The organism is Microbacterium sp. UCD-TDU, from assembly GCF_000340625.1.
GTDB lineage: Bacteria > Actinomycetota > Actinomycetes > Actinomycetales > Microbacteriaceae > Microbacterium > Microbacterium maritypicum.
Genome location: NZ_KB454447.1, coordinates 115,969 through 172,617 on the forward strand (window position 1 = coordinate 115,969; position 56,649 = coordinate 172,617).

General features: G+C 67.3%; 57 protein-coding genes and 2 tRNA genes (2 of these 59 cut by a window edge). 45 read left to right on the plus strand and 14 right to left on the minus strand.

What is annotated here, in order from left to right:
* From dnaE to D514_RS30915, 5 genes are all read left to right on the plus strand, one after another.
* Positions 1-1,697, plus strand: the 3' end of a protein-coding gene (gene dnaE, locus D514_RS30895; RefSeq protein WP_017830240.1) for a DNA polymerase III subunit alpha. It extends 1,822 nt beyond the left edge of the window; the window shows 1,697 of its 3,519 coding nt (coding positions 1,823-3,519); the start codon falls outside the window, past its left edge; its stop codon occupies positions 1,695-1,697.
* A gap of 72 nt (positions 1,698-1,769) precedes the next feature.
* Positions 1,770-3,005 (plus strand): hypothetical protein, encoded by a 1,236-nt coding sequence (locus tag D514_RS30900; protein WP_017830241.1) that lies wholly within the window; start codon positions 1,770-1,772, stop codon positions 3,003-3,005.
* A 1-nt stretch (position 3,006) separates the two neighbouring features.
* On the plus strand, positions 3,007-4,311 hold the full coding sequence (gene hisD / locus D514_RS30905) for a histidinol dehydrogenase (protein WP_017830242.1): 1,305 nt from the start codon (positions 3,007-3,009) through the stop codon (positions 4,309-4,311).
* Between the two features lie 10 nt (positions 4,312-4,321).
* The gene (gene nrdR, locus D514_RS30910; protein ID WP_017830243.1) at positions 4,322-4,792 is read left to right on the plus strand and encodes a transcriptional regulator NrdR; all 471 of its coding nucleotides are present in this window, start codon (positions 4,322-4,324) and stop codon (positions 4,790-4,792) included.
* Positions 4,793-4,802: 10 nt separating this feature from the next.
* Entirely contained in the window at positions 4,803-5,840 is a 1,038-nt protein-coding gene (locus tag D514_RS30915) for a quinone-dependent dihydroorotate dehydrogenase (protein WP_017830244.1), read from the plus strand.
* On the opposite strand, the gene D514_RS30920 is transcribed toward D514_RS30915, so the two are convergent.
* Entirely contained in the window at positions 5,815-6,387 is a 573-nt protein-coding gene (locus D514_RS30920; RefSeq protein WP_017830245.1) for a DUF3043 domain-containing protein, read from the minus strand. The genes D514_RS30915 and D514_RS30920 overlap by 26 nt on opposite strands.
* A gap of 46 nt (positions 6,388-6,433) precedes the next feature.
* Between D514_RS30920 and D514_RS30925 the strand changes: the two genes are divergently transcribed.
* From D514_RS30925 to D514_RS30945, 5 genes are all read left to right on the plus strand, one after another.
* Positions 6,434-7,837 carry a dipeptidase gene (locus D514_RS30925; RefSeq protein WP_017830246.1) on the plus strand — a complete coding sequence of 468 codons (1,404 nt, stop codon included), beginning with the start codon at positions 6,434-6,436 and terminating at the stop codon, positions 7,835-7,837.
* 70 nt (positions 7,838-7,907) lie between these two features.
* Complete coding sequence (gene erpA / locus D514_RS30930; RefSeq protein WP_017830247.1) at positions 7,908-8,270, plus strand: iron-sulfur cluster insertion protein ErpA; 363 nt, start codon at positions 7,908-7,910, stop codon at positions 8,268-8,270.
* Positions 8,271-8,410: 140 nt separating this feature from the next.
* Entirely contained in the window at positions 8,411-9,313 is a 903-nt protein-coding gene (coxB, locus tag D514_RS30935) for a cytochrome c oxidase subunit II (RefSeq protein WP_029258335.1), read from the plus strand.
* An 84-nt stretch (positions 9,314-9,397) separates the two neighbouring features.
* On the plus strand, positions 9,398-11,050 hold the full coding sequence (gene ctaD, locus D514_RS30940; protein WP_127482208.1) for a cytochrome c oxidase subunit I: 1,653 nt from the start codon (positions 9,398-9,400) through the stop codon (positions 11,048-11,050).
* Between the two features lie 3 nt (positions 11,051-11,053).
* Positions 11,054-11,488, plus strand: coding sequence for a cytochrome c oxidase subunit 4 (locus tag D514_RS30945; protein ID WP_017830250.1), 435 nt, complete (start codon positions 11,054-11,056; stop codon positions 11,486-11,488).
* A 68-nt stretch (positions 11,489-11,556) separates the two neighbouring features.
* Here D514_RS30945 and D514_RS30950 read toward each other — a convergent pair whose 3' ends face one another.
* From D514_RS30950 to D514_RS30980, 7 genes are all read right to left on the minus strand, one after another.
* Entirely contained in the window at positions 11,557-11,976 is a 420-nt protein-coding gene (locus D514_RS30950) for a rhodanese-like domain-containing protein (RefSeq protein WP_017830251.1), read from the minus strand.
* 116 nt (positions 11,977-12,092) lie between these two features.
* Positions 12,093-12,605: a GNAT family N-acetyltransferase gene (locus D514_RS30955; RefSeq protein WP_017830252.1), complete on the minus strand. Its 513-nt coding sequence runs from the start codon at positions 12,603-12,605 to the stop codon at positions 12,093-12,095.
* A 2-nt stretch (positions 12,606-12,607) separates the two neighbouring features.
* Positions 12,608-13,012, minus strand: a complete 405-nt coding sequence (locus D514_RS30960; protein ID WP_017830253.1) for a RidA family protein — start codon at positions 13,010-13,012, stop codon at positions 12,608-12,610.
* 81 nt (positions 13,013-13,093) lie between these two features.
* Positions 13,094-14,905 carry a ubiquinol-cytochrome c reductase cytochrome b subunit gene (locus D514_RS30965; RefSeq protein ID WP_017830254.1) on the minus strand — a complete coding sequence of 604 codons (1,812 nt, stop codon included), beginning with the start codon at positions 14,903-14,905 and terminating at the stop codon, positions 13,094-13,096.
* Entirely contained in the window at positions 14,902-15,978 is a 1,077-nt protein-coding gene (locus tag D514_RS30970; RefSeq protein ID WP_017830255.1) for a ubiquinol-cytochrome c reductase iron-sulfur subunit, read from the minus strand. Before D514_RS30970 ends, D514_RS30965 begins: the two co-directional genes overlap by 4 nt.
* A 36-nt stretch (positions 15,979-16,014) precedes the next feature.
* Positions 16,015-16,818 carry a c-type cytochrome gene (locus D514_RS30975; RefSeq protein WP_017830256.1) on the minus strand — a complete coding sequence of 268 codons (804 nt, stop codon included), beginning with the start codon at positions 16,816-16,818 and terminating at the stop codon, positions 16,015-16,017.
* A gap of 20 nt (positions 16,819-16,838) precedes the next feature.
* Positions 16,839-17,396, minus strand: a complete 558-nt coding sequence (locus D514_RS30980) for a heme-copper oxidase subunit III (RefSeq protein ID WP_227751204.1) — start codon at positions 17,394-17,396, stop codon at positions 16,839-16,841.
* 288 nt (positions 17,397-17,684) lie between these two features.
* Here D514_RS30980 and trpD point away from each other — a divergent pair, with 288 nt between their 5' ends.
* Complete coding sequence (gene trpD, locus D514_RS30985; protein ID WP_017830258.1) at positions 17,685-18,755, plus strand: anthranilate phosphoribosyltransferase; 1,071 nt, start codon at positions 17,685-17,687, stop codon at positions 18,753-18,755.
* 2 nt (positions 18,756-18,757) lie between these two features.
* A complete protein-coding gene (locus D514_RS30990) occupies positions 18,758-19,744 on the plus strand; it encodes a PHP domain-containing protein (RefSeq protein ID WP_031206008.1) in 987 nt (328 codons plus the stop codon).
* 19 nt (positions 19,745-19,763) lie between these two features.
* Here D514_RS30990 and D514_RS30995 read toward each other — a convergent pair whose 3' ends face one another.
* The gene (locus D514_RS30995) at positions 19,764-20,702 is read right to left on the minus strand and encodes a 5'-3' exonuclease (protein WP_036323574.1); all 939 of its coding nucleotides are present in this window, start codon (positions 20,700-20,702) and stop codon (positions 19,764-19,766) included.
* Between the two features lie 89 nt (positions 20,703-20,791).
* Here D514_RS30995 and D514_RS31000 point away from each other — a divergent pair, with 89 nt between their 5' ends.
* A complete protein-coding gene (locus tag D514_RS31000; RefSeq protein ID WP_017830261.1) occupies positions 20,792-21,517 on the plus strand; it encodes a hypothetical protein in 726 nt (241 codons plus the stop codon).
* Between the two features lie 15 nt (positions 21,518-21,532).
* Here D514_RS31000 and D514_RS31005 read toward each other — a convergent pair whose 3' ends face one another.
* Together D514_RS31005 and D514_RS31010 are read right to left on the minus strand one after the other, a co-directional pair.
* Complete coding sequence (locus D514_RS31005; RefSeq protein ID WP_017830262.1) at positions 21,533-22,222, minus strand: PKD domain-containing protein; 690 nt, start codon at positions 22,220-22,222, stop codon at positions 21,533-21,535.
* 110 nt (positions 22,223-22,332) lie between these two features.
* Positions 22,333-22,890 (minus strand): hypothetical protein, encoded by a 558-nt coding sequence (locus tag D514_RS31010; protein ID WP_144053045.1) that lies wholly within the window; start codon positions 22,888-22,890, stop codon positions 22,333-22,335.
* A gap of 239 nt (positions 22,891-23,129) precedes the next feature.
* Between D514_RS31010 and rpsA the strand changes: the two genes are divergently transcribed.
* The 11 genes from rpsA to D514_RS31065 all read left to right on the plus strand — a co-directional run bounded on the left by rpsA (position 23,130) and on the right by D514_RS31065 (position 35,690).
* A complete protein-coding gene (rpsA, locus tag D514_RS31015) occupies positions 23,130-24,584 on the plus strand; it encodes a 30S ribosomal protein S1 (RefSeq protein ID WP_017830264.1) in 1,455 nt (484 codons plus the stop codon).
* A 142-nt stretch (positions 24,585-24,726) separates the two neighbouring features.
* A complete protein-coding gene (locus tag D514_RS31020) occupies positions 24,727-25,575 on the plus strand; it encodes an ABC transporter ATP-binding protein (protein ID WP_017830265.1) in 849 nt (282 codons plus the stop codon).
* Entirely contained in the window at positions 25,572-26,612 is a 1,041-nt protein-coding gene (locus tag D514_RS31025) for an aliphatic sulfonate ABC transporter substrate-binding protein (RefSeq protein WP_017830266.1), read from the plus strand. The genes D514_RS31020 and D514_RS31025 overlap by 4 nt, the downstream gene beginning before the upstream one ends.
* Entirely contained in the window at positions 26,609-27,469 is an 861-nt protein-coding gene (locus D514_RS31030) for an ABC transporter permease (RefSeq protein ID WP_017830267.1), read from the plus strand. Before D514_RS31025 ends, D514_RS31030 begins: the two co-directional genes overlap by 4 nt.
* On the plus strand, positions 27,460-29,469 hold the full coding sequence (acs, locus tag D514_RS31035) for an acetate--CoA ligase (protein ID WP_017830268.1): 2,010 nt from the start codon (positions 27,460-27,462) through the stop codon (positions 29,467-29,469). The genes D514_RS31030 and acs overlap by 10 nt, the downstream gene beginning before the upstream one ends.
* Positions 29,466-30,770 carry an O-acetylhomoserine aminocarboxypropyltransferase/cysteine synthase family protein gene (locus D514_RS31040; protein WP_017830269.1) on the plus strand — a complete coding sequence of 435 codons (1,305 nt, stop codon included), beginning with the start codon at positions 29,466-29,468 and terminating at the stop codon, positions 30,768-30,770. Before acs ends, D514_RS31040 begins: the two co-directional genes overlap by 4 nt.
* Entirely contained in the window at positions 30,767-31,348 is a 582-nt protein-coding gene (locus tag D514_RS31045) for a CoA-binding protein (RefSeq protein ID WP_017830270.1), read from the plus strand. Before D514_RS31040 ends, D514_RS31045 begins: the two co-directional genes overlap by 4 nt.
* Positions 31,349-31,380: 32 nt before the next feature.
* Complete coding sequence (gene coaE / locus D514_RS31050; protein ID WP_017830271.1) at positions 31,381-31,980, plus strand: dephospho-CoA kinase; 600 nt, start codon at positions 31,381-31,383, stop codon at positions 31,978-31,980.
* The gene (locus D514_RS31055; RefSeq protein WP_017830272.1) at positions 31,977-33,194 is read left to right on the plus strand and encodes an MFS transporter; all 1,218 of its coding nucleotides are present in this window, start codon (positions 31,977-31,979) and stop codon (positions 33,192-33,194) included. The genes coaE and D514_RS31055 overlap by 4 nt, the downstream gene beginning before the upstream one ends.
* Before the next feature lie 58 nt (positions 33,195-33,252).
* Complete coding sequence (uvrB, locus tag D514_RS31060; RefSeq protein ID WP_017830273.1) at positions 33,253-35,325, plus strand: excinuclease ABC subunit UvrB; 2,073 nt, start codon at positions 33,253-33,255, stop codon at positions 35,323-35,325.
* 14 nt (positions 35,326-35,339) lie between these two features.
* Positions 35,340-35,690 (plus strand): TfoX/Sxy family protein, encoded by a 351-nt coding sequence (locus tag D514_RS31065; RefSeq protein ID WP_031206015.1) that lies wholly within the window; start codon positions 35,340-35,342, stop codon positions 35,688-35,690.
* Positions 35,691-35,692: 2 nt separating this feature from the next.
* Here the strand turns inward: D514_RS31065 and D514_RS31070 are convergent, their stop codons facing one another.
* Positions 35,693-35,935 carry a hypothetical protein gene (locus D514_RS31070; RefSeq protein WP_017830275.1) on the minus strand — a complete coding sequence of 81 codons (243 nt, stop codon included), beginning with the start codon at positions 35,933-35,935 and terminating at the stop codon, positions 35,693-35,695.
* Positions 35,936-35,980: 45 nt separating this feature from the next.
* Here D514_RS31070 and D514_RS31075 point away from each other — a divergent pair, with 45 nt between their 5' ends.
* The 17 genes from D514_RS31075 to D514_RS31155 all read left to right on the plus strand — a co-directional run bounded on the left by D514_RS31075 (position 35,981) and on the right by D514_RS31155 (position 52,714).
* Complete coding sequence (locus D514_RS31075) at positions 35,981-36,424, plus strand: MarR family winged helix-turn-helix transcriptional regulator (RefSeq protein WP_017830276.1); 444 nt, start codon at positions 35,981-35,983, stop codon at positions 36,422-36,424.
* Positions 36,425-36,594: 170 nt separating this feature from the next.
* Positions 36,595-37,242, plus strand: coding sequence for a DUF4129 domain-containing protein (locus D514_RS31080; protein ID WP_236610985.1), 648 nt, complete (start codon positions 36,595-36,597; stop codon positions 37,240-37,242).
* Entirely contained in the window at positions 37,239-37,712 is a 474-nt protein-coding gene (locus D514_RS31085; RefSeq protein ID WP_236610961.1) for a hypothetical protein, read from the plus strand. The genes D514_RS31080 and D514_RS31085 overlap by 4 nt, the downstream gene beginning before the upstream one ends.
* The gene (locus D514_RS31090; RefSeq protein ID WP_017830279.1) at positions 37,709-38,680 is read left to right on the plus strand and encodes a MoxR family ATPase; all 972 of its coding nucleotides are present in this window, start codon (positions 37,709-37,711) and stop codon (positions 38,678-38,680) included. Before D514_RS31085 ends, D514_RS31090 begins: the two co-directional genes overlap by 4 nt.
* The gene (locus D514_RS31095; protein WP_031206018.1) at positions 38,677-39,990 is read left to right on the plus strand and encodes a DUF58 domain-containing protein; all 1,314 of its coding nucleotides are present in this window, start codon (positions 38,677-38,679) and stop codon (positions 39,988-39,990) included. Before D514_RS31090 ends, D514_RS31095 begins: the two co-directional genes overlap by 4 nt.
* Entirely contained in the window at positions 39,987-40,532 is a 546-nt protein-coding gene (locus D514_RS31100; RefSeq protein ID WP_017830281.1) for a hypothetical protein, read from the plus strand. The genes D514_RS31095 and D514_RS31100 overlap by 4 nt, the downstream gene beginning before the upstream one ends.
* A gap of 57 nt (positions 40,533-40,589) precedes the next feature.
* Positions 40,590-43,478, plus strand: coding sequence for an excinuclease ABC subunit UvrA (gene uvrA / locus D514_RS31105; RefSeq protein WP_017830282.1), 2,889 nt, complete (start codon positions 40,590-40,592; stop codon positions 43,476-43,478).
* A complete protein-coding gene (gene uvrC, locus D514_RS31110) occupies positions 43,478-45,382 on the plus strand; it encodes an excinuclease ABC subunit UvrC (RefSeq protein ID WP_017830283.1) in 1,905 nt (634 codons plus the stop codon). The genes uvrA and uvrC overlap by 1 nt, the downstream gene beginning before the upstream one ends.
* Before the next feature lie 34 nt (positions 45,383-45,416).
* Positions 45,417-46,289: an RNase adapter RapZ gene (gene rapZ, locus D514_RS31115; RefSeq protein ID WP_017830284.1), complete on the plus strand. Its 873-nt coding sequence runs from the start codon at positions 45,417-45,419 to the stop codon at positions 46,287-46,289.
* A gap of 67 nt (positions 46,290-46,356) precedes the next feature.
* Positions 46,357-47,334, plus strand: coding sequence for a DNA-binding protein WhiA (gene whiA, locus D514_RS31120; protein ID WP_017830285.1), 978 nt, complete (start codon positions 46,357-46,359; stop codon positions 47,332-47,334).
* 12 nt (positions 47,335-47,346) lie between these two features.
* Complete coding sequence (locus D514_RS31125) at positions 47,347-48,114, plus strand: hypothetical protein (RefSeq protein ID WP_017830286.1); 768 nt, start codon at positions 47,347-47,349, stop codon at positions 48,112-48,114.
* A gap of 157 nt (positions 48,115-48,271) precedes the next feature.
* A complete protein-coding gene (locus D514_RS31130) occupies positions 48,272-48,898 on the plus strand; it encodes a superoxide dismutase (RefSeq protein ID WP_017830287.1) in 627 nt (208 codons plus the stop codon).
* Positions 48,899-49,013: 115 nt separating this feature from the next.
* A complete protein-coding gene (gene gap / locus D514_RS31135; RefSeq protein WP_017830288.1) occupies positions 49,014-50,024 on the plus strand; it encodes a type I glyceraldehyde-3-phosphate dehydrogenase in 1,011 nt (336 codons plus the stop codon).
* Between the two features lie 10 nt (positions 50,025-50,034).
* Positions 50,035-51,249, plus strand: a complete 1,215-nt coding sequence (pgk, locus tag D514_RS31140) for a phosphoglycerate kinase (protein ID WP_017830289.1) — start codon at positions 50,035-50,037, stop codon at positions 51,247-51,249.
* Positions 51,240-52,031, plus strand: coding sequence for a triose-phosphate isomerase (gene tpiA, locus D514_RS31145; protein WP_017830290.1), 792 nt, complete (start codon positions 51,240-51,242; stop codon positions 52,029-52,031). Before pgk ends, tpiA begins: the two co-directional genes overlap by 10 nt.
* Positions 52,032-52,112: 81 nt before the next feature.
* On the plus strand, positions 52,113-52,361 hold the full coding sequence (gene secG, locus D514_RS31150) for a preprotein translocase subunit SecG (protein WP_017202783.1): 249 nt from the start codon (positions 52,113-52,115) through the stop codon (positions 52,359-52,361).
* Entirely contained in the window at positions 52,361-52,714 is a 354-nt protein-coding gene (locus D514_RS31155; protein ID WP_017830291.1) for an RNA polymerase-binding protein RbpA, read from the plus strand. Before secG ends, D514_RS31155 begins: the two co-directional genes overlap by 1 nt.
* 69 nt (positions 52,715-52,783) lie before the next feature.
* Here the strand turns inward: D514_RS31155 and D514_RS31160 are convergent, their stop codons facing one another.
* Complete coding sequence (locus tag D514_RS31160; RefSeq protein ID WP_017830292.1) at positions 52,784-53,986, minus strand: hypothetical protein; 1,203 nt, start codon at positions 53,984-53,986, stop codon at positions 52,784-52,786.
* Between the two features lie 108 nt (positions 53,987-54,094).
* A tRNA-Gly gene (locus D514_RS31165) sits at positions 54,095-54,168 on the minus strand.
* Between the two features lie 109 nt (positions 54,169-54,277).
* On the opposite strand from D514_RS31165, the gene D514_RS31170 reads away from it, so the two are divergent.
* The 4 genes from D514_RS31170 to D514_RS31185 form a co-directional block, all read left to right on the plus strand.
* Positions 54,278-54,351 (plus strand) — tRNA-Pro (locus D514_RS31170).
* Positions 54,352-54,414: 63 nt separating this feature from the next.
* A complete protein-coding gene (gene tig, locus D514_RS31175) occupies positions 54,415-55,884 on the plus strand; it encodes a trigger factor (protein ID WP_017830293.1) in 1,470 nt (489 codons plus the stop codon).
* A 72-nt stretch (positions 55,885-55,956) separates the two neighbouring features.
* Positions 55,957-56,451 (plus strand): tetratricopeptide repeat protein, encoded by a 495-nt coding sequence (locus tag D514_RS31180; protein WP_017830294.1) that lies wholly within the window; start codon positions 55,957-55,959, stop codon positions 56,449-56,451.
* An 81-nt stretch (positions 56,452-56,532) separates the two neighbouring features.
* Positions 56,533-56,649, plus strand: the 5' end (the start) of a protein-coding gene (locus D514_RS31185; RefSeq protein ID WP_017830295.1) for an ATP-dependent Clp protease proteolytic subunit. Its footprint extends 480 nt past the window's final position; only the first 117 of its 597 coding nucleotides appear in the window; it begins with the start codon at positions 56,533-56,535; the stop codon falls past the right edge of the window.

Consider the following 56,649-nt stretch of genomic DNA (forward strand, 5'->3'; position numbering starts at 1 on the left):
TCGGCCTCGACGACCCCGGCGTGTATCAGCTGCTCGCCCGTGGTGACACCCTGGGCGTCTTCCAGCTCGACAGCCCGCCACTGCGTTCGCTCATGCGCCTGATGAAGCCTGACAACTTCGGTGACATCTCAGCACTCATCGCCCTGTATCGACCAGGCCCCATGGGTGCCAACTCGCACACGAACTACGCGCTGCGTAAGAACGGGGTGCAGGAGATCACCCCGATCCACCCCGAGCTGGAAGCGCCGCTCGCCGAGATCCTGGAGGAGTCCTACGGGCTCATCATCTACCAGGAGCAGGTCATGGCGATCGCCCAGGCGGTCGCCGGGTTCAGCCTCGGACAGGCAGACATCCTGCGCCGCGCGATGGGCAAGAAGAAGAAGTCCGAGCTCGACAAGCAGTACGAGGGCTTCGCTGGCGGCATGACCGAGCGAGGCTTCGGTGAGGCGGCCATCAAGGCGCTGTGGGACATCCTGCTGCCGTTCTCGGACTACGCCTTCAACAAAGCGCACTCCGCCGCATACGGCCTCGTGTCCTACTGGACGGCCTACCTCAAGGCGCACTATCCCGCCGAGTACATGGCCGCGCTGCTCACCAGCGTCGGCGACTCCAAGGACAAGATGGCGCTGTACCTGAACGAGTGCCGCCGCATGGGCATCAAGGTGCTCCCGCCGGATGTGTCCGACTCGATCAACTTCTTCGCCGCCGTCGGCGACGACATCCGTTTCGGCCTGGGGGCTGTGCGCAATGTCGGCAGCAACGTCGTCGAAGGCATCGTGCAGGCCCGCAAGGATGAGCGCTTCACCTCGTTCCATCACTTCCTCGACAAAGTGCCGCTGCACGTGTCGAACAAGCGCACCATCGAATCGCTGATCAAGGCCGGTGCCTTCGACTCGATGGGCGACTCCCGTCGCGCGCTCATGGAGGTGCACGAAGATGCGGTGGAGGCCGCAGTCGACCGCAAGCGCAACGAAGCACAGGGCGCGATCGGATTCGACTTCGACAGTCTCTATGACGGCATGGACGAGGCGGCCCCGGCGAAGGTCCCCGCGCGTCCCGAGTGGGTCAAGAAGGACAAGCTCGCCTTCGAGCGCGAGATGCTCGGCCTCTATGTGTCGGACCACCCTCTGGCGGGGCTCGAGGTCCCGCTCGCGAAGCACGCATCGATCTCGATCCATGACCTCAACAACTCCGAAGACCTCCAGGACGGCGACCAGGTGACGGTGGCCGGCCTCGTGACCAGCGTGCAGCATCGTGTCGCCAAGGCGAGTGGAAATCCCTACGGCATGATCACCGTCGAGGACTTCAACGGCGAGGTCACCGTGATGTTCATGGGAAAGACCTACACCGAGTTCCAGCACACGCTGCAGCAGGACGCGATCCTCGCTGTCCGCGGGCGGGTATCCCGGCGCGACGACGGGCTCAACCTCCATGCGCAGTCCGCATTCGCACCCGATGTGGGCTCCTTCGATGCTGCCGGCCCTCTGGCGTTGGTCCTGGCCGAGCAGAGAGCAACCGAGCGCGTGATGATGGAGCTCGCGGAAGTGCTGCGGCGGCACAACGGCGACACCGAGGTACTGCTTCGCGTGCACCGTGGCGGCACGGCGAAGGTCTTCGAAGTGCCCATGCCGGTCAAGGTGTCCGCGGATCTGTTCGGTGACCTCAAGTCACTGCTCGGACCCACCTGCCTCGGGTGAGCGGGGTAGGATCGTGAGCCGTCGGCAGCACGACGAATCACCCCGTCGAGCCCTGTGACGAAAGGACCACGCATGAGCACGGATCTCCCCGAAGCAGAACCCGAGGACGAGGTTTTCGGCGACGATGACGGTGTCCTGTACGACGAAGAGGTCACCCCTGAGTTCGGCATCCTCGGATTCACGCTGCGGGAGCTGCTCATCGTCGGCGTCTGGCTGCTGTCGTTCGTGTTCTCGTTCTTCCCGCTGATCGGCGACCTCTCGCTGTGGAGTGTCGGCATCCAATGGGTGCTCCCGGTCGCGCTCCCGACGGTCGCCGTCTTCCTGCTGGTGCTGCGCCGATTCTCGCCCGAGGGCATCCGCCGGGTCGGTTCGCTCGGCATCGATCAGTTCGCCTCGGTCGCCTTCTCCGTGTCGGCGACGGTCTGGGCCGGCAGCCTCTGGCTCGCGATCTCCGCTGCGGTGTCCACCGGGAACTGGAGCTTCCCGTGGAACGGTGTGGCCATGGTCATCACCTCCCTGGCTCTCGTCGTCCTCACGGTCTTCGCCCCGATCATCCCGGGATTGAAGGAAGATTTCCACGGTCGCCTGGTGACTCTCGCCCACCGCAATGCGAATCCGGTGCGCCCCGTCATCGCGAGACCGCGTCCCGAACCCGTGCCGGTCCCGGAAGCCTCCGAAGGCTCCGTCGAGACATCCGTCGCGGCGGCATCCTCCGCCGCGCCCGAGGCACACGCCGAGAGCCCGACAGGCGTCATCGCGGACGGCTCCGCATCCCCCCTCGTCGTCGCGCTCGACGACGAGGCATCGGGTCAGCAGGCGACCGACGAGATCGCCCGATTCGACCTGGCTGCACAGGTGCCGCTGACGGCGCACGCCTCGGGCGGCGGCATCGGTACCGAGCAGGCGAGCACCGACGAGGGGTATGTCCCGGCCTATTCGCGCCGTTCCCGTGGACAGGAGCCGGAGATCGTCTCGGACACCGGAAGCATCGAGTCCCTGCTGGAGACGGCCGCGACCTACGAGACGGGCGCGGTCGAGGAAGAGTCTGCGCCGCTGCTGCTCGAGGGCGTGACCGATGCCGATCTCGAGGCGACGAACCCGCGCGAGACCGCCGCCGTGGCACAGCCGTTCTGGATCCTCGCGCCCTCTGAGCGCGACGTCCACGACGAGCGGGGCGAACCGCTTTTCCGTATCGGTCCGAACGCCTGGGCTCTCGTGATCGAGGACCGTGGGGGAGCGTTCGTCGTCCGACATGACGACGGACGGATCGGCTACCTCCACGACATCTCCGACATCACGAAGGGCTGAAATGCGCACCATCGATCTGCGAGGGCGCGAGCTCTCGCCCGCCGGCATGCTCGCCGCAGTACCCCGGGCGACCCAGGCGCGTGCCGAAGCACTCGACACTGCCGCACGCATCGTCGAGGACGTGCGTGACCGCGGCGAGACCGCTCTTCGCGAGCAGGCCGAGCGTTTCGACGCGGTCACGGACCACGCCGTGCGCGTGCCTGCCGAGCACATCACCACGGCTCTCGCAGAACTCGCTCCCGAGGTGCGCAGCGCGCTCGAGGAGGCGATCCGCCGAGTCCGTCTCGCCTCCGCCGCGCAGGTCCCCGCCACGCAGGTCACCAGGATCGGCGAGGGAGCAGTCATCACACAGCGCTGGCAACCGGTCCACCGCGTGGGCGTGTACATTCCCGGCGGCAAGGCCGTCTACCCGTCGAGCGTGATCATGAACGTCGTCCCCGCGCAGGTCGCCGGCGTCCAGGAGATCGCCCTGGCTTCGCCGCCGCAGGCAGATCAGGGTGGAAGAATCCACCCGACCATTCTCGCGGCGGCAGCGCTGCTGGGTGTGACCGAGGTCTACGCGATGGGCGGTGCCGGCGCGATCGGCGCTCTGGCCTACGGCGTGCCGTCGCTCGGCCTCGATCCGGTCGATGTCGTCTCCGGGCCGGGCAACAACTATGTCGCGTCGGCCAAACGTGCCGTCGCCGGCGTCGTCGGCACCGACTCGGAAGCCGGAGCGACGGAGATCCTCGTTGTCGCCGATGCACATGCGGATCCGCGTCTCATCGCCGCCGACCTCGTGAGCCAGGCCGAGCACGATGAGCAGGCGTCCGCCGTCCTGGTGACCGACGCGGCCGAGCTCGCAGAACAGGTCGCCGTCGAGGTGCAGCGCATCGCCGCTATCACCCGGCACAGCGAACGCGTCGCCGCCGCGCTGTCGGGGCCTCAGTCCGCCATCGTCCTCGTCGACGACAGGGCCATGGCCACGGCGTTCAGCAATGCCTATGCGCCGGAGCACCTCGAACTGCACCTCGTGGATGCCGAAGAGGCAGCCGCCGACTTCACCAGCGCCGGAGCCGTCTTCGTCGGCGACCAGACGCCGGTGAGCCTCGGTGACTACATGGCGGGCAGCAATCATGTGCTGCCGACCGGGGGACAGGCTCGCTATGCTCCCGGGCTCGGCTCGTACACATTCCTTCGACCGCAGCAGGTGATCTCCTACGACAGGGCTGCGCTGGCGGCCGTGCGTGCCGGGGTCGTCGCTCTCGCCGACACCGAGGTGCTTCCCGCGCACGGTGAAGCGATCGAGGCCCGTTTCACCGCGTAGGATCGGTCAGATGCACTGCCCCTTCTGTCGGCACCCCGACTCCCGCGTCATCGATTCACGCACGAGCGACGACGGGCTCTCGATCAGGCGTCGTCGACAGTGCCCGGAGTGCGGCGGGCGTTTCACGACGACCGAGACCGCGAGTCTCAACGTGATCAAGCGTTCCGGCGTGATGGAGCCGTTCAGTCGGGAGAAGGTCATCACGGGTGTGCGGAAGGCCTGCCAAGGGCGCCCGGTGACGGAGGGAGACCTCGCGGTGCTCGCACAGCGCGTGGAGGAGGCCGTCCGACAGACAGGGGTGTCGCAGCTCGACACCAACGAGATCGGTCTCGCCATCCTCGGTCCGCTTCGTGACCTCGATGAGGTCGCGTTCCTGCGCTTCGCCAGCGTCTATCAGGCCTTCGATTCGCTCGAGGATTTCGAGGCCGCGATCACCGATCTGCGCGCCGACCACACGAAGCGGGAGTCCGAGGAGCGGTAATCTGGCAGGGATGTATCCGCTGCTCTTCCGCGCTGTCCTCTCGCGCTTCGATCCCGAGTTCGCCCACCACGCCGGCATGGCGGTGATCCGCGTGCTCGGTGTGCCTCCGTTCTCGTGGGCCACGCGCGCGATCACGCGCCCTGACCCTTCGCTGCGCGTCGAGGCGCTCGGTCTCACCTTCCCCTCGCCGTTCGGCGTCGCCGCGGGCTTCGACAAGAACGCGGTCGGCGTGCGAGGACTCGCCGCTCTCGGCTTCGGACATGTGGAAGTCGGCACCGTGACCGCGATAGCCCAGGAGGGGAACCCGAAGCCGCGGCTGTTCCGTCTCATCGCGGATCGCGCCGTGATCAATCGGATGGGCTTCAACAACGCCGGAGCGGATGCGGCGGCGCGCAGGCTCGCCCGCCTGCGGCGCGGCGCGCCCGACACGATCATCGGGGTCAACATCGGCAAGAGCCGTGTGGTCGAGGTCGAGGATGCGACGGCGGACTACGTGGCCTCGGCGACGCGGCTCGCTCCGCTCGCGGACTACCTGGCCGTCAACGTGTCGTCGCCGAACACTCCGGGACTGCGAGGACTGCAAGCGGTGGAGACGCTGGCTCCGCTGCTGCGCGCCGTTCGAGAGGCTTCCGGCGCGACCCCGCTGCTCGTCAAGATCGCACCGGATCTCCCCGACGAGGAGATCACGGCGATCGCCCAGATGGCCGTCGCCGAGGGACTCGCGGGAATCATCGCGCACAACACCACCATCAGTCGAGACGGTCTGCTCACGGATGCCGAGACGGTCGAGGCGGCGGGCGCGGGAGGACTGTCCGGTGCACCGCTGAAGAAGCGCTCGCTCGAAGTCCTTCGCGTCGTGCGCGAAGCCGTTCCCGCCGACTTCTGCGTGATCGCCGTCGGGGGAGTGGAGACGCCATCCGACGTGCAGGAGCGCCTTGCGGCCGGTGCGACCCTCGTGCAGGGCTACACCGCTTTCCTGTACCGCGGCCCGTTCTGGGGCCGGGAGATCAACAGGGGACTGATCAGTCGGGGTACTGGCCGCGCTTGACCTGCGGCTTCGGCAGACGCATGAATCGCATCTGCAGGGCGCGCATCGCGGCGTACCAGCCCAGACCGCGCTCGAGACGCTCCTTGCCGAACTTCGCCGCGGCCTTGCGCTTGACGCGCATGCCGAGCAGGATCATGCCGCCGATCGCGATGACGAGGTAACCCATCATCACGATGTATGCGTAGAACGAGATGACCGTGTTCGCCGGCACCAGCGAGGCGAGGATGACCAGGACCATCACGCCCATCACGAACTCGGCCGGGTGCCAGCCCGCATCCACGTAGTCGCGGACCCAGCGGCGCTGCGGGCCCTTGTCGCGGACCGGGAGGTACTTCTCCTCGCCGGCGGCCATGCCGGCCTGCGCTCGTGCGCGACGCTCGTTGAGCTCCGCCTTCGCGGCCGCCTTCGCCTCCTTGGTGTTGGCGACCAGGGGGCGGCGACGAGCTGCCTCCTGCTCCGCACGGGTCGGCGTCGCGCGCCCCTTGCCGACGGCAGTCGTCTCGGGGGTGTCGTCGTTCGTGGAAGGGGAGGTAGGGGTAGTGGACACGGAGTTCCTCGGTTCGCCGGCGGGGGATCACCTTAAGATTACTCGCATGACCTCTCCTGTTCCTCCCCGTGAGTCCGATGCCGCCGTCCTCGAGGCGGTGGCGACCGGGATCCCGTCAGCGCTGTCGGACCTCGGACACCTCGTGCGCATTCCGGGGATGGCCTGGCCCGCGTTCGATCAGACCCAGCTGGAGCGCAGCGCGGAAGCCGTGGCCGCGCTGGCGTCTGGCACCGGAGTCTTCGACGAGGTGCGCGTGCTCCGCGCCGCGATCCCCGGCACCGACGAGCAGGGGCAGCCCGCTGTCCTCGCCACGCGCGCGGCCCGCAACGGCAAGCCCACGATCCTTCTGTACGCCCACCACGACGTGCAGCCTCCGGGCGACGATGCCCTCTGGGAGACCCCGCCGTTCGAGCCGACGGTGCGCGACGGGCGTCTCTACGGGCGCGGCGCGGCCGACGACAAGGCCGGCATCATGTCGCATATCGCCTCGATCCGCGCGGTGAGCGAGGTGCTCGGCGATGACCTCGACCTCGGCATCGCGATGTTCATCGAAGGGGAGGAGGAGTACGGGTCCCGTTCGTTCGCCCAGTTCCTCTCCGACAACAAGGATGCTCTCCGCGCCGACGCCATCGTCGTGGCCGACTCGGGCAACTGGGACTCCGTGACTCCCGGTCTCACCGTCTCGCTCCGCGGCAACGCCCGGTTCACGATGCGCGTGCGCACCCTGGACCACGCCTCGCACTCCGGAATGTTCGGCGGCGCCGTACCCGACGCGATGATGGCGACCGTCACGCTGCTGTCCACGCTCTGGAACGCCGACGGCTCGGTCGCGGTCGAGGGGATGACCGAGCGCGACGCGCCCACCCCCGACTACACCGAGGCGACGCTGCGGGACGAGGCGGGACTCCTTCCCGGTACCACTCCCATCGGAGACGGCAGCATCCTCAGCCGGATCTGGAACAAACCGTCGGTCACGGTGATCGGGATCGACGCCACCAGCGTGGCGGCAGCCTCCAATACGCTGCTCCCCGAGGTCACCGTCGTGATCAGCGCTCGCGTGGCTCCTGGCCAGAGCGGCCAGGACGCGTACGAGGCCCTGGAGCGCCACCTCAGCGCACACGCGCCGTTCGGTGCCGAGCTCACCTTCTCGGATGTCGACCTCGGCGACGGGTTCCTCGTGGACACCAGCGGCTGGGCGGTCTCGCTGACCCGCGATGCGATGCGCGACGGGTACGGGGTGCCTCCGGTGGACCTGGGCGTGGGCGGATCGATCCCGTTCATCGCCGACCTGGTGCGGGAATTCCCCGCCGCACAGATCCTCGTCACGGGTGTCGAGGACCCGCATTCGCGCGCACACAGCCCGAATGAGTCGCTGCACCTGGACACCTTCCGCCACGCGGTCGCGACCGAGGCGCTGCTGCTCGCTCGCATGAATGCCGCAGAACTCTGAGCCTCCCCGCATCTGCGGCGGTAGAATCGTCCGAGAAGCCGTGCACCTGCGGCCCGTCACAAGGAGCGACATGAGCGACACCACACTCTCCCCAGAGACCACCCGCGCACACGGCGTCACCCTGACCGACGCTGCCGCCACGAAGGTCAAGAACCTCCTCGAGCAGGAAGGCCGCGATGACCTGCGTCTGCGCGTCGCCGTGCAGCCGGGCGGGTGTTCGGGGCTGATCTACCAGCTCTACTTCGACGAGCGCTACCTCGAGGGCGACGAGACCGTCGACTTCGACGGTGTCGAGGTCATCATCGACAACATGAGCGTCCCGTACCTCGACGGAGCGGCGATCGACTTCAAGGACACCATCTCCGAGCAGGGGTTCACGATCGACAACCCCAACGCAGCGGGCAGCTGCGCGTGTGGCGACAGCTTCCACTGACCCTCGCTTCGCCGACTCGGCCGTCGTCACCACTGGTGACGACGGCCGTTCTGGTTCCGGAACCTGCGTGGATGGCATGAATCAGGTGTGAGGTTGCCCTAGACTTGGGTGTGCTCTGTTCGCGATCTGAAAGGTGCATCGTGCCCTCGAAACGCAGCCTTCGTTGGGCCGCCCTCCCTGTGGGAGTTGCGGCAGCCTTGGCCCTGGCGGGATGCTCTCCCACCGAGCTGAACGGCTTTCTTCCGGGCTTCGTGGAGGGTGGCCCCGCAGCCACCAACCAGACCGAGCGCGTCTCCTCGCTCTGGGTGAACTCCTGGATCGTGCTTCTCGCCGTCGGCATCATCACCTGGGGCCTGATGGCCTGGGCTGCGATCGCCTACCGCCGCCGCAAGGGTCAGACCGGTCTTCCGGTGCAGATGCGCTACAACATGCCGATCGAGATCTTCTACACGATCGTGCCGCTCATCCTCGTGCTGGGGATGTTCTTCTTCACGGCTCGTGATCAGACCGAGATCGAAGCCAAGTGGGACGAGCCCGATGTCGAGATCACCGCGATCGCGAAGCAGTGGGCGTGGGACTTCCAGTACGACGGCGATGAGAAGGACAATTCCGACGCCGTGTGGACCATGGGCATCCAGGCCCAGCCCGACAAGGACGGCAACATCGACCAGGCGCAGCTGCCGACGCTGGTGCTGCCCGTCGACAAGAAGGTGACGATCAACCTTCAGTCCCGTGACGTCATCCACTCCTTCTGGATCATCGACTTCCTCTACAAGAAGGACATGTTCATCGGGAAGGACAACTCCTGGTCGTTCATCCCGACGCGAGAGGGCGAGTACGCCGGCAAGTGCGCCGAGCTCTGTGGCGAGTACCACTCGATGATGCTCTTCAACGTGAAGGTCGTCTCGCAGAGCGAGTACGACTCCTACCTCGCGTCGCTCGAGGAGCAGGGCAACACCGGTGACATCACCGGCGCCTACGACCGTCTCTCGAACCTCCCGGGAACGACCCCGAAGACCGACACCGAGGAAGGAGGGGAGTAAGCCATGTCGACCACAGAAGCTCCCCGTACCGACGAGTCTCCCCGCTCGCGTCCTAACACCCTGCCTGCACGCCAGGCTGCTCTGATGAGCTCCTCGCGGGTCGAGCAGAAGGGCAACATCGTCGTCAAGTGGATCACCTCCACGGACCACAAGACCATCGGGTACATGTACCTGATCGCCTCGGTGATGTTCTTCCTGCTCGGCGGTGTGATGGCACTCGTCATCCGTGCCGAACTGTTCGCGCCGGGCATGCAGATCATCCCGACGAAGGAGCAGTACAACCAGCTGTTCACGATGCACGGCACGATCATGCTGCTGATGTTCGCGACGCCGCTGTTCGCCGGCTTCGCCAACGCCATCCTGCCGCTGCAGATCGGTGCTCCCGACGTCGCCTTCCCGCGTCTGAACGCCTTCGCGTTCTGGCTCTTCCTCTTCGGCTCCACCATCGCGGTCGCCGGCTTCCTGACCCCGCAGGGCGCGGCCTCCTTCGGATGGTTCGCCTATCAGCCGCTGGCAGGAGCATCCTTCTCGCCGGGGGCGGGCGGAAACCTCTGGATGGTCGGCCTCGGCATCTCCGGTTTCGGAACGATCCTCGGTGCCGTGAACTTCATCACGACGATCATCACGATGCGTGCGCCCGGCATGACGATGTGGCGCATGCCGATCTTCTCGTGGAACACGCTGATCACGAGCCTGCTCATCCTGATGGCGTTCCCCGTTCTCGCAGCCGCCATCTTCGCTGCAGCGGCAGACCGCATCCTGGGTGCTCACATCTACGACCCCGCCAACGGTGGCGTCCTGCTCTGGCAGCACCTGTTCTGGTTCTTCGGTCACCCTGAGGTGTACATCATCGCGCTGCCGTTCTTCGGCATCGTCTCCGAGATCTTCCCGGTCTTCAGCCGCAAGCCGATCTTCGGCTACAAGACCCTCGTCTACGCGACGATCGCCATCGCGGCGCTCTCGGTCGCGGTGTGGGCTCACCACATGTACGTGACGGGCTCGGTCCTGCTTCCGTTCTTCGCGCTGATGACCATGCTCATCGCCGTGCCGACGGGTGTGAAGATCTTCAACTGGATCGGTACGCTCTGGCGAGGGTCCGTGACATTCGAGACTCCGATGGTGTTCTCGCTCGGCTTCCTCGTGTCCTTCGTCTTCGGCGGTCTGACCGGCGTCATCCTCGCGGCTCCGCCGCTGGACTTCGCTCTCTCCGACTCGTACTTCGTCGTCGCTCACTTCCACTACGTCGTGTTCGGAACTGTCGTGTTCGCCATGTTCGCCGGCTTCTACTTCTGGTGGCCGAAGTGGACCGGACGCATGCTGAACGAGCGCCTCGGCTACGTGCACTTCTGGCTGCTGTTCATCGGCTTCCACATGACCTTCCTCATCCAGCACTGGCTGGGCGTGGACGGCATGGTGCGTCGCTACGCCGACTACTCGGAGGCAGACGGCTGGACCTGGCAGAACCAGGTCTCGACGATCGGTGCGATCATCCTCGGCGCCTCGATGCTGCCCTTCTTCCTGAATGTCTGGATCACGGCGCGCAAGGCTCCGAAGGTCACGGTCAACGACCCGTGGGGCTACGGCGGATCGCTCGAGTGGGCGACTTCCTGCCCGCCGCCGCGACACAACTTCACGTCGATCCCGCGCATCCGCAGCGAGCGTCCTGCGTTCGATCTGAATCACCCCGAAGCCGCCGAGTTCGCTACGACGGCTCCCGGCGAGCGAGAGGCCCACTAAGTCATGCGCGACAATGTCATTCTCTGGTGGATCCTGACGGCGTTCTTCGCCCTCGTCGGTGTGGTGTACACCGGCTGGCACATCCTGGCCACGCCGGCGGACAACTTCGCCATGCGGATCGAGTGGGTCGGAACGGTCGCCCTGTTCTTCGGTGCCTTCATGGGAGCCATGATCGCGTTCTACCTCGATCGCACGCACAAGGCTCAGCGCGGTGAGCTTCCCGAAGACATCCTGACCTCCGACATCGATGACGGTGACCCGGAGCTGGGCGAGTTCAGCCCGTGGTCCTGGTGGCCGATCGTGCTGGCGGCCTCGGCGGGAGTCTTCGTCGTCGGCCTCGCCGTCGGACACTTCCTTCTGCCGATCGGTCTCGCGATCTTCGTGGTCGCCATCGTCGGCTGGGTGTACGAGTACTACCGCGGCAACTTCGCCCGCTGATACTGCCTCATCGACGAAGGCCCCCGGATTCCTCCGGGGGCCTTCTTCGTGTGCGGACGGCGCCGTGATCAGGCGCGGGTACGGATGCGGGGGATGCCGGTCAGCGGATCGACCGGACGGTGATGGACGCCATCCGCGTCCTCGACCGCGTACCCTTCTCTGACCCAGTACTCGAAACCGCCGATCATCTCGCGGACACGGTAGCCGAGACGGGCGAACTCGAGCGCGCCCTTCGCACCGGCGTTGCATCCGGGACTCCAGCAGTAGACGACGACGTCAGCGTCCTTCGGCACCTCCGCCGGCGCACGTGAGGATATCTCGCTGTAGTGCATGTGCACGGCGCCGACGACGCGGCCCTGCGCCCAGGCTGCGCCCGACCGGACATCGACGACGACGATGCTCTCGCCGGACTCCAGCGCGGCATGGACGTCGCTGGGGTCTGTCTCATAGGCCAGCTTGGCAGCGAAGAAGTCAGCGCGATCGATCATGACCTCAGCCTAGGAAGGCGGCGTCGTCGTCTCCAGCGGATTCCGGTCGCGCGGCGTCCGATTGCCGTCAACGACAGTCGGACAGAGCTTGTGAGGGTGCTCGGAGCGCCGACCGCTCAGAGCGTGGCGGTCATCTGCACGCGAGGGCCGTGCTCGAAGAGTCCCAGACGCTCTTCGACGAGTACGAGCTCTCGGAGCATTGCCGTGTCGGGCTCGCTCTCGACGAAGCCGCACGAACCGTAGAACGGTGCGTTCCAGGGCACGTCGGTGTAGGTGCGCAGCGTGACGTGGGTGTGGCCGCGTCGCCGCGCCTCCGCCAGTGCGGCCGTGACGAGCTGACGACCGATGCCACGACGTCCGAACGAGGGGAGTACCGAGAGCTGTTCGAGATGAGCGTGTCCGTCGATCTCGAGGACGTGGACGAAGCCGACGACGATCGGTGCCGCGACGTCGTCGGCGAGCTCGGCGACCAGGACGAACCCCGGTGACGCTGCACGATCATGTGCCGGCGCCGGGGGAGGCCAAGAGACGGCGCCGAACAGGTCGATGAGCAGGGCATCGGCGGTGAGCTCGATCTGTTCTGTCAGCGCATCGTCCCTCGGCGTGGAAGGGCGTATGACGATGTCCATGATCAGTCGGTGACGGCGGCGATCGCTTCGATCTCCACGAGCTGGTGGTCGTAGCCGAGCACGGTGACTCCCAGAAGGGTGCTGGGGACGTCGTGAGCGCCGAAAGCGGCGTGGACAACGTCCCAGGCCGTCACGAGGTCGGCCTGGGCGGAGGACGCCACCAGGACCCGAGTGCTGATGACATCCGTGAGGGTGGCGCCGGCGACATCGAGCGCCGCCTGCAGGGTCTCCACACAGCGCGCCGCCTGGGCCGCGTAGTCGCCTGGTGCCGCGGTCGTGCCGTCATCGTTCAGAGGGCACGCTCCGGCGAGGAAGATGAGCCGGGATCCCGCCGGTGCGGTCGCGGCGTAGGCGTACGGAGTGTCGGCGAGGGAGGTGGCGCGGATCAGCTCGACGGCGGATGACATGGGTGGATCCTCTCATTCGGGGACTAACGATGAAGGCCCCGTCCGTATGGACGAGGCCTTCATCAGATGGGGGAGTGGCGACTACTCGCCCTCCTCCGACTTCTTGCGAGGCTTCTTCACCGGCTCGGTCGCGATGACCGTGCTGGGGGTGTTCGGCGTCTCGTCGACGTGCGTCTCATCGACCGTGAGCGGGGCGTCGGGGAATCCTGCGCGCTCGTGAGCGCCCTGGATCTCCGCGGCCTCGGTCTCGTCGTTATGAGCCGTGACGTGGTGCTGGTGAGCGTCTGCTGCCTCGACCTCGGCCTGCGTGAGCGGTGCCAGGCGGTCTTCGAAGAACCAGCGGGAGATCGAGGAGCGGAGGTTCTCCGTCCACGGGATACGTCCCTTCGCGTTCGGGCGCACCACGAGCGGCTCGTACGTGTCGACGTCGATGAGCTTCCAACGGTCGTACTTGTCGACCGGCTGGTGCACCTCGATGAACTCTCCGCCGGGAAGGCGGACGATGCGACCGGACTCGAAGCCGTGCAGCACGATCTCGCGGTCCTTCTTCTGCAGCGCGATGCAGATGCGCTTCGTGACGAAGTAGCCGAGGATCGGGCCCAGGAAGAGCATCGCCTGCAGCGTGTGGATGACGCCTTCCATCGTGAGCATGAAGTGCGTCGCGATGAGGTCGGACGAGGCTGCAGCCCACAGGACCGCGTAGAAGATGACACCGGCCACACCGATCGCCGTGCGCGTCGCGGCGTTGCGCGGGCGCTGAGCGATGTGGTGCTCGCGCTTGTCGCCCGTAACCCACGCCTCGATGAAGGGGTAGATCGCGACGAGCACGATGAACAGACCGAGCACGAGGACCGGCGCGATGATGCCGAACGACCAGGTGTGGTCGAGGAAGACGATGTCCCAGTTCGACGGTGCCAGACGCAGGGCGCCGTCGGCGAAGCCGATGTACCAGTCCGGCTGCGTGCCGGCGGAGACGGGGGACGGGTCGTACGGTCCGTAGTTCCAGATCGGGTTGATCTGGAAGAAGGTCGCGATCAGCACGATGGTGCCGAAGACGATGAACAGGTATCCGCCCATCTTCGACATGTACACCGGCATCATCGGGTAGCCCACGACGTTGTCGTTCGTGCGGCCGGGGCCGGCGAACTGCGTGTGCTTGTTGATGATCATGAGCATCAGGTGCACCACGATCAGTGCGATGACGAGCATGGGCAGCAGCAGGATGTGCAGCGTGTACAGGCGTCCGACGATGTCGGTACCGGGGAACTCGCCGCCGAAGAGGAGGAACGAGGTCCAGGTGCCGATCAGGGGGAGGCCCTTGATCATGCCGTCGATGATGCGAAGACCGTTGCCCGAGAGCAGGTCGTCGGGAAGCGAATAGCCGGTGAAGCCCTCTGCCATCGCGAGGATGAAGAGGATGAAGCCGATCACCCAGTTGAGCTCACGCGGCTTGCGGAACGCACCTGTGAAGAACACGCGGAGCATGTGCACGCCGATTCCGGCGATGAACACCAGCGCGGCCCAGTGGTGGATCTGACGGACCAGCAGACCGCCTCGGAGGTCGAAGGAGATGTGCAGCGACGATTCCAGCGCTGCGGACATCTCGATTCCACGCATCGGCGCGTAGGCGCCGGTGTAGTGGGTCTCGACCATCGACGCGTCGAAGAAGAACGTCAGGAAGGTTCCGGAGAGGAACACGACGACGAAGCTCCACAGCGCGATCTCACCCAACATGAACGACCAGTGGTCGGGGAAGATCTTGCGTCCGAGCTCCTTGACGAAGCCGGAGAGGCTGGTGCGCTCATCGATGTAGTTCGACGCGGCACCGACGAAGCGGCCGCCGAGAGGTGCCTTGGTGTCGTTGTCGTCTTTGGACAGCGTTGCGGTGCTCAATGGCGCTCCCAGAAGCTCGGGCCGACGGGTTCCGTGAAGTCGCTGCGTGCGATCAGGTAGCCCTCGTCATCGACGGTGATGGGCAGCTGCGGCAGCGGACGTGCCGCCGGGCCGAAGATGACCTTTGCGTGGTCCGTGACGTCGAACTGCGACTGGTGGCACGGGCACAGCAGGTGGTGGGTCTGCTGCTCGTACAGTGCCACGGGGCATCCGACGTGCGTGCAGACCTTGGAGTAGGCGACGATGCCGTCGTAGGACCAGTCCTTGCGGTCCTCGGCCTCGATCAGCTGCTCGGGGCGCAGGCGCATCATCAGCACGATGGCCTTGGCCTTCTCCTCGAGGTAGCCGTCGTGGTGGCTCAGCGTCGCGAGCTCTTCCGGGATCACATGGAACGCGGATCCGAGCGTGACGTCAGCGGCGCGGATCGGGGTGCCGTCGGGGTCGCGCACCAGGCGCGCTCCCTCTTCCCACATCGTGTGCTTGAGCAGCACGACCGGGTCGCCCGCCGTGGGGTCCTCCGGAGTGGAGTGCGGCGCCAGGCCACGGAACAGCGTCACGCCGGGGATGATCGAGGCGACGATCGCTGCGAACAGCGAGTTGCGGATCATCGAGCGACGACCGAAGCCGGACTCCTCGTTCGCGTCGGAGAAGGCCTTGATGGCAGCTTCCCGCGTGGCGTCCGTGCCACGGGTGGGGTGGCGGTGCTCGATGAACTCCTTGTCGGACATGAGCGCCTTGGACCAGTGGATCGCACCGATACCGAGGGCCAGCAGCGCGAGGGCGATGCCGAGACCGATGAAGAGGTTGTTCTGCCGGATGTCGATGAGCGCGCCGCTCTCGATCGGGAACAGCATGTAGGCGGCGACCGCCCAGATGCTGCCGGCGAGCGAGAGGTAGAACAGCGTGTAGACAGTGCGGACAGCGGCCTTCTCAGCGCGCGGGTCCTTGTCGGTCATCCGCTCGCGGTGCGGCGGAAGCCCGGGGTTCTGCACGGGATCGCTGACTGCGACACCCAGCCCCGGAGAGGGCTGGTAGGCCCTGTCAAGAGCCTGCGAGTCGTCGTCGTGTGCCATGGTGCTCCTCGTACGTTCCTCTTCGATGATTAAGCGTCAGTTGGACTTCGCCGTGATCCACACGGTGACGGCGACGAGTGCGCCGATACCGAAGATCCACACGAACAGGCCCTCGGAGACCGGTCCGAGCGAGCCCAGCGAGAATCCGCCGATCTGCACGGACTGCTGCTGGAAGAGCAGCGCCGAGATGATGTCGCGCTTGTCTTCGTCGGACAGGTTCATGTCGCCGAAGACGGGCATGTTCTGCGGACCGGTGACCATGGCCGCGTACATGTGCAGTGCGCTGGTCTCGCTGAGTCCGGGGGCGTACTTGCCCTCGGTGAGCGCTCCACCGGCGGCGGCCACGTTGTGACACATCGCGCAGTTGACGCGGAACAGCTCCGCGCCCTTGGAGACGTCACCCTTGCCGTCGAGGATGTGGTCCGACGGGAAGGTCGGGCCGGGTGCCTCGGACTGGACGAAGGACGAGATCGCGAGGATCTGGTCCTCGGTGAACTGCGGTGCCTTCTGCGGTGCCTGCGGTCCCTGCATCTGCAGGGGCATGCGACCGGTCGACAGCTGGAACTCGGTTGCCAGCTCGCCCACGCCGTAGAGGCTGGGGCCGTTGGCCGTTCCCTGCAGGTCGAGACCGTGGCAGGTGGCGCAGTTTGCCGTGAACAGCTTCTTGCCGTCTTCGACGGTCAACTGCGAGGTCGCGGCCGACTGGGTGTCGGACGCAGCGAACGCGGCGGACGCTCCGGCGTACACAGCGCCGGTGATCATGAGGCCTGCTCCGATGAGCGCCGCTGCCGCCAAAGGGCTGCGACGACCGCCGGAACGGCGCTTCTTCTCTCGTGCCATCTCGGGGATCAGCTCCGCTCTTATTTCAGGAAGTAGATAACGAGGAACAGCACGATCCAGACGACGTCGACGAAGTGCCAGTAGTAGGACACCACGATCGAGGAGGTCGCCTCCTTGTGCCGGAAGTTCTTGACGGCGTATGCACGGCCGATGACGAGCAGGAACGCGACCAGACCACCGGTGACGTGCAGGGCGTGGAAGCCGGTCGTCAGGTAGAACGCGGAAGCGTAGGAGTCGGCGCTGATCGGCATGCCTTCAGCGACCAGCTGGGCGTACTCCCAGACCTGGCCGGAGACGAAGATCGCGCCGAGGGCGAAGGTGAGGAAGAACCACTCGACCATTCCCCAGCCGAACAGGCGACGGCGCCCGGCGCCGTTCTTCTGTCCCTTGCCGATCTTGTAGGGCTGCAGGTCCTCCGCCGCGAACACGCCCATCTGGCACGTGAACGAGGAGAGCACGAGGATCGCAGTGTTCACTGCGGCGAACGGGACGTTCAGCAGCTCTGTCCGGTCTGCCCACAGCTCCGGGGAGGTGCTGCGGAGGGTGAAGTAGATCGCGAAGAGTCCCGCGAAGAACATCACCTCACTGCCGAGCCACACAATGGTGCCGACAGCTACCGGGTTGGGCCGCTTAATCGTTCTCGCCGCCGGGGCATACGTCGCTGAGGTCGTCACCCCTCCATTATGGCCGATCCGCGGGCGTGATTCTTGCACCGGCGGCCCTCGAATACCCTGCCTTGGACTTAGGGGACCCTAAGAAAACACTGCGAATACCCGGTGAATCCGCGGGAAACAAGGGGTGAGGGCGCTGTGCACGTGCGTTCGGAAGCATCTGCATGTTTTCTCTGCGCCGATAGGATCGCACACATGGCTGATTCCCTGACCTGGTCCGACGTGCTCACCTCTCTGTTGGAGCGCCGTGATCTCAGTGTGTGGGAGTCCACATGGGCCATGCGCCAGATCATGCAGGGAGGCGTCACCGAAGCGCAGTTGGCGGGCTTCCTCGTAGCCCTCCGTGCGAAGGGGGAGACGATCGATGAGATCGTCGGTTTCCGCGATGCGATCCTCGAGGCTGCGGTGCCCCTTCCTGTCTCACCCGACGTGCTGGACATCGTCGGCACCGGCGGTGACCGTGTCGGCACGGTGAACGTCTCGACCACGGCGGCGATCATCATCGGAGCGACGGGTGTGCCCGTGGTCAAGCACGGCAATCGTGCGGCGAGCTCCGCCTCCGGGTCCTCCGACGTGCTGGGAGCCCTCGGGCTCGAGCTGTCCCTCGACCCTGCCGCCGTCGCATCCATCCTCGACCGCACCGGCATCACCTTCGCCTGGGCAGGAGCCTTCCACCCGGGCTTCAAGCACGCCGGGCCCGTGCGGGCGGAGCTGGGAGTGCCGACCGTCTTCAACATGCTCGGACCGCTGTGCAACCCCGCTCGTGCCGAGGCCAACGCGGTCGGCGTCGCGCAGATCGAGCGCGTCCCGCTGATCACGGGTGTGTTCCGTACACGTGGTGCGACGGCGCTCGTGTTCCGTGGCGATGACGGACTCGACGAGCTGACCACCACCGGACACAGTCGCATCTGGGAGGTCACCCGCGGGGACATCCACGAGCACGACCTCGATCCCCGCGACCTCGGCATCCCGATCGCCGATCTCGCCGACCTCATCGGCGGCTCGCCCCAGCACAATGCGGAGGTGCTCCGGCGCACTCTGGCGGGGGAGACCGGCGCCGTGCGTGACATCGTGCTGCTCAACGCCGCGGCGGGCATCGTCGCCTTCGAGCTCTCGCAGGATGCCACTCAGGTGCAGCGGCCGATCCTGGAGCGCCTGCGTGAAGGCTACGACAAGGCCTCGGCGGCGGTCGACGACGGTCGCGCCCTGGCGAAGCTCGACCAGTGGATCTCGGTGAGTCGCGAACTGGCTGCTCCGAAGGAGTGACCGTGGACCCCGTCGACGCGCTGCTGGAGATCGCCTCTCTGCTGGAGCGTGAGCGGGCGTCGCGGTATCGAGCGAAGGCATTTCGTCAGGCCGCGGCGACTCTGCAGGACCTTCCCGACGACGTCCGCGCCGATCCCACCCGACTGCGTGCGGCGAAGGGCATCGGCGAGTCGACGTTCGCGGTGATCCGTCAGGCTCAGGCGGGGCAGGTTCCCGACTACCTCGTCGAGCTGCGGGGAGATGTCGAACCCGAGCGTGTCTCCGAGCTTCGCGCGAAGCTCCGCGGCGACCTGCACGCGCATACCGACTGGTCCGATGGAACGACTCCGCTCTCCGTGATGGCTGCTGCTGCACGCGCCCTCGGGCACGAGTATCAGGCGATCACCGATCACTCGCCGCGCCTTCGGGTGGCCAGGGGGCTCTCCGCAGAGCGGCTGCGCGAGCAGGTGCCCTTGGTCCGTGCGGAATCCGGTGACGGTTTCACCCTTCTCGCCGGCATCGAGGTGGACATCCTCGACGACGGGACACTCGACCAGGAAGAGGCCCTGCTCGGCGAACTCGACATCGTCGTGGCATCGGTGCACTCCAAGCTGCGCATGGACTCGCGTCCGATGACCGCGCGGATGATCGCCGCGGTGTCGCACCCGAGGGTGAACGTGCTCGGACACTGCACAGGTCGACTCGTACAGGGCGAGCGGGGCACGCGCCCGCAGTCGGCATTCGATGCGGCAGCGGTCTTCTCCGCCTGCGCCGACAACGGAGTGGCCGTCGAGATCAACTCCCGGCCCGAGCGTCAGGATCCGCCGGATGAGCTGATCGCGATCGCCCTGGAGGCGGGATGCCTGTTCTCCATCGATTCGGATGCTCATGCTCCCGGTCAGCTCTCACTGCTGGACCACGGCGCCGAGCGTGCGGAGCGTGCGGGGATCCCCGCGTCGCGGATCGTGACGACGTGGGGGCTCTCGCGTCTGCTCGCCTGGGCGGAGTAGACCCGGCTCCGCCGCCCTGTCAGCCGGCTTTGAGCGCGGCGTCGGACACCGCCGCGACCGCACGGGTCATGGAGCCGCCGAGGTTCCACTTGTCCGCGAGTGCCGTGGCCGCGTCCACCTCTGCGGGGTCGAGCACTCGAAGCGGGACGTCGGGCGCGGTGAGGGGGAGCGAGGTGGCAACGGCCACCACGGTCGGCGCGACATCGAGGTAGGCGGAAGCCGCGAGCAGCTTCGCGCGCACTCCGGCGCTCATGCCCTCTCCTGCCTCGGCGGCGGCGCGGATGCCTTCGAGATCGGCGTGCGCCTGGAGCAGGGTCGCCGCGGTCTTCTCGCCGACGCCGGCCACACCGGGGAGTCCGTCTGAGGCGTCCCCGCGCATGGTGGCGAAGTCGGCGTACTGCGAGGGGAGCACGCCGTACTTCGCGACCACCGTCGCATCGGTCACGATCTCGAGGTTGCTCATGCCGCGTGCGGTGTAGATGACCCGCACGTCGCGGGCGTCGTCGACGAGCTGGAACAGGTCACGGTCACCCGTGACGATGTCGACCGGCATCGTCGCGGTGGTCGCGAGCGTGCCGATCACATCGTCGGCTTCGTATTCCGCGACCCCGACGATGGGGATCCCGATCGCCGCGAGCGTCTCGCGGATGAGGGGGATCTGGGCTTCGAGAGGGTCGGGAACCTCTTCGACGTCTGGCCCGCTCTCGACGACTTCGACGACGCGGTGCGTCTTGTAGCTGGGGATGAGGTCGACGCGCCACTGCGGGCGCCAGTCGTCGTCCCAGCAGGCGACCACATGAGTGGGCTCGTAGAGCGTGACGAGCTTGGCGATGATGTCGAGCAGACCGCGTGCCGCGTTGATCGGCGAGCCGTCCGGCGCAGTCACCTTGTCGGGGACGCCGTAGAAAGCGCGGAAGTAGAGGCTGGCGGTGTCGAGCAGCATGAGGCGATCGGTCACGAACGACAGTCTGGCACGGGCATGTGGCGCGGGCCGGCTCATGTCGGTCGCAGACTGAGACGATCCGCTCGGTGGGGACACTCACGGGTATGAAAGCTCCTCTTCGCACGTTCTCGTCCCTCGTCCTGGGCGGGGTGGTGCTCGCCGCGGCACTGACCGGATGCGCGACGTCGGCGGGAACTTCTCCGGTTCCGGAGTCGACGTCCTATCCGAACACCTCTGACACGTCCTATGCCCCGAAGGCGGCGTGGCTCGATGGAACGTCTTTCGTGTTGAAGACGTGGGGCGATGCGTGCGTGCCGCAGATCGGGGACATCGTGGCGGGGGATCAGTCCCTCGAGATCGTGCTCGTCGAAGGGCAGGACGAGGTGTGTGCGGCCGTGCAGACCGCGCACGGAACTTACATGGGATTGCCGGCCGGGTTCGATTCCTCACGCCCGGTTGAGCTGACGGTGACCGACGCGGCAGGCATGAAGAGCGAGCTCACCCTGCCCGGGCTCGCGGACGGGGAGATCATCCCTGCGGACAGGATGTCTCCGCAGACACCGGCGGCGACGTGGATCGATGAGCACGAGCTCGCGATCCTGACGTGGGGGTCGTCGACGTGCATGCCGGCCGCCGGAACCGTCGAAGTCATCAGCGAGATGGAGGGGATCGTCCGGCTGGAGCCGAGCGCGAACGAGGTCTGCACGATGGATCTGGTTCCGCAGTTCACGTTCGTGCCGGCGGAGGGCGTCGCCGCGGATGCGAAGCTGACGCTGGAAGGCTATGTGGATGCGGACGGTGCTCCGGTCGTCGTGACCGCCGTACGTTAGTCCGCGTGCGTCGTCTCAGCAGCCGGGTGCGGACGGTCGCTGCGCGCAGGTGGACGCCACGAGCGCGGTGTGCGCCTCGAAGATGCGTATCTCTCGCGCGGGGCCGGGGACCGTGAGGTCGCCGGCGACCGGGAACCAGCCGCCGCCGAGGTCGACTTCGGCGGCGTAACGGACCGTGACGTGCGCCTGGTACGTGCCCCGTTCGCTGTACACATGGCTCGTGGAGGTGGGGGTGAACGGTGATTGACCGAGCGCCGACCACGTCTGTCCGCCTGTGCCCGAGGTGGCTGACGTGCCGTCTCCGTGCACGAACTCATAGCCGACAGGCGTGAAGCGCACGCTGAGCGGTGCGCCGAAAAGCGTGCCAGAGCGCGTGTGCACGGATGCCGCTGCGATGAAGTTCGTCGGCATCCCGGCCACGCCGACGTTGTCGGGCTCGCCCTCGCTCGTGACCGGATCCGGAGCGAACTGCGCGAGGTCGTCGATAGTGATCACCGGCGCTGCAGGCGAGTCCTCACCCGGTGACGACGGCTCCTCATCGACCACAGCGCGGAAGCAGCCGCGGGAGCTGTTCCAGTCGTCGAGACAAGTATCGAAGTCGAACTCGTGCACGGGGAAGACAGGGGAGGGCGGGGAGCCGGGGCGCGGGGCGCTGTCGCCGGGGCCGTCGGACGAGGTCTGGGTCTGCGTGCCGGAGATGGTCAAGGAGTTGCCATTATTGCTGCAGCCAGCTACCCAAGCGACGGCCACGTTGCAGGAGCTAGTTGCCGACGCCGACAACAAAGGCACCTGGACGAGAAGCAACAAGGAGGCGATTACGACGCGCACGTGAATGTGTCTGTCGGATCTTGGGCTGAGATCGTGACGAGTCCACTGCCATGCGCTCCGTCAAAGGTGACCAGCATGGGTTGTCGGGCGGGTCGATCGGGAGAGACTACGGATGAGCCGGATTCGTCGACAACGTCGACCTCGGTTACATCAACGCAGACATTCGCTGAGATGGTTCCGCTAGCGAGATCCGCGGAGGCTCCGGCGAACGAGTCGTACTTTGTGAGCCCGATCGTGCGAACCTTCGCAGCATAGAACTCGCTAAAGACCTTCCTCGTTGACGCTTCACTTGCGCCGGACAGCAGCACGTACACGGCGTCGAATGTCGAAGGGTCGCTGAAGTCGACCTGGTTTACCGCATCCGTGTAGGCCCGATACGTCTCTTCTGCGGCGGCGAAGGCTTCTTCCTCCGAGGCGAAGGCCGCGGTGGGGGTGGGCGTGGGCTCGGGCGTCGGCGCACAGCCCACGAGCATCACGACGATCGAGACCATCATGAGCACACCGGAACGACGGGACATGGCGGAGGCAGTTGTCGGCGGAATCACCCCGTCACGGTAACCCGGAGGGTCGACGGCCCGTGTGAGTTATCCACAGCGTGATGCGCGGGGGAATCCGACTCCTGCAGTGTCGGAAGTTCTGATAGCGTTAACTGTCACTCGTGGCGTGCATACGCGTGCCCTCGTGGCGAGAAAGCCAAAATCCAACTGCTGTGAAGCATGCAGTCGGCCGTGCGCGGCCGTTGCCTCCCAGCCCGAGTCTCCATTCAACAAGGACAACCCACTACATGACTACCGCAACGACCGCCCCGGCCACCAAGCAGGTCGCCATCAACGACATCGGATCTGCTGAGGACTTCCTGGCCGCGGTCGAGAAGACCCTGAAGTTCTTCAACGACGGCGACATCATCGAAGGCACGATCGTCAAGATCGACCGCGATGAGGTCCTCCTCGATGTCGGCTACAAGACCGAGGGTGTCATCCCCTCGCGTGAGCTCTCGATCAAGCACGACGTCGACCCCAACGAGGTCGTCGCTGTCGGCGATCTGGTCGAGGCCCTCGTTCTCCAGAAGGAGGACAAGGAAGGCCGTCTGATCCTCTCCAAGAAGCGCGCACAGTACGAGCGTGCCTGGGGAGACGTCGAGAAGATCAAGGAGAACGACGGCGTCGTCACCGGTACGGTCATCGAGGTCGTCAAGGGTGGACTCATCGTCGACATCGGCCTCCGTGGCTTCCTCCCGGCTTCGCTCATCGAGCTGCGCCGCGTCCGCGACCTCACGCCGTACCTCGGCCAGGAGATCGAGGCGAAGATCCTCGAGCTCGACAAGAACCGCAACAACGTCGTCCTGAGCCGCCGCGCGCTGCTCGAGCAGACGCAGTCGGAGTCGCGCACCACGTTCCTGAACAACCTGCACAAGGGTCAGGTTCGCAAGGGTGTCGTCTCGTCGATCGTCAACTTCGGTGCGTTCGTCGACCTGGGTGGCGTGGACGGCCTCGTGCACGTCTCCGAGCTGTCCTGGAAGCACATCGAGCACGCCTCCGAGGTCGTCGAGGTTGGCCAGGAGGTCACCGTCGAGATCCTCGAGGTCGACCTCGACCGCGAGCGCGTCTCCCTGTCGCTGAAGGCGACGCAGGAGGACCCGTGGCAGGTCTTCGCCCGTACCCACGCGATCGGTCAGGTCACGCCGGGTAAGGTCACCAAGCTCGTTCCGTTCGGTGCGTTCGTTCGCGTCGCAGACGGCATCGAGGGCCTCGTCCACATCTCCGAGCTCTCCAGCAAGCACGTCGAGCTGGCTGAGCAGGTCGTGTCGGTCGGCGAAGAGGTCTTCGTCAAGGTCATCGACATCGACCTCGAGCGTCGTCGCATCTCGCTGTCGCTGAAGCAGGCCAACGAGTCGGTCGACCCCAACGGCACCGAGTTCGACCCGGCCCTGTACGGCATGCTCGCCGAGTACGACGAGAACGGCGAGTACAAGTACCCGGAGGGCTTCGACGCCGAGACCGGTGCGTGGAAGGAAGGCTTCGACGCCCAGCGCGAGGCATGGGAGCAGGAGTACGCTGCAGCCCAGGCTCGCTGGGAGGCGCACAAGGCTCAGGTCGTCAAGGCGGCCGAGGCCGAGGCTGCGGCCGGAGACGACTTCGGTGGCCAGTCCTTCACCAGCGAGGCTGCCGGCGCCGGCACCCTCGCGGACGACGAGGCTCTCGCCGCTCTGCGCGAGAAGCTCTCGGGCGGCAACGCGTAAGCAGCATTCTGAAACGGGTCGTCACCTCGCCTTCGGGCGGGTGTGGCGGCCCGTTTCGCATGTCCGCGCGGCGGACTCCCGTGCGTGACGCAGCATTACGCCCGCATTCGTCGCAATCGATCCACTCGGCCAGCATGGGCACATGACCGCCCTGCTGCCCGCGCCGCGCACCACAGCCGTCCCGTCGGCGTGGGGGACCGCACAGGCGGTCCGGCTCGACGGCATCGAACGATCGTTTCCGCTGGCGAGCGGACGCCGCGACGTGCTGCGCAGTGTGGAGCTCGACATCGCCGCGGGTGAGATCGTGGCCGTGGTCGGACCCTCCGGGTGCGGAAAGTCGACCCTGCTTCGCCTCATCGGCGGCCTGGACGCACCGACACGGGGCAGCATCCGCCTCGACGACTCGCTCGTCGCCGACGTCGACGAGCGCACGGCCGTCGCGTTCCAGGAGCCCCGGCTGCTTCCGTGGCGCACGATCGCCCAGAATGTCGAGCTCGGCCTGCCGCGCGGCACCGCTCGTCGTGCCGGTCGTGAACGCGTGCGCGAGCTGCTGCACCTGGTGGGCCTCGACCATGCGGCCGACCAGCGCCCGCGTGAGGTGTCCGGCGGCATGGCCCAGCGCGCATCCCTCGCGAGAGCCCTCGCCCGCAATCCCGGCGTCCTCCTGCTCGATGAGCCGTTCGGGGCGCTCGACGCGCTCACGCGCCTGCGCATGCACGACCTGCTGCTGAAGATCCATGCCGCGGAGCCGACCACGGTCCTCCTCGTCACCCACGACGTGGAAGAGGCCCTCTACCTCGCCGACCGTGTGCTTCTGCTGCGCACCCTGGACGAAACCGAAACCGACGAGTCCTCCATCGCCCGCACGATCACCGTGCCGGGCCTCCGCCCCCGAGACCGCGCCGATCGCGGCCTCGCCGACCTGCGCGCCGACCTTCTCGAAGGCCTCGGCGTCGACACCCACCACAGCACCGCCGAGGAGAACCGATGAGCATCACCACCCGCCGAATCATCCCCGCGATCGCGATCGCCGGGACGATGATGCTCGTCGCCACCGGCTGCGTCGCCGGAGAGAACGCCGCAGCCACCGACACGAAGCCCACCGCCGGCACGACCGAATGGTCAGCCGACACGCTCTCGATCGACTTCGCCACCTACAACCCGCTGAGCCTCGTGATCCGCGACCAGGGCATCCTCGAAGACATCCTGGGCGACGATGTCACCGTCGAGTGGGTGCAGTCCGCCGGTTCGAACAAGGCCAACGAGCTGCTGCGCTCCGGGTCGGTCGATGTCGGATCGACGGCGGGATCGGCTGCGCTCCTGGCCCGGGCGAACGGCTCGCCCATCCAGGTCATCGACATCTTCTCGCAGCCGGAGTGGGCGGCGATCGTCGTCGGACCCGACAGCGACATCACCTCGATCGAAGACCTCAAGGGCGCCTCGGTCGCGGCCACCAAGGGCACCGACCCGTACTTCTTCCTGCTGCAGGCGCTCGAAGAGGGCGGCCTGTCTCTGTCCGACGTCGAGGTGCAGAACCTTCAGCACGCGGACGGCCGTGCCGCTCTCGACGGTGGTTCGGTCGACGCGTGGGCGGGTCTCGATCCGATCATGGCCGCGGCCGAGGCGGAGTCCGGAGACACGCTCATCTACCGCAACGTCGACTTCAACACGTACGGCTTCCTCAACGCCACCGAGGACTTCATCACGAACCACCCCGACCTGGCGCAGGCCGTCGTCGATGCGTACGAGCAGGCCCGTGAGTGGGCGCTCGAGAACCCCGACAAGACCGCGGCGCTTCTCGCCGAGGTCGCCGGCATCGACATCGGGGTCGCCACCACCGTGATCGAGGAGCGCTCGAATCTCGACGTGAGCGGGATCCCCGGGGACGACCAGATCGCCGTGCTCGAGAAGATCGCTCCCGTGCTCGTGGAGTCCGGCGACGTGCAGGGCGGCAAGGAGTCCGTCGACAAGGCTCTGTCGTCGATCGTGAACGACACGTTCGCCAAGAAGGCGGTCGACGGCGAGTGAGCGACCTCGACCAGCGGGTGATCGTCCCTGCGGATTCGCGAGACGCCCTCGACTTCGCCAGGGGAGAGCTCCGGCGCCCTGACCCCGACGTTCGGCGCACGTGGGATCGACCCGCAGTGCGGATCATCGCCGGGCTGGTACTGCCGGCGATCATCGTGATCGTCTGGCAGGTCGTGACGACGAATGGAGCGATTCCGTCGTACCGTCTTCCCACACCCGCCTCTGTCTTCCAGGCCGGTGTCGAGCTGGCGCAGAGCGGGCAGCTCTGGACACACATCGCCATCTCCGTGCAGCGCGTGCTGCTCGGATTCGCCATCGGATCGGTGATCGGGCTCGCCGTGGCCGGCGTGGTGGGGCTGTCGCGGCTGGGAGACGTACTGCTCAGCCCGACGCTCGCCGCCGTCCGTGCGGTGCCCTCGCTCGCCTGGGTGCCGCTGCTGATCCTCTGGATGCAGATCGGCGAGGAGTCCAAGGTCACGCTCATCGTGATCGGGGCGTTCTTCCCCGTCTACACCACGGTCGCCTCGGCGCTGCGTCACGTCGATCCGCAGCTCGTCGAGGCCGGACGATCGTTCAGCCTGCGCGGATGGTCGCTGTTCCGCGTCGTGCAACTGCCCGCCGTCGTGCCCTCCGTCATCTCCGGCCTTCGCCTCGCGCTCGCCCAGGCCTGGTTGTTCCTCGTCGCCGCCGAGCTCATCGCGTCGTCCATGGGCCTCGGCTTCCTGCTGACCGATTCCCAGAGCAGCGGTCGGGTCGACCGCATCCTGCTCTCGATCATCCTGCTGGCGCTGCTGGGCACCCTCACCAACGGCCTCCTCGTGCTGGTGGAGAAGTACCTTCTCCGACGATGGGTGTGAGCGTGACCGAGGCCCGGCTGCAGGAGACACGCGTCTACGAGCCCTCGAACGAGTTCCCGCACGCGAACGTCACGGGGGAGGCCTATGCGCGCGCGGCAGCAGATCCCGTCGCCTTCTGGGAGGATGCTGCCCGCCGCCTCGACTGGTCGGAACCGTGGCATACCGCCCATGAGTGGGAGCCGCCGATCGGCGACGCGGTTCCTGCGGCACGCTGGTTCGTCGGCGGCAGGCTCAACGTGGCCGCGAACTGCGTCGATCGACACGTCGAGGCCGGCCACGGAAACAGGGTGGCCCTGCACTTCGAGGGCGAGCAGGGCGACCGCATCGCGGTGACCTATTCCGACCTGCAGCAGCGGGTCTCCCGCGCCGCCAACGCCCTCGTCGCGCTCGGCATCCAGTCGGGCGACCGCGTCGTGATCTACCTCCCCGTTCTCGTGGAGACGATCGTCATCACGCTCGCCTGCGCCCGGATCGGTGCCGTGCATTCGCTGGTGTTCGGCGGATTCTCGGCCGAGGCCGTGCGCTTCCGCCTCGAAGACACCGGCGCGAAGCTGCTGGTGACGAGCGACGGGCAGTATCGTCGCGGCGTCGCCACCGTGGTCAAGACCACGGCCGACGTCGCGGCGGCCGGTCTTCCCGACCTCGAGCACGTGCTCGTGCTTCGGCGCACCGGTCAGGACGTGCCGTGGACCGACGGGCGTGATCTCTGGTGGCACGACGTGGTCGACACCGCTCCGTCTGCCCACGAGGCACAGGCGTTCGACGCCGAGTATCCCCTCTTCATCATCTACACCTCCGGTACCACCGGGAAGCCGAAGGGGCTCGTGCACACCTCGGGAGGGTATCTCACGCAGGCGAGCTGGGCGCACTGGGCGCACTTCGACGCGAAGCCGGACGACGTGCACTGGTGCACGGCGGACCTCGCCTGGGTCACCGCGCACACCTACGAGATCTACGGCCCGCTCTCGAACGGTCTCACCCAGGTCATCTACGAGGGGACACCGGATTCACCGCATCGGGAGCGCCACCTCGAGATCATCGAACGGTACGGGGTCACCGTGTATTACACGGCACCCACGCTCATCCGCACCTTCATGACGTGGTTCGGCGCCGAGCTGCCGAGCGGCCACGACCTGTCGACCCTTCGACTGCTCGGCACGGTCGGCGAGGCCATCAACCCCGAGGCCTGGATGTGGTTCCGGCAGAACTTCGGCGGTGACGAGCTGCCGGTGATCGATACGTGGTGGCAGTCGGAGACCGGCGCCGCGATGATCGCTCCGCTGCCGGGCGTCACGCGGCTCAAACCCGGTTCGGCGTCGGTGCCGCTGCCGGGGATCGACGCCGCGGTGGTCGACGCCGACGGGATCGAGGTGGCACCCGGTCGCTCGGGGACACTCGTCATCCGCCGCCCGTGGCCCGGGATGGCCCGCACCGTCTGGGGCGACCCGGTGCGCTATCGCGACGCGTACTGGTCGGCATTCTCCGGTCACGGACGCTTCGGCGGTTTCTACGTCGCCGGTGATGGCGCGACCAGGGACGCCGACGGGTACATCTGGATCCTCGGTCGCCTCGATGACGTCGTCAACGTCTCGGGACACCGGCTCTCCACGATCGAGATCGAGTCGGCTCTCGTCGCACACGACACGGTCGGCGAGGCGGGCTCCGCCGGAGTCTCCGACCCCGTCACCGGTCAGGCTGTCGTGGCTTTCGTGACGCCTTCCGGCCGTGCCGACGTGAATCCGGCCGACCTGCGCGCTCAGGTCGCGCAGTCGATCGGCCCCGTCGCCAAGCCCCAGCACATCGTGGTCGTGCCCGATCTGCCCAAGACGCGGTCGGGCAAGATCATGCGACGACTCCTGGCGCAGTTGTGGGAAGCCGAGCAGGATCGACGGGCCGGTCGCGAAACCCAGCCGCTCGGAGACACCACGTCGCTGCAGAACCCCTGGGCCGTCGATGAGATCGCCGACGTGCTCGCCGCCGCTGAACTGAGGACATCATGACGGAAGAACATCGCTTCGGATTTCGCACCAGGGCACTTCACGCCGGTGGAACCCCCGACGCCTCGACCGGTGCGAGGGCCGTGCCGATCTACCAGACGACGTCGTTCGTCTTCGACGACGCGGCGGATGCCGGCAACCTCTTCGCCCTGCAGAAGTACGGCAACATCTACTCCCGGATCGGGAACCCCACGGTCGCCGCTCTCGAGGAGCGCCTCGCATCGCTCGAAGGCGGTATCGGCGCCGTCGCCACGGCCTCGGGCATGAGCGCGGAGTTCATCACGTTCGCCGCTCTGGTCGGCGCGGGCGATCACGTCGTCGCCGCTGCGCAGCTGTACGGCGGAACGATCACTCAGCTGGATGTCACGCTGCGCCGCTTCGGCGTGGAGACCACGTTCGTCGCCTCGACGGACCCGGCCGATTTCGCCGCCGCGATCCGCCCGGAGACGAAGGTCGTCTACGTCGAGATGATCGGCAACCCGTCGGGTGAGATCGCCGACATCGAGGGGCTCGCCGCCGTCGCCCACGCGGCGGGTGTGCCGCTCGTGGTCGATGCGACGCTGGCGACCCCCTACCTCGCGCGTCCTCTCGAACACGGCGCCGACATCGTCATCCATTCCGTGACGAAGTTCCTCGGCGGGCACGGCACCACGCTCGGTGGCGTCGTCATCGAGAAGGGCACGTTCGACTGGGGCAACGGCAAGTTCCCGCAGATGACCGAACCCGTCGACTCGTACGGCGGCATCAAATGGTGGGACAACTTCGGCGAGTACGGATTCCTCACCAAGCTCCGCTCCGAACAGCTGCGCGACATCGGTCCTGCGCTCAGCCCGCAGTCGGCGTTCAATCTGCTCCAGGGGATCGAGACCCTTCCGCAGCGCATCGACGCGCACCTCGCGAACGCTCGCATCGTCGCCGATTGGCTCGCCTCCGACCCGCGCGTGGCATACGTGACCTGGGCAGGGCTCGAAGGGCATCCGCATCATGACCGCGCGGCCAAGTACCTGCCGCTCGGACCCGGCTCCGTCTTCGCCTTCGGGGTCGCGTCGCCAGACGGCCGAGCGGCGGGGGAGAGCCTGATCGAGAACCTGCAGCTCGCCTCGCACCTCGCGAACATCGGCGATGCCCGCACCCTGGTGATCCACCCGGCCTCGACGACGCACCGCCAGCTCACCGAGGAGCAGCTCGTCGCCGCTGGTGTGCGTCCGGACCTGATCCGCATCTCGGTCGGACTGGAAGATGCCGAGGACATCATCTGGGACCTCGATCAGGCCCTCACCGCGGCGACAGGAGCGAACCGATGAGCGCGACGACCCCGGGCGATGCGTGCGCGCTGCCCTCCGTGACCGATGAGACGGCGGCCTGCGCCCTTCCGGATGCGGTGCCGACGTCGCCGCGGCGGACCTGGATCGGGCCGACCCAGCAGGAGCGTTTCGGACTGCTGCGACGCGCGAAGTCGATCGCGATCGTCGGAGCGTCCAACAACCCCGCACGCGCGTCGTACTTCGTGGCGACGTATCTGCTCTCCAGCACGGCCTACGACGTGTACCTGGTGAACCCACGCGAGACGGAAATCCTCGGACAGCCCGTCTACGCGACCTTGAGCGACCTGCCCGTGGTGCCCGACATCGTCGACGTGTTCCGTCGGCATGACGACCTCCCCGGCGTCGCCCAGGAAGCGATCGAGGTGGGGGCGCAGACGCTGTGGCTGCAGCTCGGGTCGTGGAACGAGGACGCGGCAGCGATCGCCGAGGGCGCCGGTCTCTCGGTGGTCATGGACCGCTGCATCAAGATCGAGCACGCGCGATTCCACGGCGGACTGCATCTGGCGGGCTTCGACACCGGCGTGATCAGCTCGCGCCGTCAGCTGCTCGCCCGATGAGACACGATCTCGACGACGCCTAGACTGGCGGCATGCCCCTCATCGCCCTCACCGGCGGCATCGCCTCCGGGAAGTCGACCATAGCCCGGCGCCTGGCAGAGCACGGTGCCGTGATCGTCGATGCAGATCAGATCGTGCGGGACGTGCAGTCGCCCGGATCGCCGGTCCTCGCGAGGATCTCGGAGGCCTTCGGCGCCGCCGTCATCGCACCGGACGGCTCCCTCGACAGAGCCGCGCTGGGGGCGAAGGTGTTCGGCCATCCCGACCACCTCGCGCAACTGAACGCGATCGTGCATCCTGCGGTGCGCGAGGAATCGCAGCGGCGTTTCGATGCCGCCCTCGCCGACGACGCGAAAGCCGTCGTCGTCTACGACGTGCCCCTTCTCGTCGAGGCTCGGGTGGACGACCCATGGGATCTCATCGTGGTCGCGCACGCTCCTGCAGCGTTGCGTCGGCAGCGGCTCGTCGACCTGCGCGGCATGGACGAGAGCGCGGCGCAGGACCGGATCGACGCCCAGGTCTCCGATGACCGCCGCCTCGCGATCGCCGACGTCGTGATCGACACCTCTGACACCCTGGAGCGCACGCTCGAGCAGACGGACGCCCTCTGGGAGCGGATCAGCGAAAAGTGACCTTCTCCGGTCACGCGCCGGGTTCGCGCGAGTATCGGCGTCTGATCGTCGGCCTCTTCTTCGCCGGCATCGCGACGTTCGCGCAGCTGTACTCCGCTCAGGCCGTGCTGCCGCAGATCTCGTCCGACCTCGCCGTCAGCCCGGCCACGGCGGCGTTGAGCGTGTCGGCGGCCACCCTCGGGCTGGCACTGGCCGTCATCCCCTGGTCGGTCGTGGCCGATCGCATCGGTCGGGTGCCGGCCATGGCCACGGGCGTTCTCACGGCGACGGCGCTGGGGCTCTCCGCGCCGCTCAGCGGTGAGATCATCACGCTGCTGTCGCTCCGGTTCGCGGAGGGAGTGGCCCTGGGCGCTGTGCCGGCCGTGGCCCTGGCCTATCTCAGCGAGGAGGTCGAGGCACGGCACGCCGCCGCGGCCGCAGGGAGCTACATCGCCGGAACCACCGTAGGCGGGCTGCTCGGCCGCATCGCGTCGGGGATCGTCGGGGAAGTGGGCGGATGGCGTGCCGGAATCCTCTCCGTCGCCCTGATGTGCGCGCTGGCCGCTGCTCTGTTCCTCTGGCTCACGCCCCGCGCCAGGGGGTTCGTCCCCGGACGGCTGCGAGTGGACCGCGGGCCCGGCATCCTGGAGAAGCTCCGGGCGCCTCTGCGCTCGCCGCTGCAGTGGGCGCTGTATGCACAGGGCTTCCTGCTCATGGGGGCCTTCGTCGCGGTGTACAACTACCTCGGCTTCCATCTCTCGGCCGAGCCGTTCGCCCTCCCGGCCTGGCTGGTGCCGCTGCTCTTCCTGGCCTATCTGGCAGGCACCGCCTCCTCTCCGTGGGCCGGCGCGCTCGCCTCGCGGATCGGACGCTTCCCCGTACTCCTCTCCTCGATCGGTGTGATGGCCGCGGGTGCGGTTCTGCTGCTGGTGCCGATGGTGGCGATCGTGCTATCGGGGCTCGTGCTCTTCACCGCAGGATTCTTCGGAGCCCATGCCATCGCCTCCGGGTGGACGCCTGTCGCCGCCGGTCCTGCCAGCAGGGCGCAGGCTTCGTCCCTCTACTATTTCGCCTACTACGCGGGATCGAGTCTGTTCGGCTGGATGCTCGGCCTCGTGTTCGGGGCCGCGAGCTGGGGGTGGTTCGTCGCCGTCATCGTCGGGATGTGCGCGGCCGCCGCTCTCGCGGCCTTCTCCGCACTGCGCGGTGCGTCGAGCGGCCAGTCGTCCGGCTGAGCGCATCTCGTCATCGGGCGACGGCCTCGATGTCGGAGGGGCGGCATACGCTGGAGGTATGCAACCCACGCGCAGTGTCCGACCCTTCGAGGTCATCAGCGAGTACGAGCCTGCAGGCGACCAGCCCAAGGCCATCGCCGACCTGGCGGCACGCATCAACGCGGGCGAGACCGATGTCGTCCTGCTCGGCGCGACCGGTACCGGAAAGTCCGCGACGACGGCCTGGCTGGTCGAGCAGGTCCAGCGCCCGACGCTCGTGCTCGCGCACAACAAGACGCTGGCCGCTCAGCTCGCGAACGAGTTCCGCGAACTCATGCCGAACAACGCGGTCGAATACTTCGTCTCGTACTACGACTACTACCAGCCCGAGGCCTACGTGCCCCAGACCGACACCTTCATCGAGAAGGACTCGTCGATCAACTCCGAGGTCGAGCGACTGCGCCACTCCACGACGAACTCGCTGCTGAGTCGCCGCGATGTCATCGTCGTCTCGACCGTGTCGTGCATCTACGGACTCGGGGCGCCGGAGGAGTACCTGCGTGCCATGGTCGCGCTGCAGGTGGGGGAGCGCTACGACCGTGACGCGCTCATCCGGCAGTTCATCGCGATGCAGTACAACCGCAACGACGTCGACTTCTCGCGGGGCAACTTCCGTGTGCGCGGCGACACGATCGAGATCATCCCCGTCTACGAAGAGCACGCCATCCGCATCGAGCTGTTCGGCGACGAGATCGAGGCGCTGTACTCGCTCCACCCGCTGACCGGAGAGGTCATCGAGAAGCTCGATGCCGTGCCGATCTTCCCGGCCTCGCACTACGTGGCCGGCACCGACGTCATCCAGCGTTCGATCGGCACGATCGAGACGGAGCTGGAAGAGCGTCTGGCGGAGTTCGAGCGGCAGGGCAAGCTCCTCGAGGCGCAGCGTCTGCGCATGCGCACCACTTTCGACCTCGAGATGCTGCAGCAGCTGGGCTTCTGTTCCGGCATCGAGAACTACTCGCGGCATATGGATGGACGTGCGCCCGGCGAGCCGCCGCACACCCTGCTCGACTTCTTCCCGGATGACTTCCTGCTGGTGATCGACGAGTCGCACGTGACCGTGCCGCAGATCGGCGCCATGTACGAGGGCGATGCTTCTCGCAAGCGCACGCTCGTCGACCACGGCTTCCGCCTGCCCAGCGCGATGGACAACCGGCCGCTGCGATGGGACGAGTTCAAGAACCGCATCGGGCAGACGGTCTACCTCTCGGCCACCCCCGGGAAGTACGAGATGGGGATCGCCGACGGCATCGTGGAGCAGATCATCCGCCCGACGGGCCTCGTCGATCCGGAGATCGTGGTGAAGCCGTCGAAGGGGCAGATCGACGATCTGCTCGAGGAGATCCGTGTGCGGGTCGAGCGTGACGAGCGTGTGCTCGTCACGACTCTCACGAAGAAGATGGCAGAAGAGCTCACCGACTTCCTCGGCGAGCACGGGGTGCGGGTGCGTTACCTGCACTCCGACGTCGACACGCTGCGTCGCGTCGAGTTGCTCAGCGAGCTGCGCGCCGGAGTGTACGACGTCCTCGTGGGCATCAACCTCCTGCGTGAGGGTCTCGACCTGCCGGAGGTGTCCCTCGTCGCGATCCTCGATGCCGACAAGGAGGGCTTCCTGCGTTCGGGTACCTCCCTCATCCAGACCATCGGTCGTGCCGCTCGAAACGTGTCCGGCGAGGTGCATATGTACGCCGACAAGATGACCGATTCGATGACGAAGGCCATCGAGGAGACCGACCGGCGCCGCGAGAAGCAGGTCGCGTACAACAAGGAGCACGGCATCGACCCGCAGCCGCTCCGCAAGCGCATCGCCGACATCACCGAGGTGCTCGCCCGTGAGGGCGCAGACACGGCGGAGATGCTCTCGGGTCGAGGCCGCGCGACGGGCAAGGGCAAATCGCCGACGCCCAACCTGCGGCGCACGGGTATCGCAGCCGATGGGGCGCAGCAGCTCGAGGCCACCATCCAGGACCTGTCCGACCAGATGCTCGCGGCGGCCGCCGAGCTGAAGTTCGAACTCGCCGGGCGTCTGCGTGACGAGGTGCAGGATCTCAAGAAGGAGCTCCGCGCCATGGAGCGCGCTGGACACGCGTAGACAGGGGCTGGTCGATGGACGCTGCGGGGAATGAGTTGGCCGACCGGGTACGCGCCTTGTTGGGGGCCGACACCTGGATCGAAGAGCGACGCATGTTCGGCACCAGGGCGTTCCTCGATGACGGGCACATTCTCGTCGGAGCGCGTCCTGGTGGAGTCCTCCTGGTGCGCGTCGACGACGAGAACGGCGCGGCGCTGCTCACGCACCCCGGAGCCGCACGTGCGGTGATGGGTTCGCGCACGATGGGTTCGGGGTGGATCGACGTGGTGCCGGGTGTCATCGAAGACGACACGGAGCTCATGTTCTGGCTCGATGTCGCCCGCGAGTCGACGGGCTCGGCGGTCGAAACCCCGGAGCAGGGCTGACGCTACGGGCAGTGCACCAGGGTCTTGGGTCCGGTGCGGTCGATCTCGTGCTTCGTCATCGGGGCGCCGCAGAGCGGGCAGGCGCGCTCGGCGCGTTCGGCAGCGCTGGGTGGCGGGGTCTTCTCGTACGGACCGACGGATGCGGGCCCCGCGAACCGGATGAGGTTCGTGTTCACCCAGGAGTACAGCCCTCCTGCGTCGCGGATGCGAGTGCGGAGGGGTGGGCGGTCGGAATCCTTTGCCATGTTCGTTAGTGTACTAACTATTAGTGCAGATGTATAGTCTCCCTTGTGACGGCATCCGACGACCTGCTCCGGCTCGAGAACCAGCTCTGCTTCGCCCTAGTGACAGCGGCGCGCAACGTCGTCGCCCTGTATCGCCCGATCCTCGAGCCGCTGGGCCTCACGCATCCGCAGTACCTCGTGATGCTGGCGCTGTGGGAGAGGGCCCCGCGCACGCTCAACGATCTGGCGGTCGATCTCGCCATGGAGCCGGCGACCGCATCGCCGCTGGTGAAACGGCTCGAAGCCGAGGGGCTGGTCGCACGTCAGCGCAGCAGCGAGGACGAGCGACGTCTGGAGATCACACTCACCGCAGCGGGGTCGGCCCTCCGTGATCGGGCGATCGACGTTCCGCACCAGGTGATGGCGGCGGTGGGCATGGGCGTCGATGAGATCGCGGCCCTTCGGGACGGTCTCGGCCCTTTCGCCGGTCGGCGCCCTGACCTCGCCTGACGAGTCGTCTCACGGCGCGCTCGGGTCCGGGGCGGGGGACAGCCCCCTAGGGTGGAGGCATGTCGCGCTCCGAGCCCTCGGTCCCGGAGCGGCAGCGTGTCGGAGAAGAACGGCCTCGAACGAGGCTTCTGCTCCCGTTGCTCGCGATAACAGGCTTCTTCGTGACGATCATGTTCGCGGCGGCCACGCAGGGGATTCCGCAGTTCGGCGGGTGGTTGGACGACACCGAGGGGCGCGCTGGCGAGGATGTCCTGCCGACCGCGCCGACGGACACCGCACCCCCGCCCTTGGAGCCTCCGGAGGATTCGCCGCTGCTCGCGATCATCGGCTACATCCTCGCCGCGGTCGTCCTCGCCGCTGTGCTCGCGATGGCCTACCTCGGTGTGCGGCTCCTGATCCGCTACCTCGTGGGGCTGTGGCGTGACCGCCCGCTCGCACGCCAAGAGGCGGCGCAGGTCGCCATCCAGGTCGTGGCCACGCCCGTGACGGATGTCGAGCCGGACGAGGCCACGATCCGACGAGGAATCGAGGAGGCCCTGCGGACGATCGACGACCGCCCCGTGCCCGGCGACAGTATCGTGGCAGCGTGGGTGGGCCTGGAGGAGTCGGCGGCGGACGCCGGTGCCGGGCGAGGACGCAATGAGACTCCGTCGGAGTTCACCGTGCGCATCGTCGGTCGGCGCGCCGGAATCGCCGCCGACGTGGTCACCCTGCTCGCCCTCTACGAGCAGGTCCGCTTCGGCGGTCATGACGCCGACGAGAGCGATCGAGCCCGCGCCTCCCAGTGCCTTCGAGGCATCCAGGAGGGGTGGCGATGAAGCGACGGATGCTGGTCCTGGGTATCGGTGGCGTTCTCGCCCTGGCCGTGCTCCTGCTGCTCGCGCAGCTGGGCTTCCCTGTGCCGTTCGTGCTCGCGTGGATGATACTCGTCGTCGCCGTGGTCGTCGCCTGTCGCCAGGAGTTCATCGAGGTGGGGCCGGCGTGGCCTCCCGAGAAGTCCGGCCGCGACTCGCGCGGCTCCGAGGTGTCGCGCATGGCCTGGGCGATCAACACGCGCACGGGCGTTGCCGGCCACGTCGTCGTGCGCCGGGTGCAGGGCGTGCTGAGAAGACGCCTCGCCCTGCGTGGACTCGACCTCGACGACCCCACGCAGCACGCTCGCATAGACGCCCTCCTCGGCGAGGGGGTGCGCGACGGCCTGCACCGTCGCGAAGTGCAGCGCACCGACATCGAGATCGTGCTCGACGCGATCGAACGAATCCCGAACGACACGGAGGAGGCCGGATGAGCAGCCAGGAGACCACCCAGATCGCCGAGACCGGGCGTCGAGTGCTCGACAGCGTCCGCGGAGCCGTCGTCGGGATGGACGAGCCCCTCACGATCGCCCTCGCTGCGATCCTCGCGGGTGGCCATGTGCTCTTCGAGGATGTTCCGGGGCTGGGCAAGACGCTCGCTGCGCGGAGTCTGGCGTCGGCGCTCGGCCTCGACTTCCGTCGCCTGCAGTGCACTCCGGACATGCTCCCCGGGGATGTCACCGGCTCCTACGTCTACGCGCCGGCCACCGGCGACTTCGTGTTCCGGCCCGGGCCGATCTTCACCGGTCTGCTCCTCGCCGACGAGGTGAACCGCACGACCCCCAAGACCCAGTCGGCGATGCTGGAGGCCATGGCGGAGCATCAGGTCACCGTCGAGGGGAACAGCTTCCCGCTCCCACTGCCGTTCCACGTGATCGCGACCTCGAACCCCATCGAGTACGAGGGGACGTATGCGCTTCCCGAGGCGCAACTCGACCGCTTCATGGTGCGCCTCGCCGTGGGGTACCCCGCACCGGAGGATGAGACGCGCATCATCCTCGACCGCGTGCGCCGACAGAGTCCCGATGCATCCGTCGACCCCGTCGTCGACGCGGCAGGTCTGCTCGCGATCCAAGCAGCCGTCGAGAGGATCCATGTCGACGCCGATGTCGCCAGGTACTGCGTGGAGCTGACGAAGGCCACGCGGGAGGCGACGCATGTCGCCGTCGGAGCCTCGCCGCGCGGATCGCAGTCTCTCGTGCTGCTCGGGCGCGCACTCGCGGCGCTGGACGGACGAGACTTCGTCCGTCCCGACGACATCAAGCGCATCGCGGAGGCGGTGCTCGCGCACCGCCTCACGCTCACGCCGCAGGCGTGGGCACAGGGAATCGACCCCCGGACCGTCGTGGCCGCGGTGGTCGAGAGCACGCCCGTGCCGCCGACCGTGGCCGCGGTGCGGTGACCGAGCCGGTCCGCGTCACGGCGCGTTCCTCTGCGCGCTGGAGTCGGACGCCCGTGATCGCGATCGGCATCGCCGGCTCGGCGATCCTGGCAGCGGCGGGCCTGGTGTTCTCGCGGCCCGATGTCGTCGGCATTGGACTTCCGCTCGCCCTCGGGACAGCATGGATGCTTATGCGTCGGCCTCGGGATTCGACGATGTCGATCGAACTGCGTGCGCATGTCGAGGGTTCGGGAGACTCGTCGGAGGTCATGGCGGAAGTCGATGCGATCCTCGACGGCGACTGGGTCCAGGTGGCGATCGATCAGGAGGCGCGGCGGTCCGGGCTCGCCGATGCGCGACCTGGGCACTCCATCCTCCTCACCCGCAACCGCCTGCAGCACTCCGGTCCTGTGGAGCTGCTCGGAGTGACTGTGCGCGGCGTCGCGCTCGACGGCGCATGGGTCTCGGAAGCCGGCCCCCGCGTCGTGCTGGAGTGGAACACCCCACCCAGGCAGGTCCGGATCGGGCAGCTGCCGGTCGCTCCCCGGCTGACGGGTCTGCACGGCGCCCACGAAGGTGTCCGTCCCGGCCAGGGCGGTGACTTCCGCGACATCCATCCGTTCGTCCCCGGCGACGAGCTGCGCCGCGTCGACTGGCGGGCGACGGCTCGCGCGGCTCGTCGACCGGGCGAACTCCTCGTTCGACGCAGCACGACCCTCAGCGATTCCTCGGTGGTGATCGCCGTGGACACCGCGGAGGATCTGGGGACCGTGGTCGCCTCCTGGGGAGCGGACGACGCCGACCGATCAGGGGTCACCTCGCTGGATCTCGCGCGTGAGGCTGCACTCTCCATCGCCACGGCGGCGGTCGGCGTCGGTGATCGGGTCGCGTACCACGCCTTGTCGCCCGGCGGCCGCAGCCTTCCCTCGGGTGGCGGCCCGCGCCACCTCGCACGCGTGCGGGACATGATCGCGGCGACCGGACAGAGCGATGAGGTGTCCCGGTACCGACGGTCGCCGGTCGTGCCGTCGGAATCCATCGTCTTCGTGCTCTCGACGTTCTTCGACGGCGTCGCCGCTCAGCTGGCCACCCGGTGGCGGGCGGCGGGTCATGTCGTGGTCGCGGTCGATGTGCTCCCGATTCCTGACCGCAGTCGGCTGACTCGTGAGCAGCGCATCGCACTGCGCACGCTGCTCGCTGAACGCTCCGACATCCTCGTCGAGCTCCGACATGCCGGGGTCGAGGTCGTCGCATGGACGGATCCCGACATCGACGTCGCGATGCGGCTCGCCGCCCTTCGCCAGCGACGGATGCGGACGGTGCGGCGATGACGCGCGGCCTCCGTTCGTTCCGGGTGCGTGCCGCTGTTCCCGGGATCTCCGTCCGCCTCCTGATTCTCGCGATCGTGTGGGGCGGCGCGGTCGTGCTCGTTCCCTTCCCGCTGTGGCAGGGGGTGGCGGTCGTCGCCGCGCTCGTCGCGGTGGCGCTCCCGCGATCACTGGCGGCGTGGTTCGGGGCCGCGTGCCTCGTTCTTGGCGTCCTCCTGAGCGAATCGGATCCGGGACGCACAGCCCTCGCCGTGCTGCTCGTTCCCGCGATCCATGTCCTCGCATCGGTGAGTCTCGAGATCCCGATCTTCTCGCGCGTGGCCCTCGCCGTGCTGTGGCCGAGCCTTGCGCGCTTCCTCGTCGTGCAGCTGCTGGCGCAACCTGTCGTCTTCGGCGTGTGGGTGCTCGCGCCCTCGAACGCCGACCATGGGATCGCCGCGATCGCCCCGCTCGCCGCCGTGGCGCTCGTGCTCGGGGTGCTGCTCGCAGTGCGAGCCGTGCGGAGGTCGGATGCTCCCCGGAAGGTGTCTCAGGTACAGGACTGAGGTGTGGGTCAGCGTCCTCGCGGAGCCAATGTCCGTGGCCCCTCGTAGACTTGTTCGGTGCCCATCGTCCCCGTTGCCTCCTCCGGAAAACTCAGTGTCCGCGGTGCCCGCGTCCACAACCTCAAGAACGTCGACATCGATATCCCGCGCGACTCGCTCGTCGTGTTCACCGGCTTGTCCGGATCGGGGAAGTCCAGCCTGGCGTTCGACACGATCTTCGCCGAGGGGCAGCGTCGCTACGTCGAATCGCTGAGCGCGTACGCGCGCCAGTTCCTCGGTCAGGTCGATCGACCTGACGTCGATTTCATCGAGGGCCTGAGCCCCGCCGTCTCGATCGATCAGAAGTCGACGAACCGCAACCCGCGGTCGACCGTCGGCACGATCACCGAGATCTACGACTACATGCGTCTGCTCTGGGCGCGGATCGGCATCCCGCACTGCCCCGAGTGCGGTGAGCGGATCCAGCGCCAGACCGTGCAGCAGATCGCCGATCAGCTCATGGAGCTTCCCGAGCGCACTCGCTACCAGGTCGTCGCGCCGATCGTGTCGCAGAAGAAGGGCGAGTTCGTCGACCTCTTCCGTGAGCTCGGCGCGAAGGGGTACTCCCGCGCGATCGTCGACGGTGAGCTCATCCAGCTGGCCGAGCCGCCCACGCTGAAGAAGAGCTACAAGCACGACATCGCGGTGGTCGTCGACCGCCTCGTCGCCTCCGACGACATCCTCGGACGCGTCACCGACTCGGTCGAGACCGCTCTGGGCCTCGCCGGCGGCGTGGTGCAGATCAACTACGTCGACGGCGAAGGCGACGACGCCTGGCAGACCTTCTCCGAGAAGCTGGCGTGCCCGAACGGGCACGCGCTCACGCTCACCGAGATCGAACCGCGCACGTTCTCGTTCAACGCGCCTTTCGGTGCCTGCCCCGCCTGCTCCGGACTCGGTACGCGCATGTCTGTCGACGTCGACCTGATGCTCGGCGATGAAGACCTCTCGATCCGCGAAGGTGTCATCATCCCGTGGACCACTCAGGGCAAGGGGCTGTTCCAGTACTACGAACGCCTGCTGGAGGGGCTCTCGAACGACCTCGACTTCTCGCTGGACACCCCCTGGCGCAAACTCCACTCCGATGTGCAGAACGCGGTGCTGCGCGGCGAGAACTACAAGGTCTCCGTCAAGTGGAAGAACCGCTACGGCCGCGAGATGCGGTACACATCCGGGTTCGAGGGCGTGGTGCCGTACATCGAGCGGCAGTACCTGCAGGCCGAGTCCGACAACCAGCGCAACCGCTGGGGCGAGTACCTCCGCGAGGTGCCGTGCCCGGTGTGTGACGGCAACCGTCTCAAGCCGGAAGTCCTCGCCGTCCATGTGCACGGTCATTCGATCGCCGAGGTCTCGCATCTCAGCCTGGCCGACGCGCGCGCCTTCATGGAGACCCTCACGCTCACCGACCGTGAGGCGAAGATCGCCGCGCAGGTGCTTCGCGAGATCCGTCTCCGTCTCGACTTCCTGCTGCAGGTCGGTCTGTCCTACCTCAACCTCAGTCGCTCGGCGGGCTCCCTCTCGGGCGGAGAAGCCCAGCGCATCCGCCTGGCGACGCAGATCGGCTCCGGCCTGACCGGGGTGCTCTACGTGCTCGACGAACCGTCGATCGGTCTGCATCAGCGTGACAACCGCCGTCTGATCGAGACGCTGCTCGCGCTGCGCGACCTCGGCAACACGCTGATCGTGGTCGAGCACGACGAAGAGACCATCGAAGCGGCGGACTGGGTCGTCGACATCGGCCCCGGCGCCGGCGTCAACGGCGGAGAGGTCGTGCACTCCGGGCCCTATTCGGCCCTGCTCGAGGACCGTGCGTCGATGACGGGGGAGTACCTCTCCGGTCGCCGCGAGATCCCCCTGCCGGCCAAGCGGCGCAAGATCGACAAGAAGCGGATGCTGAGCGTCGTGGGCGCTCGTGCGAACAACCTGCGCAACGTCACGGCCGACTTCCCGCTCGGCGTGCTCACCGCGGTCACCGGGGTCAGCGGCTCCGGCAAGTCCTCGCTCGTCAACGACATCCTCTACCAGGTGCTGGCGTCGCGGCTCAACGGTGCGCGTACCGTTCCCGGCAAGCACACACGGGTGACCGGACTCGACAACCTCGACAAGGTCGTGCATGTCGACCAGGCGCCGATCGGCCGTACGCCGAGGTCGAACCCGGCCACCTACACGGGTGTGTTCGACCGCATCCGCACACTCTTCAGCGAGACGCCGGAGGCGAAGGTCCGTGGCTACCAGCCCGGCCGGTTCAGCTTCAACGTCAAGGGCGGCCGCTGCGAGGCCTGCTCCGGCGACGGCACCATCAAGATCGAGATGAACTTCCTGCCCGACGTGTACGTCGACTGCGAGGTCTGCCACGGCAAGCGCTACAACCGCGACACGCTCGCCGTGCACTACAAGGGCAAGAACATCGCCGAGGTGCTCGAGATGCCGATCGAGGAGGCAGCCGACTTCTTCGAGCCCATCCAGGCGATCCACCGCTACATGAAGACTCTCGTCGACGTCGGGCTCGGCTACGTGCGGCTCGGCCAGTCGGCGACGACGCTCTCGGGTGGTGAGGCGCAGCGCGTCAAGCTGGCGACCGAGCTCCAGCGCCGCAGCAACGGTCGCAGCATCTACGTGCTCGACGAGCCGACGACGGGTCTGCACTTCGAAGACGTCCGCAAGCTCCTCGAGGTGCTGGGCGGTCTGGTCGACAAGGGCAACACGGTCATCGTCATCGAGCACAACCTCGATGTGATCAAGTCGGCCGACTGGGTGATCGACCTCGGACCCGAGGGCGGTTCCGGCGGCGGACAGATCATCGCCACAGGCACACCGGAGCAGATCGCGCGCGTCGAGGAGAGTCACACCGGTCTGTTCCTCTCCGAGATCCTGGGTGAGGGGCGCTCCGCGCGGAAGGCCAGCTGATGGCCGACGTCCTGTCGTACAAGCCGAGGCCGGGGGAGATCCCCACCGACCCCGGCGTGTACCGCTTCCGCGACGCCGCAGGCCGGGTGCTCTACGTCGGCAAGGCGAAGAACCTTCGTCAGCGCCTCTCGAACTACTTCGCGCCGCTGCGCACGCTGCACGAGCGCACGCGGCGCATGGTGACGACCGCGGCCTCCGTCGAGTGGACCGTCGTGCCGACCGACGTCGATTCGCTGCAGCTCGAATACATGTGGATCAAGGAGTTCGATCCGCCCTTCAACGTGCGCTACAAAGACGACAAGTCTTACCCGTTCATGGCGGTGACGCTCGCGGACGAAGCGCCCCGCGTGATCGTGACCCGCAACCGGAAGATCCCGGGGGCGCGGTACTTCGGTCCGTTCCCGAAGGTGTGGGCGGTGCACGAGACCATCGACCTGATGGTCAAGGCGTTCCCGATCCGTACGTGCAGCGACTCCAGCTACCGGCGCGCGATGCAGACGGGCAGGCCGTGCTTCCCCGGACAGATCGGCAAATGCGGTGGTCCGTGCTCGATGACGGTGAGCATCGAGGAGCACCGCGCCATGGTCGACGACTTCGTCGCGTTCATGGCCGGTGGTGATGAGCGCTTCACCCGCGAGCTCACCAAGCGGATGCTGGCGGCCTCCGCGGCGATGGACTACGAAGCGGCGGCGAAGTATCGCGACAAGCTCTCCGCGATCGAGGCGGTGCTCGGCAAGAGCGCACTCGTGCTCCCCAGCGACGAGGACGCCGACCTTTTCGGTATCGCCGAGGACGAGCTGGCCGCCGCGGTGCAGCACTTCGTGATCCGCGGTGGCAGAGTGCGCGGTGTGCGCGCGCTGACGATCGAGAAGGAGATCGACATCTCCAGCGGCGAGCTCGTCGAGCAGGTGCTGCAGCAGGCCTACGGCGAGGCGCAGGACGTTCCGCGGCGCATCCTGGTCCCCACCCTGCCCGACGACGCCGCGGAGCTCGAGGTGTGGCTGCGCGAGCGTCGGGGCAAGAAGGTCGAGATCGCGGTCGCGCAGCGGGGTCAGCGCGCCGACCTCATGCGCACCGCGACTCTGAACGCGCAGCAGGCACTCATCCGTCACAAGACCCGTCGCACCACCGACTATGTCGCGCGCACGCAGGCACTCACAGACCTGCAGGAGGCGCTCGGGATGGACGAGGCGCCCCTGCGCATCGAGTGCTTCGACATCTCGCACCTGGGCGGCACGAATGTCGTGGCGTCGATGGTGGTCTTCGAAGACGGCCTGCCCCGCAAGGACCAGTACCGATCGTTCAACATCGCCGAGACCACAGACGACACGGACTCGATGTACCAGGTGCTCCGTCGCCGGCTCGCCTACCTCGATCGTCCTGACGAGTCGGAGACGATCGACCCGACGACCGACGAGGTCGTCGGGGAAGACGTCGGCGAGGCGACGGTGCGCCGCAAGCCCCGTTTCGCCTACCCGCCCCAGCTGCTCCTGGTCGACGGCGGCCAACCGCAGGTCGAAGCCGCGGCGCGAGCGCTGCGCGATGCCGGACACACCGAGATCGCAGTCTGCGGCATCGCCAAGCGACTCGAAGAGGTCTGGCTCCCCGGAGACGACTTCCCCGTGATCCTGCCTCGCACGAGTGAGGCGCTCTACCTGCTGCAGCGTCTGCGCGACGAGGCGCACCGGTTCGCGATCACTCATCAGCGCAAGAAGCGGCGAAACGACATCGGTTCGGTGCTCGCCGAGGTTCCGGGGCTCGGCGCCGCGCGCATCAAGGTGCTGCTCAAGCACTTCGGCTCGGTCACCGCTCTGCGTGCGGCCGAGCCAGGGCAGATCGAAGAAGTCCAGGGAATCGGTCCCGTGCTCGCTCAGAACATCCACACGCACCTGTCCACTCGCTAGGCTGGAGGCCGAGGGGGAGAGGGAGCACTGAGCAATGGCTGACGGGGAAAAGGGCGAGTTCCTCATCGTCACGGGAATGTCCGGCGCGGGTCGGACGACGGTGGCGAACGCACTCGAGGATCTCGGCTGGTACGTGGTCGACAACCTGCCCCCGCAGATCCTGCGTCCGCTGCTGGATCTGACCGACATGGGTGGCACCGCTCTTCCGAAGGTCGCGGCCGTGGTCGATGTGCGCGGCCGCAATCTCTTCGACGACTTCCCCGGGGTGGCGCGTGCGCTGCGTTCACGGGGTTCCGTGCGGGTGCTCTTCCTCGACGCGTCCGACGACGTGCTGGTGCGTCGATTCGAGTCCGTGCGCAGACCGCACCCGCTGCAGGGCGAAGGCACCCTGCTGGACGGCATCCGCATCGAGCGTGCCCGGCTCGCGCCGATACGCGAAGCAGCCGACCTCGTCATCGACACGTCGACCCTCAACATCCACCAGCTCGCGACCCAGGTCTCCGACATCTTCTCGGAGGAGGGCCAGGCGCGCCATCGCGTCACCCTGCTGAGCTTCGGGTTCAAGTACGGGCTGCCGACCGACGTCGACATCGTCGCCGACATGCGATTCCTGCCGAACCCGTTCTGGAACGAGGAGCTTCGAGGCTTGACGGGCCAGGACGAGGAAGTCCGGGACTACGTGCTCTCCCGCGACGGTGCGATGGAATTCCTGGATGCGTACTCCGCGGCCTTGGCGCCGGTGCTCGAGGGATATCAGCGCGAGAACAAGAGCCACTCGACGATCGCGATCGGCTGCACGGGGGGAAAGCACCGCTCCGTGGCGATGTCGGAGGAGCTGGGCCGTCGTCTGGCCGCGATCCCCGGCGTCGCCGTGAACGTCCGTCACCGGGACCTCGGCCGAGAGTAGTGGGCCGCCCGGCCGAGTAAGCTGGACGTTTGCGTCGCGATCCGGCGCGTGAACGTGAAGGAGTGTCGTGGCACTAACCACCGACGTCAAGGCCGAGCTGGTCAGCATCCGCAATGCACCCCCGACGGTGCGAGTCGCGGAAGTGACCGCCATCCTCCGGTTCGCCGGCGGTCTGCATTCGATCGCCGGTCGTGTGGCCGTGGAGGCCGAGGTGGATGCCGAGACTCTCGCGCGCCGCGTCGCGCGTGACCTCGCCGAGATCTACGGTGTGCGACCCGAGATCGCTCAGGTGCAGTCGAGCACTGCGAACGACGGCGCCCGCTGGGCGGTGCGTGTGATCGCGCAGGGGGAGACCCTCGCCCGTCAGACAGGGCTGCTCGACCAGCGTCGGCGCCCGGTTCGCGGGCTGCCCAACCGACTCACCACCGGCTCTCGTGCCGAGGTCGCCGGGCTCTGGCGCGGTGCCTTCCTCGCCGCAGGCTCCCTGAGCGAGCCCGGTCGCTCCGCCATGCTGGAAGTCGTCTGCCCGTCGTCAGAGGCGGCGATGGCCCTCGTCGGTGCGGCGCACCGACTCGGCGTGGCCGCCAAGGCGCGCGAGGTGCGCGGCATGCCCCGCGTGGTCGTGCGCGAGGGCGAGGCCATCCGCACCATCCTGAACGAGATGGGCGCGCAGAAGACCGCCATCGCGTGGGAAGAACTCCGTCAGCGCCGTGAGGTGCGAGCTGGGGTCAACCGTCTCGTGAACTTCGACGACGCGAACCTGCGCCGTTCCGCGCAGGCCGCCGTCGCCGCGTGCGCGCGCGTCGAGCGTGCACTCGAGATCCTGGCCGACGAGGTGCCCGATCACCTGAAGGTGGCAGGCGAGCTCCGCCTCGCCCACCGTGATGCCAGCCTCGACGAGCTCGGCCACCACGCCGATCCGCCCCTGACGAAGGACGCCGTCGCCGGCCGCATCCGCCGCCTGCTCGCCATGGCCGACAAGCGCGCGCAGCAGGAGGGCATCCCCGGAACGGAAGCCGCGGTGCCCGTCGGACTCGACGTCTGAGAGGATCCCTGCATGAGTGTGTTCGGCTGGCGCGATGCAGAATTCGGTGAGGCGACGGTCGAGACGCCGTTCGCGGAGACCATCCGCGATGCGATCACGGTGCTCGGCGTCGCTCTCACGATCACCGAGGGACCTTTCGTCCGCTGGTACGACGGTGCGCGGCAGATCTCGGTCCGTCCCTCGAACAGCGGCGCGCAGATCCTCGTCGCGCGCGCGGATGCCGCCGCCGACGAGGAGTATCGCGACTTCGAGTCGCTGCCCGATTCGGCTCTTCCCTACCTGTGGCGCGCTGATGACGTCGCTCTCCTCCCCAACGGGACCACCCTGCCGGGGGAGCGCATCGTGAACGACTTCGAGGCTCTGGCTCCGGTCCTGAGCCGCACGGTCGTCACGCTGTGCGAGGCGACGGCCGCGCTGGGAGACGGTCGTTCCGAGGCGCAGCTGCACGTCTGGTACGCCGATCCGGCGCACGAGGCCCTCGCGAAGGCCGAACGCCGGGCGGCGCGTCGCACGACCTCGCTGACCATCGCGTTCAAGGCGGGGACGGGAAAAATCCATGTGATGCCGCTGGGCGGAAAAGCGCACGCAGAACGGATCTCGTTCCCCGCCACCCCCGAGAACGCGTCGACCGCCGCGCGCACCCTCTTGGAGCAGATCGGGGCCACTGGAGCACCGAATCCGCCGGCACTCCGACAGGACTCCCTGCTGTACGTCGAACGTCGCAGGCTCGCGCTCAGTCCGTTCGCTCTCGGTATCCCGCATCTGGGCCTGAACGCCTGATCCGGCGTCGACGTGTCCGAACCGTCATACGACGGAAGGATCGGGGGCGCAGCCGTGTTGTCGTCAGTAGGATGAATCACGTCCGCTCTACGCCGCACATCGGCGGCGCGGAGGATCGGCAAGCGCCGCGGCGCGGCGCGGATTGGATGAAAGCGATATGGCGACCTACACGCTCCCCGACCTTCCCTACGACTTCGCAGCTCTCGAGCCGCACATCAGCGGCAAGATCATGGAGCTGCACCATGACAAGCACCACGCGGCCTACGTCGCCGGCGCGAACACCGCGCTCGACCAGCTCGCCGAGGCCCGCGAGAGCGGCAACCTCGCGAACGTCAACAAGCTCGAGAAGGACCTCGCCTTCAACCTCGGCGGTCACGTCAACCACTCGATCTTCTGGACGAACCTCTCGCCGAACGGCGGAGGCCAGCCCGAGGGTGAGCTGAAGGCGGCGATCGATGAGTACTTCGGCTCGTTCGAGAAGTTCCAGGCCCACTTCACGGCTGCAGCGACCGGCATCCAGGGCTCCGGCTGGGCGGTGCTCAGCTGGGACTCGATCGGCTCGCGCCTGATCATCCAGCAGCTGTTCGACCAGCAGTCGAACACCGCGCAGGGCACGATCCCGCTGTTCCAGCTCGACATGTGGGAGCACGCCTTCTACCTCGACTACCTCAACGTCAAGGCCGACTACGTCAAGGCCGCGTGGAACATCGCGAACTGGGAGAACGTCGCCCAGCGCCTCGAGGTCGCCCGTAAGCAGACGAACGGCCTGCTGGTACTGTCGTAATCGGGTCGCGTCCCGACGGGCCACGGCTCGTCGGGACGCCCTCTCAGCCAAAAAACCCCGCGCTTCATGCTTGCTGGAAAGCTGCGTGCAGCGCACGAGAAACAGGGAGACCTGAGTGTCTGTCAAGATCGGTATCAACGGCTTCGGCCGCATCGGACGCAACTACTTCCGCGCGGCTCTCGCGCAGGGAGCGGACCTTGAGATCGTCGCCGTCAACGACCTCACCGACAACAAGACCCTGGCGCACCTGCTGAAGTACGACTCGGTGGGCGGCGTCCTCGACGCCGAGATCAGCTACGACGAGGACAGCATCACCGTCAACGGCAAGACGATCAAGGCGTTCGCCGAGCGCGACCCCGCAGGCCTCCCGTGGGGCGAGCTGGGTGTCGACATCGTGATCGAGTCGACCGGCTTCTTCACCAAGGCCGAGCTCGCCAAGAAGCACATCGAGGCCGGCGCGAAGAAGGTCCTCATCTCGGCACCGGGCACCGGCGTCGACGGCACGTTCGTCATGGGCGTGAACGAGGACACGTACAACCCGGAGACGGATCACATCATCTCCAACGCGTCCTGCACCACGAACTGCCTCGCACCGCTGGCACAGGTCTTCAACGACGCCTTCGGTATCGACCGCGGCTTCATGATGACCGCGCACGCGTACACTGCCGACCAGAACCTGCAGGACGGCCCGCACAGCGACCTCCGCCGTGCACGCGCCGCCGCGATCAACATCACTCCCGCCTCCACCGGTGCCGCCAAGGCCATCGGCGAGGTGCTGCCGGAGCTCCAGGGCAAGCTGAGCGGCTCCTCGTACCGCGTCCCGGTTCCCACCGGCTCGATCGTCGACCTCACCCTCATCACGGACCGCGAGAACCTGACGGTCGACGAGGTCAACGAGGCGTACAAGAAGGCTGCTGCAGAGGGTCGCCTCGCCGGTTTCCTCCAGTACAACGAGGACCCGATCGTCTCGAGCGACATCGTGCACAACCCGCACTCGTCGATCTTCGACTCGACGCTCACCAACGTCAGCGGCAACCTGATCAAGGTCTCCAGCTGGTATGACAACGAGTGGGGCTACTCCAACCGTCTCGTCGACCTGACCGAGTACGTGGCCGAGCGCCTCTAAGCTCAGACACATGACTCTGCGCACCCTGGACACACTGGGGTCGCTCGAGGGCAAGCGCGTCATCGTCCGTTGTGATCTCAACGTCCCCCTGCGGGATGGGATCATCACGGACGATGGCCGTGTCCGCGCCTCGTTGCCGACCCTCAATGCACTGATCAACGCGGGTGCCCGCGTGGTCGTGTGCTCACACCTCGGCCGCCCGGATGGCGCGCCCGATCCTCAGTACAGCCTGGAGCCGGTGGCCCAGCGGCTGTCGGAGCTGCTCGGCGCCCCTGTCGCCTTCGCACGCGACACCGTCGGCGAGTCGGCGCAGGAGGCCGTCGCCTCTCTCGAGGACGGCGGGGTCGTCGTCATCGAGAACCTGCGGTTCAACGCGGGGGAGACGTCGAAGGACGACGCCACCCGCGCTGCGTTCGCCGCGGAGCTGGCCACGCTCGGGGACGTGCTCGTCTCCGACGGGTTCGGGGTCGTTCACCGCAAGCAGGCGAGCGTCTACGAGCTCGCCGAGCTGCTCCCGTCGGCGGCAGGCCTGCTGATCGCGGCCGAGCTCGACGTGCTCGATCGTCTGACCGAGAACCCGGAGCGCCCGTACGCGGTCGTCCTCGGCGGATCGAAGGTCAGCGACAAGCTGGGCGTCATCTCGCATCTGCTTCCGCGGGTGGACAGGATCCTCGTCGGCGGCGGCATGTTGTTCACCTTCCTGAAGGCACAGGGCCACGCCGTGGCGTCGAGCCTGCTGGAAGAGGACCAGCTCGAGACGGTTCGCGGCTACATCGCGGAGGCCGCCGAACGTGGCGTGGAGCTCGTTCTTCCCACCGATGTCGTGGTCGCCGCATCCTTCGGCGCGGACGCCGCGCACGAAGTCGCCGCAGCCGACGCGATCGAGTCGACGCCGTTCGGTGCCTCCGGCATCGGACTGGACATCGGCCCTGCGACGGCGGCGCGTTTCGCGGAGGTCATCCGCGAGTCGAAGACGGTGTTCTGGAACGGCCCGATGGGCGTGTTCGAGTTCCCCGCGTTCGCGGCCGGCACCAAGACCGTGGCGCAGGCGCTCACCGAGGTCGACGGCCTCAGCGTGGTGGGCGGCGGTGACTCCGCGGCGGCCGTGCGTCAGCTCGGATTCTCCGACGACCAGTTCGGTCACATCTCGACCGGCGGCGGCGCGAGCCTCGAATTCCTCGAGGGCAAGAAACTACCTGGGCTGGAGGTCCTCGGATGGGCGTGAACTCCCGTACCCCGCTGATCGCGGGAAACTGGAAGATGAATCTCGACCACCTTCAGGCGGTCGCGTTCGTGCAGAAGCTGCACTGGACGTTGAAGGATGCGAAGCACGAGGACGGGTCCGTCGAGGTGGCGGTCTTCCCGCCCTTCACCGACATCCGCAGCGTGCAGACGCTCATCGATGCGGACAAGATCCCGTTCGCGCTCGGTGCGCAGGATGTGTCGGCGCACGACTCCGGTGCGTACACCGGCGAGGTCTCCGGGGCGTTCCTGGCGAAGCTCGACGCGAAGTACGTCATCATCGGACACTCCGAGCGTCGTGAGTACCACTCCGAAGGCGACGACATCGTGGCCGCCAAGGTGAAGGCGTCGCTCAAGCACGGCCTCGTGCCCGTGATCTGCGTCGGTGAGACCGCCGGCGACCTCGAGAAGTTCGGCGCCAGTGCGGTTCCGGTGTCGCAGCTCGAGGCAGCGCTTGAGGGTGTCTCGCCGAAGGCGGACATCGTCGTGGCCTACGAGCCCGTGTGGGCAATCGGCTCCGGCCAGGCGGCGACCCCGCAGCAGGCGCAGGATGTCTGCGCCGCACTGCGCGCCGTCGTCGCGAAGGTTCTGGGCGACGAAGCGGCCGCGCGCACGCGCATCCTCTACGGCGGTTCGGTGAAGTCGGGCAACATCGCCAGCTTCATGCGGGAGCCCGATGTGGACGGCGCTCTGGTCGGCGGGGCGAGCCTCGTCGTGGACGAGTTCGCCGCGATCATCCGCTTCGAGAAGCACGTCGGCGTGTGAGTGCAGCGGGGCTTCGGCCCCGCTGCACCGTATACTTGACCGTTACGGGGGCGCTCCGGCCCCATCGAAAGGCTCTTTCTCGTGGCAATTCTCGAGTTCGTCCTGCAGGTCGTGCTGGGTATCACCAGCGTTCTGCTGACCCTCCTCATCCTCTTGCACAAAGGTCGCGGCGGTGGCCTGTCCGACATGTTCGGTGGAGGCATGACCTCTGCGGTCGGCTCTTCCGGACTTGCGGAGCGGAACCTGAACCGCTTCACCGTCGTCCTGGCCCTGACATGGTTCGTCTCCATCGTCGCGCTGGGCCTCATCACGAAATTCGAGGTCATCTGATGGCAACCGGTGGAAACGCGATCCGCGGCACCCGCGTGGGCTCCGGCCCCATGGGCGAGCAGGACCACGGCTATCACGCCGACCGCATCGCGGTCTCGTACTGGGACGGCCTCGGCAACGAGACCGTGCGGTACTTCGCCGCCGGTCTCCCGGAAGAAGAGATCCCGGAGACGATCGATCACCCGCAGTCCGGTCTCCCCGCCGGTCGCGACAAGGAGAATCCTCCTGCACTCGCCAAGGCGGAGCCGTACAAGACTCACCTCGCCTACGTGAAGGAGCGTCGTACCGACGAGGAAGCCGTCCAGCTCCTCGACGATGCCCTCACGCAGTTGCGCGAGCGCCGGGGACAGTGACCTCGGTCTGACATGGAAGAAGCCGCCGCGAGTGATCGCGGCGGCTTCTTCCGTATCCGGAGACCGTGCTCAGCGGCAGCCCGCCGCTGCGTCGATGTAGTTCTGCGGAGGGTATCCGTATGCCCAGACCCCGTTGGCATCGTCGGTGTAGCCCATGCTGATGGCCCAGGCGGTCGCCCACTTCTCGATGCTGTCCTGCGTGGAGGAGTCATACATGCTCTGACACTTGACGCTGATCGCATGCCCGACCTCGTGTGCGACGAGCGCCTTGCTCCGGACGGCCGGCCACTGCTCGGCGACCGAGTTCGAGAGTGCGATGGTCGCCCGACCCTTCTCGCCCCACCACCACGTCGTGTAGCCGCCCATGCTGCCGTTGTAGCCGGCGCCGCTGACGACCGGCGCCCAGTCGAAGTCGAGAAGCACGCCGGGGGCGAGGGACCGCGCGAACGCCTCGATCTCGAGCCGGGTGTCCAGAAGCGGCCCGGCCTTCTCCGCCAGCTCTTCGTTCTCGGTCGCGATGACCTGCGCAGCCGCGTCCTGCAGGGCGAGGTAGGCCGTGGCCGCATCTTCATCCACCGCCGTCGCGGCCGTCGCCTCCGCGGCCGCGTCGCGCAGGGCGATCACGGTCTCGGCGCGTGCCGAGAGATGAGCGCCTTCGAACCCAGGCGCGGCCCCGCCCGCGGTGGTGATCACAGCCACACCACTCTCGGTCACCGTCGCCCGTGCGTCTTCGATATCGGTCGAGGCGTCCACGAGCTCGTCGGCGAGGGCATCGACGTCGCGGAGTCGCTCCTCCAGTTCCGATGTGGCGCCGAACAGCTCCCAGAACCAACCGGGCTTGGGGTCAACGGCAGGGATGTCCGTCGCGACGATGCCATCCGCGTCCGAGGCCGCGGCAGTGCCGTCTTCGACCGCCGAGGCGAGCCCGGCATGTACATCGTCGGGCACGGCGATCGGCTGGTTCCCTCCCGAGATGACCCGTCCGGCCGCATCGGTTGCCGCACGCAGCTCGGCGATGTCGTCGCGCACCTGCGCCTTCGCGCTCGACGTCTTCTCGGCGGCGCTCTCGTACTGCGACGCGGCGCTGTCGTATCCGAGATTCGAGGTCACCTGAGTGATGGCCAGCGCCGCGATCACGGCGGCTCCACCGAGCAGGCCGAGGAGGAGTCCGGTGCGCGTGCTTCGGCGTGGCGGCGTCGGCGCAGGGGCGGAGGATGCCGCGGAGAACTGGACGGGCAGCTGGTGCCCGCCGTCGCGAAGCGTCTGACCCATTCGATGGTGCCTTCCGTCGGAGACTGCGTGCAGCGGTGCTGTCAGCGTATTCGACGGGAGAGACAGGAATGCGAGAAGGCCCCCACCCATGGTGGGGGCCTTCTGGAGTGGAGGGGCTGACGAGAATCGAACTCGCATCATCTGTTTGGAAGACAGAGGCTTTACCACTAAGCTACAGCCCCGGATCCGCACCTTCGGAAAGGTTCGGTACCGACTCATCGACTATACCGGACTCTGACGCATGCTCCTGTCCGTTAGACTCGGTGGGGCTGAATCCGCGTGCGGATTCCCCGGGGCGTAGCTCAGTTTGGTAGAGCGCCCGCTTTGGGAGCGGGAGGTCGCAGGTTCAACTCCTGTCGCCCCGACACGGCCCCCACGGACCTTACAGCCGCGATTCGAAGCGGAAATCACAAGGAGAACACACCAGCATGGCGAACAGCACCGTCGAGAAGCTGACCCCGACCCGGGTCAAGCTCACCATCACGGTCACCCCGGACGACCTCAAGCCCAGCATCGCTCACGCGTACGAGCACATCGCTCAGGACGTGCAGATCCCCGGCTTCCGCAAGGGCAAGGTCCCGGCTCCGATCATCGACCAGCGCATCGGTCGTGGCGCCGTCATCGAGCACGCCGTCAACGAGGGCCTGGACAAGTTCTTCCGCGACGCGACGGTCGAGCACAAGCTGCGCGTCGTCGGCCGCCCGGCCGCCGACATCACGCAGTGGCCGAACGAGAAGGACTTCTCGGGCGACCTGCTCGTCGACATCGAGGTGGACGTCCGTCCCGAGATCGAGCTGCCCTCCTACGACGGCATCACGGTGACGGTCGACGCCGTCGAGGCCGATGACGCCGCGCTCGACGCAGAGCTCGACAACATGCGTGCCCGCTTCGGCACGCTCGTCCCGGTCGACCGTCCCGCCGCGAAGGGTGACTTCGTCGAGCTCGACCTCGTCGCCACGATCGACGGTGCCGAGATCGACCGCGCCGAGGGCGTCTCCTACGAGGTCGGCTCCGGCGAGCTGCTCGAGGGCATCGACGACGCGATCGAGTCGCTCACCGCCGGTGAGGACACCACGTTCCGCTCGGCTCTGGTCGGCGGCGACCACGCCGGTTCCGAGGCCGAGGTCTCCGTGACGGTCAAGGCGGTCAAGGAGCGCGAGCTCCCCGAGGCCGACGACGACTTCGCGCAGATCGCCAGCGAGTTCGACACGATCGCCGAGCTCCGCGAGAGCCTCGCCGAGCGCGTCGCTCAGCAGGGCGTCTTCACGCAGGGCTCCGCCGCGCGCGACAAGCTCGTCGAGGTGCTGCTCGAGCAGATCGAGATCCCGGTCCCGCCGCAGCTCATCGAAGACGAGGTACACAACCACCTCGAGGGCGAGGGCCGTCTCGAGGACGAGGTGCACCGCGCCGAGGTCACCGAGGCCAGCGAGAAGCAGTTCCGCACCCAGGTTCTCCTCGACACGATCGCCGAGCAGGCCGATGTGCAGGTGTCGCAGGAAGAGCTCAGCCAGTACCTCATCCAGTCGGCTGCGCAGTACGGCATGGCTCCTCAGGAGTTCGTCGAGGCGCTGCAGTCCTCGAACCAGCTGCCGGCGCTCGTCGGTGAGGTCGCCCGCAACAAGGCCCTCGCGATCGCACTGGGCAAGGTGAAGGTCGTCGACAGCAACGGCAAGCCCGTCGATCTGTCCGACTTCATCGTCACCGACGACGAGGCCGCTGAGGCCGAGTCCGCCGAGGTCGAGGAGAAGCCGGCCAAGAAGGCTCCTGCTAAGAAGCCTGCTGCTAAGAAGGCTCCGGCCAAGAAGGCCGACGCGGCTGACGAGGCTGAGAAGCCGGCTGCCAAGAAGCCCGCCGCCAAGAAGGCTCCGGCCAAGAAGGCGGTCGACAAGGCCGAGTGATCGGACACGATCCAGTGAAGAGGGCGGATGCTGCGGCATCCGCCCTCTTTTCGATACAGGGAGCGGACGGTGATGAAGACCTGGGATGAGCGCATCGACGAGGTGTGGGATGACGCGACAGGCGAAGAGGTCGGCGACGACACGATCGCCCGCATCGACGCCCTCGCCGCCGAACGCGGACCGGATGACGCGCGTGCGGAGTTCGAGCGCGGTGGTGCGCGGGACTCCGCGGGGAGACCGGCGGAGGCCGTCGTGCTGTATCGGCGCGCCCTGGCGCTGGGCTTGGACGAGGAGCATCGCCCGCAGTGCGTGATCCAGATGGCCAGCTCTCTGCGCAACCTCGGCGAGTACGACGACGCCCTCGCCGTGATCCGCGCCGAGGAGGAGCTGGCGGCTGACGGTCCGTATCGCGACGCCATCGCGTGCGTCCACGCCCTCATCCTCGCGAGCGCGGGACGGCCGGCGCAGGGTCTCTCGGTGGCTCTGCTCGCCCTGGTCCCGCATCTGCCGCGCTACCACCGGTCGATGACGGCATATGCCCACGAGATCGCGGACGCCGACACCTGATATGCCGACGGCGAACACGGCCTGGGTGCTGCGTTGACGCCGGTAGATTCGAATCACTGAAACACGGAATCAGGAGCTGACATGGCTGCAGAACCCCTCCTCGCAACGAGCGTCTTCGACAGGTTGCTGAAGGACCGCATCATCTGGCTGGGGTCGGAGGTGCGCGACGAGAACGCGAACGAGATCTGCGCGAAGATC

Bases quoted from the DNA above. Each gene is read 5' to 3' on its own strand.
- D514_RS30900 (WP_017830241.1), top strand. From the start codon at position 1,770: ATGAGCACGGATCTCCCCGAAGCAGAACCCGAGGACGAGGTTTTCGGC.
- hisD (WP_017830242.1), top strand. From the start codon at position 3,007: ATGCGCACCATCGATCTGCGAGGGCGCGAGCTCTCGCCCGCCGGCATG.
- nrdR (WP_017830243.1), top strand. From the start codon at position 4,322: ATGCACTGCCCCTTCTGTCGGCACCCCGACTCCCGCGTCATCGATTCA.
- D514_RS30915 (WP_017830244.1), top strand. From the start codon at position 4,803: ATGTATCCGCTGCTCTTCCGCGCTGTCCTCTCGCGCTTCGATCCCGAG.
- D514_RS30925 (WP_017830246.1), top strand. From the start codon at position 6,434: ATGACCTCTCCTGTTCCTCCCCGTGAGTCCGATGCCGCCGTCCTCGAG.
- erpA (WP_017830247.1), top strand. From the start codon at position 7,908: ATGAGCGACACCACACTCTCCCCAGAGACCACCCGCGCACACGGCGTC.
- ctaD (WP_127482208.1), top strand. From the start codon at position 9,398: ATGAGCTCCTCGCGGGTCGAGCAGAAGGGCAACATCGTCGTCAAGTGG.
- D514_RS30945 (WP_017830250.1), top strand. From the start codon at position 11,054: ATGCGCGACAATGTCATTCTCTGGTGGATCCTGACGGCGTTCTTCGCC.
- D514_RS30950 (WP_017830251.1), bottom strand. From the start codon at position 11,976: ATGATCGATCGCGCTGACTTCTTCGCTGCCAAGCTGGCCTATGAGACA.
- D514_RS30955 (WP_017830252.1), bottom strand. From the start codon at position 12,605: ATGGACATCGTCATACGCCCTTCCACGCCGAGGGACGATGCGCTGACA.
- D514_RS30960 (WP_017830253.1), bottom strand. From the start codon at position 13,012: ATGTCATCCGCCGTCGAGCTGATCCGCGCCACCTCCCTCGCCGACACT.
- D514_RS30970 (WP_017830255.1), bottom strand. From the start codon at position 15,978: ATGGCACACGACGACGACTCGCAGGCTCTTGACAGGGCCTACCAGCCC.
- D514_RS30975 (WP_017830256.1), bottom strand. From the start codon at position 16,818: ATGGCACGAGAGAAGAAGCGCCGTTCCGGCGGTCGTCGCAGCCCTTTG.
- D514_RS30980 (WP_227751204.1), bottom strand. From the start codon at position 17,396: ATGTTCTTCGCGGGACTCTTCGCGATCTACTTCACCCTCCGCAGCACC.
- trpD (WP_017830258.1), top strand. From the start codon at position 17,685: ATGGCTGATTCCCTGACCTGGTCCGACGTGCTCACCTCTCTGTTGGAG.
- D514_RS31000 (WP_017830261.1), top strand. From the start codon at position 20,792: ATGAAAGCTCCTCTTCGCACGTTCTCGTCCCTCGTCCTGGGCGGGGTG.
- rpsA (WP_017830264.1), top strand. From the start codon at position 23,130: ATGACTACCGCAACGACCGCCCCGGCCACCAAGCAGGTCGCCATCAAC.
- D514_RS31020 (WP_017830265.1), top strand. From the start codon at position 24,727: ATGACCGCCCTGCTGCCCGCGCCGCGCACCACAGCCGTCCCGTCGGCG.
- D514_RS31025 (WP_017830266.1), top strand. From the start codon at position 25,572: ATGAGCATCACCACCCGCCGAATCATCCCCGCGATCGCGATCGCCGGG.
- acs (WP_017830268.1), top strand. From the start codon at position 27,460: ATGGGTGTGAGCGTGACCGAGGCCCGGCTGCAGGAGACACGCGTCTAC.
- D514_RS31040 (WP_017830269.1), top strand. From the start codon at position 29,466: ATGACGGAAGAACATCGCTTCGGATTTCGCACCAGGGCACTTCACGCC.
- D514_RS31045 (WP_017830270.1), top strand. From the start codon at position 30,767: ATGAGCGCGACGACCCCGGGCGATGCGTGCGCGCTGCCCTCCGTGACC.
- coaE (WP_017830271.1), top strand. From the start codon at position 31,381: ATGCCCCTCATCGCCCTCACCGGCGGCATCGCCTCCGGGAAGTCGACC.
- uvrB (WP_017830273.1), top strand. From the start codon at position 33,253: ATGCAACCCACGCGCAGTGTCCGACCCTTCGAGGTCATCAGCGAGTAC.
- D514_RS31065 (WP_031206015.1), top strand. From the start codon at position 35,340: ATGGACGCTGCGGGGAATGAGTTGGCCGACCGGGTACGCGCCTTGTTG.
- D514_RS31070 (WP_017830275.1), bottom strand. From the start codon at position 35,935: ATGGCAAAGGATTCCGACCGCCCACCCCTCCGCACTCGCATCCGCGAC.
- D514_RS31080 (WP_236610985.1), top strand. From the start codon at position 36,595: ATGTTCGCGGCGGCCACGCAGGGGATTCCGCAGTTCGGCGGGTGGTTG.
- D514_RS31085 (WP_236610961.1), top strand. From the start codon at position 37,239: ATGAAGCGACGGATGCTGGTCCTGGGTATCGGTGGCGTTCTCGCCCTG.
- D514_RS31090 (WP_017830279.1), top strand. From the start codon at position 37,709: ATGAGCAGCCAGGAGACCACCCAGATCGCCGAGACCGGGCGTCGAGTG.
- D514_RS31100 (WP_017830281.1), top strand. From the start codon at position 39,987: ATGACGCGCGGCCTCCGTTCGTTCCGGGTGCGTGCCGCTGTTCCCGGG.
- uvrC (WP_017830283.1), top strand. From the start codon at position 43,478: ATGGCCGACGTCCTGTCGTACAAGCCGAGGCCGGGGGAGATCCCCACC.
- rapZ (WP_017830284.1), top strand. From the start codon at position 45,417: ATGGCTGACGGGGAAAAGGGCGAGTTCCTCATCGTCACGGGAATGTCC.
- D514_RS31125 (WP_017830286.1), top strand. From the start codon at position 47,347: ATGAGTGTGTTCGGCTGGCGCGATGCAGAATTCGGTGAGGCGACGGTC.
- D514_RS31130 (WP_017830287.1), top strand. From the start codon at position 48,272: ATGGCGACCTACACGCTCCCCGACCTTCCCTACGACTTCGCAGCTCTC.
- pgk (WP_017830289.1), top strand. From the start codon at position 50,035: ATGACTCTGCGCACCCTGGACACACTGGGGTCGCTCGAGGGCAAGCGC.
- tpiA (WP_017830290.1), top strand. From the start codon at position 51,240: ATGGGCGTGAACTCCCGTACCCCGCTGATCGCGGGAAACTGGAAGATG.
- D514_RS31155 (WP_017830291.1), top strand. From the start codon at position 52,361: ATGGCAACCGGTGGAAACGCGATCCGCGGCACCCGCGTGGGCTCCGGC.
- D514_RS31160 (WP_017830292.1), bottom strand. From the start codon at position 53,986: ATGGGTCAGACGCTTCGCGACGGCGGGCACCAGCTGCCCGTCCAGTTC.
- tig (WP_017830293.1), top strand. From the start codon at position 54,415: ATGGCGAACAGCACCGTCGAGAAGCTGACCCCGACCCGGGTCAAGCTC.
- D514_RS31180 (WP_017830294.1), top strand. From the start codon at position 55,957: ATGAAGACCTGGGATGAGCGCATCGACGAGGTGTGGGATGACGCGACA.